This is a genomic window from Clostridium sp. M62/1 (assembly GCF_020736365.1).
GTDB lineage: Bacteria > Bacillota > Clostridia > Lachnospirales > Lachnospiraceae > Otoolea > Otoolea saccharolyticum_A.
The window spans coordinates 2307131-2364092 of record NZ_CP085988.1 but is presented as its reverse complement, the minus strand read 5'-3'; the positions used below and the strand labels follow the sequence as shown (position 1 = coordinate 2364092).

Genomic DNA, 56962 nt, shown 5'->3' with positions numbered 1-56962 from the left:
TTACGGGCTTTCAGCTCACACGCGGTGTCCTGTGCGCCATGCGGAGAAAACGGATGCCGGAGGCCTGCAGCATCTGCGCCGGAGCCAGGCGGATTGTGGTTCTGGAAAATGTGATGAATCCCACGAATGTGGGGGCGATTTTCCGCTCTGCAGCTGCCCTTGGCATGGATGCAGTGCTTCTGACGCCCGGGTGCAGCGATCCGCTGTACCGGAGAGCTGTCAGGGTGAGCATGGGAACAGTGTTTCAGATCCCGTGGACCTTTTTTGACGGAAAGAAGGTAAAATGGCCGGAGAACGGGCAGGAGCTTCTGAGAGAGATGGGCTTTAAGACAGCGGCCATGGCTCTGAGCGACGATTCAGTCAGCATTGACGAGCCGGCACTCAGAAGAGAGGAAAAGCTGGCTGTTATCATGGGCACAGAGGGAGAAGGCCTGTGCGCCCAGACCATCAGGGAAAGCGATTATGTGGTGCGTATTCCCATGTCTCACGGCGTGGATTCCCTGAACGTGGCGGCTGCCAGCGCGGTAGCCTTCTGGCAGCTGGGAAGATGACGGAAAAGGAAAGGCTTATCAGGGATGAACAGCTGTAATTGGATGCATTTACTGAAAGAAAATGTTGATTTATCAGACAATCTCTAGTATAGTAATTACAGGTTTATCAGGTGAAAGAAGGGATTTAAGATGATTCGAATAGCAGTAGATGCTATGGGAGGAGACAATGCGCCGGCGGAGCTTGTGGCAGGTGCTGTGGAGGCAGTCAGAGAAAAGAGCGAGATAAAAGTGCTTCTCATCGGCCAGGAAGAGGCTGTGAACAGGGAGCTTTCAAAGTATACATATAATAAGGAACAGATAGAGGTTATCGGAGCTTCTGAGGTGATTGCCACAGAGGAGCCTCCGGTAAACGCCATCAGGACAAAAAAGGATTCCTCTCTGGTAGTGGGAATGAATATGGTGCGCCGCAAAGAGGCAGATGCCCTTGTATCTGCGGGAAGCACGGGAGCCATCCTGGTAGGCGGACAGGTCCTGGTGGGCCGGATCAAGGGAGTGGAGCGGCCTCCGTTAGCTGTCCTGATCCCCACGGAGAGGGGAGTATCCCTGCTTTTAGACGGCGGGGCGAATGTGGATGCAAGGCCTTCCCACCTGGTTCAGTTTGCAAAGATGGGTTCTATCTATATGGAGCATGTGATGGGAGTCAAGAGTCCCAGCGTTGCCATTGTAAACATTGGAGCGGAGGAGGAGAAGGGAAATGCTCTTGTGAAGGAAACCTTTCCTCTCTTAAAGGAGTGCGGGGACATCCGCTTTACAGGCAGCATTGAGGCCAGAGAGATTCCTCACGGCGGAGCAGATGTGATTGTGGCTGAGGCCTTTGTGGGGAATGTAATCCTGAAGCTTTACGAGGGAGTGGGTGCCACCCTTCTTTCCAAGGTAAAGGAAGGAATGATGACGAGCCTTCGCTCAAAGATTGGGGCTCTGCTTGTAAAGCCTGCCTTAAAAGCGACCTTAAAGGATTTCGACGCCAGCCGCTTCGGCGGAGCGCCGCTTCTGGGACTTAAGGGTCTGGTTGTAAAAACCCATGGAAGCTCCAAGCGGACAGAGGTGAAAAATTCCATTATCCAGTGCCTTACCTTCACAGAGCAGAGGATAAATGAAAAAATCCTTGAAAGTCTGAAGGAGACAAAAGAAAATGCTTGATCTGCCGCAGGACAGTGTGTAAAATATACGCGAAGAAAAAGGGAAGGCAGGAAGGAAAACGATGGAATTTGAAAAATTGCAGAGCATTATCGCCGAAGTGCTGAATGCAGAGCCTGAGGAGATTAAAGCCTCCGCTTCGTTTGTGGATGACCTGGGAGCGGATTCCCTGGACATTTTTCAGATTGTGATGGGGATTGAGGAGGAGTTTGACATCGAGATCCCCGCAGATGCGGCAGAGAGAATTGCCACAGTGGGAGATGCGGCGCAGCAGATTCGGAATGCGTTAAATTAATACCATCTTAAAAGGAGCAGCTCTGGCGACGGGGCTGCTCCCATCATATAGAACCTGTTGACGGACAGGAACAGGAGGAAGTTATGCCAAGAGAACACTTTAGGGAGCTGGAGGATAAAATCCATTACTGCTTTAAGGATAAATCACTGATTGAGCTGGCCATGAGCCACAGTTCCTACGCCAATGAGAAGCATTTGGGAAAGCTGGGCTGCAACGAACGGCTGGAATTTCTGGGGGACGCTGTTCTGGAGATCGTGTCCAGCGATTTTCTTTTTCACCGATTCCCGGATATGCCGGAGGGAGACCTGACCAAGACCAGGGCCAGCATGGTCTGCGAGCCGACCCTGGCCTACTGTGCCGAGCAGATCGGTCTGGGGGGCTATCTGCTTTTGGGGAAAGGCGAGGATGCCACGGGAGGAAGGACGAGAAATTCTGTGGTTTCAGATGCCATGGAGGCTCTGATCGGCGCCATCTACCTGGACGGCGGCTTTTCCTGCGCGAAGGAGTTTATATTAAATTATGTCTTAAATGATATGGAGCATAAAAAGCTCTTCTATGACAGCAAGACCATTCTCCAGGAAATGGTGCAGGCGAGGGGAACAGAGCTTCTGTCCTATGAGCTTCTGAAAGAGGAGGGGCCGGATCACAATAAGACGTTTGAGGTGGCTGCCCTGATCGGAGAACGGGAAGTCAGCCGAGGGGCCGGCCGCACGAAAAAGGCTGCAGAGCAGATGGCTGCCTACCAGGCTATTTTAAAGCTGAAGCGAGAGGCTGGGGAAGGAATCTAAGGTAGCGTATGTATTTAAAGAGCATTGAAATTCAGGGATTCAAGTCGTTTGCCAATAAAATCCTCTTTGAATTCCACAACGGGATCACCGGCATCGTGGGCCCAAACGGAAGCGGGAAGAGCAATGTGGCGGACGCAGTGCGGTGGGTGCTTGGAGAGCAGAGGGCAAAGCAGCTTCGCGGCGGAACCATGCAGGATGTCATCTTCTCGGGAACCGAGATACGAAAGCCCCAGGGATTTGCCTATGTGGCGATCACCCTTGATAACTCTAATCACAGGCTGCCCATATCCTATGACCAGGTGACGGTGTCCAGACGTCTGTACCGTTCCGGCGAGAGCGAATACCGGATTAACGGCAGTGCCTGCCGCCTGAAGGATATCCAGGAACTCTTCTATGATACGGGTATCGGCAAGGAAGGATATTCCATTATCGGGCAGGGACAGATCGACCGGATTTTGAGCGGCAGGCCGGAAGAGCGCAGGGAGCTGTTCGACGAGGCTGCAGGAATCGTCAAATTTAAGAGGAGAAAGCTTATCGCCCAGAGAAAGCTCATGGATGAGGAGCAGAACCTGGTCAGAGTAAGTGATATTCTCTCAGAGCTGGAGAAACGGGTGGGGCCTCTGAAGACCCAGTCAGAGGCGGCAAAGGAGTACCTGCGGCTCAGAGAGGAGCTGAAAGGCGAGGATGCCAACCTGTTTTTACTGGAGCATAAGGCTTTGAATCTGCAGCTGAAGGAGCTGGAGGATAAGAAGCAGATAGTAAACGGAGATCTGGAGGATGCGAAGGAGAGTGCTGAAAAGCTCAAGCTGGATTATGAACGCCTGGAAAAAGAGGCAGAGGCTGTGGAGGAACAGCTTGCTGCAGGCAGAGAACAGCTTTCCAGAGCCGGTGTGATGAGGGAGAGCCTGGAGGGCCAGATTGCGGTCCTGGAGGAGCAGATCAACTCAGAGCGGATGAACGAGGAACACATTAAGAGCAGGTCTGCTGCGATCCTGGTGGAGCTTTCAGAAAAGGCTTCCCAGAGGGCTGAGTATGAAAAGCAGAAGGCAGAAGCCGGAAGGCAGGTTCAGGAAGCCGAAGCTGCCCTGAAAAGCGCTCAGAGCGAGCTGGAGGAATGGGAAAAACGCCTTCTTTCCATTTCCGGAGAGTCAGAGGCGGCAAAGGCTGTGATCATAAACGCCCTCAATGAGAAGGCCGGTCTTGCCGCCAGGAGCCAGCGCTATGAAACCATGCTGGAGCAGGTGGATGTGCGCCGCTCAGAGGTGATGCAGAAGCTCCTGCGATTTAAGAGCGACGAATCTGTTCAGGAGGAAGAGCTGAAAAAGGAGGAGGCCGTTCTCGCCGGAGTGGAGGAGGAGCTTGCCGCTCTCATCAGCCAGGAGGAGGCCAACGCCTGCCGTCTGACTGAGGCGGAGGATGAGGGCGCAGAGCTTGCAAGAAGGCTGAGCGCAGAGCAGCAGAAATACCACACCAGCCACACGAAGCTGGAATCCCTGCGAAATTTAGCAGAGCGGTATGAGGGTTATGGCACGAGCATCCGCCGCGTAATGGAACAGAAAAACAGAGTAAAGGGAATTCACGGCGTGGTAGCGGACCTGATTGCCACATCGAAACGATATGAGACAGCTATTGAGACGGCCCTCGGGGGAAGTATCCAGAACATTGTCACTGACCGGGAGGAGACAGCCAAGGAGCTGATTGAGTATCTGAAGAAAAACAGGTTCGGGCGGGCCACCTTTCTCCCTCTGACAGGAATCAGCGACAGAGGGGGCTTTACCCAGGAGAAGGCCCTGAGAGAACCCGGGGTTTTGGGGCTTGCCAGCGACCTGGTGGAGGTGAAGGACGAATACCAGGCACTTTCCAGGTACCTGCTAGGCCGTGTCGTGGTGGTAGATGGAATCGACAACGCCATTGCCCTGGCGAGAAAATTCAGGCATACGCTGCGGATTGTAACTCTGGAGGGAGAGCTTTTCAGCGCCGGAGGCTCTATGACAGGAGGTTCCTTTAAAAACAGCAGCAACCTTCTGGGACGCCAGAGGGAAATTGCAGAACTGGAAACAGCCTGCCGCTCTGCCCTGGAGGCGGTGGAGGAGCTCCACAAGTCCATAGCGGCCAACGAGGCTCTGCAGATCCAGCTTAAGGAGGAGGCAGAGCGCCTGAGGGGAGAAAAGCAGGAGGCCTTTCTCAGAAAAAATACCTCTGAGCTCAATCTTGAGCGGCTGGAGGGAAAAAGGCAGGAGATAGCGGAATCCTCCTCTGATCTGGTCATGGAGAGCCGCGAGCTGGAATTTCAGCTCCGGGAGATCAGAGAGAATACGGAAAAACTGTCAGAGGAGATGAGAAAGCTGGAGACCCTGCACGATGAGAAAACAGAGCTGGCAAATCGCCTGTCAGAAGAGCTTTCGAGAGCCCAGGAGAGCCGTGAGGCTGCGGCTGGCCGTCTTTCGGAGGCCCAGCTTTCGGAGGCGAATGTCCGGCAGCAGGACAGCTTTATCTCAGAAAATATCAGACGGCTGAAGAACGAGGAGGAGAGGCTCTGCGCCGAGCAGAGAGAGCTTGACAGCGGCAGCGGCAAGAGTGCTGAGGCGGTGGAGGAGAAAAAACGCCAGATTGACAGCATCAGAAAGCAGATCGGGGAGCAGGAGAAAGACACCGCGGCCATTCGGGAGAGCCTGTCGGAGCAGACAGCCAGAAAGGAGGAGCTGCTGGCAGGTCAGAAAGCCTTTTTTAAGAGCAGGGAGGAGCTGTCCGGCCGAATCAGCAGCCTGGACAGGGAGATGTTCCGCCTAGAAGGGCAGAGGGAGAGAGCTGCCGAGCGGATAGAGTCCAGAATCTCCTATATGTGGGACGAGTATGAACTGACTTACTCGGGAGCCTGCAGCCTGGCAAAGGAGGAGCCGGGGACTATCCCTGAAATCCACAGAAGCATTGACCGGCTGAAGGGAGAGATAAAAGCCCTCGGATCTGTCAATGTCAATGCCATCGAGGACTACAGGGAGGTGTCAGAGCGGTATGAGTTCCTGAACACTCAGCATCAGGATCTGGTGACAGCCAGAGAAACGCTCCTCAAGATTATCGAGGAACTGGATACGGGAATGCGTCTCCAGTTTGAGGAAAAGTTTGCACAGATCCGTCTGGAATTTGACAAGGTGTTTAAGGAACTGTTCGGCGGAGGTCACGGAACCCTGGTTCTCCAGGAGGATGAGGACATTCTGGAGGCGGGAATCCAGATCATTTCCCAGCCGCCGGGCAAGAAACTGCAGAACATGATGCAGCTTTCCGGCGGAGAGAAGGCGCTCACTGCCATCGCTCTTCTCTTTGCCATTCAGAATCTGAAGCCGTCGCCCTTCTGCCTGCTGGACGAGATTGAGGCGGCGCTTGATGATTCCAATGTGGACCGCTTTGCAAAGTATCTGCATAAGCTGACAAAATACACCCAGTTTATCGTGATCACCCACCGAAGGGGAACCATGGTTTCAGCTGACCGGCTGTATGGAATCACCATGCAGGAGAAGGGAGTTTCCACCCTCGTCTCCGTCAGCCTGGTGGAGAGCGAGCTGGAGGCCCAGGCGAAGGCGGGAAAGACGAGATTCTGATCCAGTATGGGGCAGGGGACAGATTGGAAACAATATTGAAATCAGACGGATTCAGCATTGAAAGAAATACCGGAATAACAGGAGGACACAGACAGTATGAGTGAGGGAAGAAAAGGCTTTTTCGGCCGCCTTGTGGAGGGACTGACCAAGACGAGAAATTCTATTGTGGCGGGAATCGATACGATTTTCAGCGGATTTTCCGCCATCGACGATGACTTTTACGAGGAGATCGAGGAAACGCTGATTATGGGAGATCTGGGAATCCAGACAACCATGGCGATTATGGAGGATCTGAGAGCAAAGGTAAAGGAGCACCATATCAAGGAGCCGTCAGACTGCAAGGAGCTTTTGATTGAAAGCATCCGTTCCCAGATGGATCTGGGGGAAAACGCCTATGAGTTTGAGAACAGAAAGTCGGTTGTGCTGGTCATCGGCGTCAACGGAGTGGGAAAGACTACCTCTGTGGGAAAGCTGGCCGGCCAGCTGAAAGGCCAGGGAAAGAAGGTGATTCTGGCTGCCGCAGATACCTTCCGCGCAGCGGCTATTGAGCAGCTCACAGAGTGGGCCAACCGGGCGGGAGTAGATTTGATTGCCCAGCAGGAGGGCTCCGATCCGGCGGCTGTCATCTACGACGCTATCGCCGCCGCCAAGTCAAGGCACGCGGACGTGCTGATCTGTGACACGGCCGGCCGCCTTCACAACAAGAAAAATCTCATGGAGGAGCTGAAGAAGATTAACCGCATCATTGACAAGGAGTTTCCGGAGGCTTACCGGGAAACGCTGGTAGTCTTAGACGGAACCACGGGTCAGAACGCTCTGTCACAGGCAAAGCAGTTTATGGAGGTGGCTGACATTACGGGAATTATCCTGACGAAGTTAGACGGAACAGCGAAGGGCGGAATTGCCGTGGCGATCCAGTCAGAGCTTGGGATTCCGGTAAAATACGTGGGAATCGGAGAAAAGATCGACGATCTCCAGAAATTCAATGCCAATGATTTCGTAAACGCTCTGTTCAATAAGACAAGTCAGTAGAGACTGGGCAATAGGTTTTCAAAACAGAATATACAGTCACGCTGATTTACATAATATTTTTATGTAAACAGATAAACTGCATAGAAACAGCAGATACGCAGAAACAGCAGATACGCAGAAACAGCGGCGCAGGACAAGAGAAGCCCTGTCTGAAGATGCCGCCCTTATATCAGAGAGGAGACTGGGAAAACGATGTGCGAGAAGGAAAAAAACGAGAAGAAGCTGACACTGGAGAAATTTGAGGAAGCGACTGAGGCAGTCAGCAGGGTCATAACCGAGACAAAGCTGGTCTACAGCGAGCATTTCTCCAACATGACGGGAAATAAAGTGTACTTTAAGCCGGAAAATATGCAGTACACAGGCGCCTACAAGGTCAGAGGAGCCTACTACAAGATCAGCACCCTGAGCGAGGAGGAGAAGAAAAAAGGCCTGATCACGGCGTCAGCCGGAAACCACGCCCAGGGCGTGGCCTATGCGGCGAAGCTGGCAGGGATCAAGGCCACCATTGTGATGCCCACCTCCACCCCTCTGATGAAGGTAAACCGCACCAGAAGCTACGGGGCAGAGGTGGTTCTGGAAGGCGACGTGTTTGATGAGGCCCTGGCCCACGCCTACAAGCTGGCGGATGAGCACGGCTATACTTTCGTCCATCCGTTCAATGATCTGGACGTAGCCACAGGACAGGGAACGATCGCCATGGAGATTATCAAAGAGCTTCCCACCGTTGACTATATTCTGGTTCCCATCGGCGGAGGCGGGCTGTGCACAGGCGTTTCCACCCTGGCCAAGCTCCTGAATCCGAAAATCAAGATCATCGGCGTGGAACCTGCAGGAGCCAACTGTATGCAGGAATCCCTGAAGGCTGGAAAGGTGGTCTCCCTTCCAAGCGTTAATACAATCGCAGACGGAACAGCTGTCCAGACTCCGGGAGATCTTCTGTTCCCCTATATCCAGGAAAACGTGGATAAAATTATCACCATCGAGGATTCAGAGCTGATTGTGGCTTTCCTGGATATGGTGGAGAACCACAAAATGATCGTGGAGAATTCCGGCCTTCTGACCGTGGCGGCTCTCCGGCATCTGGATGTCAGGAAGAAAAAGATTGTCTCGATTCTGAGCGGAGGCAATATGGACGTGATCACCATGGCCTCCATTGTCCAGCACGGCCTGATTCAGAGGGATCGGGTATTTACTGTTTCCGTGCTGCTGCCGGATAAGCCCGGCGAGCTGGCCAAGGTGGCTTCTCTTCTGGCTGAGCAGCAGGGCAATGTAATCAAGCTGGAGCACAATCAGTTTGTCAGCATCAACCGGAATGCGGCTGTGGAGCTTCGCATTACGCTGGAGGCCTTTGGCACGGAGCACAAAAACAGTATCGTAGCTGCATTAAATGACGCAGGCTACAGACCGAAATTAGTAAAGTCCAAAAGCATCTATGAAATGTAGCAGCAGCAAGCTGCATGAGAGCCCGGCTCACGGCGGGAACTATGAGCCGGGCAGACAAGGGACAGGCAAAGGCAGGGAACCTCTATGTATCAGCTGAATAAAAACACACCTATGGGAAAAAATCTCCACTATTTTGTCAAGTGGAGCGCAATTTCCGTCCTCATCGGTCTGTCCACCGGGCTGATCGGGACGGCATTCGGCCACTGTGTTCTGTGGGCCGGGAACTATTTCAGAACAAACAGGTGGAGTATATACTTCCTTCCTGTGACGGGGCTTCTGATTGTCTGGATATACCATATTCTTAAGGAGGACAAAAACAGGGGAACCAACATGGTGATCGAGTCCATCTACACGAACTCGGATATCAGCCTGGGCATGGCCCCTGCAGTTTTTCTGGGAACGGTGCTGACTCACTTTTCCGGCGGCTCGGCGGGAAGAGAGGGAGCTGCCCTTCAGATGGGAGGGAGCATAGGAAACCAGATCGGAAAGCTGATGAAGCTGGATGAGAAGGATAAAAAAATTGCTGTTATGTGCGGGATGAGCGGGGCCTTCGCCGCCCTGTTCGGAACTCCCATGGCAGCAGCTGTGTTTTCCATGGAGGTTATCAGCATCGGAGTCATGTACTATGCGGCTCTGGTCCCCTGCGTATTTTCCGCTTTCATCGGCGCGGCTGTGTCCAGCCATCTGGGGCTTAAGGCGGAGGCCTTTCCCATCGGAGAGATCCCTGAGTTCGGTCTTAAGATGGCGCTCCTGATCATCGTTCTGGGGCTTCTCTGCGCCCTGGTGTCGGAGCTGTTCTGCATCGTGCTCCACCGCACAGCCAGGATCTATGAAAAGTATTTTCCGACGCCGAACAAGCGGGTGATTGCAGGGGGCTTTCTCGTCATTGTCCTGACGATTCTGGTCGGGAATATTGACTATAACGGGAGCGGAATCCATCTGATTGAGCAGTGCTTCGAGGGGGAGGTGCGCTATGAGGCCTTCCTCTGGAAAATTCTGTTTACGGCGGTGACCCTGGAGGCAGGATTCAAGGGAGGCGAGATTGTGCCCACCTTCTGTATCGGAGCCACCTTCGGCTGCACATTTGCCATGCTGACCGGCCAGCCCCACGGACTGATGGCCGCCTGCGGCATGCTGGCCCTGTTTGTGGGCGTTACCAACTGCCCGATTTCCACGCTGCTTATCGGCTTTGAGATGTTTGGCTATGAGGCGATGCCCTACTTTGTCCTGTCCATCGCGGTGAGCTTCACGCTTTCCGGATATTACGGCCTCTATTCCAGCCAGAAGTTTGCCTACTCGAAAATCAGGACCGAGTATATCAACAGAAAGACCGAGACGTAAGAAGCAAAACCGGCGGAAGAGGACATAGTGAAAGAGGGAGAAATCCCGAAAGGAGAAGCGAATGAAGAAACTGATTAAAAATGTGACCGTGCTGACCATGGATGAGAAAAATAGCGTATACCGAAACGGCTATGTTCTGACAGAGGGAGGCCGGATCCTTGAAGCAGGGGAATGGGAAGACAGCTCTGAGAAAAATCTGCTTCAGAAGGGAGCAGAGGTGATTGACGGGCGGGGAGGAATCCTGCTTCCAGGACTTATCAACACCCACTGCCATGTGTCTATGATGCCCTTCAGAACCCTGGGAGATGACTGCGCAGACAGGCTCAGACGCTTCCTCTTCCCCCTGGAAAACGATGCCATGACAAGACGCCTGGTTCGCCTGGCGGCCCGGTACGGCATCTGTGAAATGCTTCTGGCAGGTGTCACCTCCTTCGTGGATATGTATTATTTCGAGGATGAGGTGGCAGAAGCCTGCGAGGAGCTGGGCATGAGAGGGTGGCTTGGAGAGACAGTCATCGGCCAGAAAACCTGCGACAGCGGCGAGCCCTACGGAGGGCTGGCCTACGGGGAGAATTTTATCCGCCAGTGGAAGGACAGTGAACTGGTTCATCCCCTTATCGCCCCCCACGCCACCTACAGCAATACCCCTGAAATGCTGGTGAAGTCCTATGAGCTGGCGTGCAGATATGACACCCTCTATACGCTTCACTCCAGTGAGATGGATTTTGAAATGGAGCAGTTTAAGAGTCAGGGAAAAACGCCCACCGAATTTCTGCATGAGCTGGGAGTTTTAAGCCGCAGAACGCTGCTGGCCCACTGTGTCTATATGACAGAGCATGATATGGACCTGCTGGCAGAGACAGGGGCGTCTGTCGCCCACTGTATCGGTTCCAACACAAAGGGAGGACGGGCAGTAGCGCCAGTCCCTGCCATGCTTAAGAGAAAGATCCCTGTGGGGCTTGGCACAGACGGCGCCTCCTCGGGAAATACCCTGGATCTTTTTACCCTGTTTAAACTCTTTGCCGATTTCCAGAAAACGGCTTACCATGACAGGAGCCTGTTCCCGGCCGACGGCATTGTGAAAATCGGAACCATGGGAGGGGCTCTGGCCCTGGGAGCCGGACAGGAGCTGGGCTCCATCGAGGCGGGAAAAAAGGCAGATCTGGTGATAGTGGAAACGGATTCCGTCAATATGTTTCCCTGCTATAATCCCTATTCGGCTCTGGTTTACTCTGCCAATGCATCGAATGTGGACACTGTGATGGTAAACGGGGAGCTTCTGGTGAGAGGAAAGCAGCTGGTGAAGGCGGATCTTCAGAAAATCCGCAGAGAGCTGGAACAGGAGATGGGACCATTTATGGAAGCAGCTAAGAAGTATGAAGATATGCTCTAGTTTTGAAAGGATGGCCGCAGTGTCAGAGCGCGAAGGACAGCGTTCAGACACTGCGGCCGTGTTTTTCTCAGACCTGTGGGGTTTCTGCTCCGCCGTTTTTATCGTTTCTGCTGCCCAAGAGCTGCCAGAAACTCCTCCTCAGACAGGGAGGCGCCCTGAACTTCCACGACGGCTGCGGCGATCCGGTTGGCGGTGCGGATGGCCTCTCTCATATCCTGCCCCAGGCTCAGGCATGCCATCAGAGTGCCGATGTGGGAATCTCCGGCTCCTATGGTGTCCGCAACCCGGGCCGGCTTTGAGGGCTCCAGATAGGAGAGGCCGTTTCGTTCGAGACAGTAGGTACCCTGTTCGCCCAGGGTGATGACAACCGTGTTCTTTGTCCGCTCAGAGAGGGCGCGGGCTGCATCTGTGACCGAAGAGCAGCCGGAGAGAGCGAAGGCCTCCGACTCATTGATATGGAGAATGGGATGGAGGGCGAAAATGCGCTCCGTTTTTTCCCTGCTGATCTGGATTCCTCTGGGGCCCGGGGCATAGAAGAGCTCCCGCTTTGGATGCTGCTCCAGATATTCAATCAGGCTGAGCCCGGTGGGCTCCTCAATTTCCAGCCCGCAGACATAAACCATGTCAAAGTCCGTATTCTCAAAGGGCTCCATCCATTTCTTGTCAAAGGTATATTCTGCCCCATGGCAGGACATAAAGGTTCTCTCCCCGCCCTTTTCTACCAGACAGTAGCAGCAGCCGTTTTCCCGGTCCGGCACATGGACGAAAACCTCAAAGCCCCGCTTTTTCAGCTCCTTTTCCACATATTCTCCGTAGAAGCCGGTGCCCACCGGGGAGATGAAGGTGAGGGGAGCGTTGAAAAGCCGGATCATGTTGGCCACATTGTAGGCGCAGCCGCCCAGGGACAGGGACTGGCCGGTGGGATGGATGTCCTCCTCCGTTCTGGGAAGGTGATCGATCTGGATGATAATGTCTACACAGGTGGAGCCGATCACGAGAATTTTTTTCCTGTTTAAGCGGTTTTCTCTTAAATCATCTGTATTTCTGTTCATCTATTTTCTCCTGATATATTCGCGAATTTCTGCACTTTGCCTGCCCTGTACTCCGCAGGAGGAACAGGGAAAACAGGCAGAAGACGTTTTCATTATACACAATGATCCCGGATCTGTCATTTGAATCAAGAAAAAATAAAGCAGGCCGGCGAAAGGACGGGATAGTAAAGGGCAGGAAAAAAATGAAAGTTTCTGTTAAATCCAGTGGCAGAAGGAAAAAAATATAGTATATTTATACGTGCAGACAAAACACTGAAAACAGAGAAAAGGACAGAAACGCGATGACAGAATATGAAAAAATGCTAAAGGGTGTTCTGTATGATCCGTCAGATGACTATCTGAGCCGTCTGAGAAGGGCTGCAAGGAAGGCCGCCAACCGCTATAACAGGACGGACGAGGACGAGGGCGCCACCCGCCGGGAGATTTTGGAGGAGCTTTTAGGCCATCTGGGCGCAGACACCTGTGTGGAGCCGAGTATCCGCTTTGACTATGGATGCAATACCTATATCGGCGATAACTGTTACTTTAATTTTGACAGCATTTTCCTTGACTGCGCGCCGATTCACATAGGAAATCAGGTGTTTGCCGGGCCGGGGCTGGCGCTTCTCACGCCGGTGCACCCGATGCTTGCCGGGGAGCGGAATGTGAGGACTGACCCGGAGGGGAGAAAATACAATCTGGAATACTGCCGTCCAATCACGATCGGGGACAATGTATGGCTGGGAGGAAGGGTGACCGTAAATCCCGGCGTCACGATTGGGCATGACACGGTGATCGGTTCCGGAAGCGTGGTGACCAGGGATATCCCTTCCGGCGTGTTTGCGGCGGGAAATCCCTGCCGGGTGATCCGGCCTCTCTCAAAAGACGACCGGATGCCCCCGGAAATGTACGTGTAAGTGCCGGAAAAAGGTTCTGTGAAGCAGGAGAAGGAGGAAATGTCATGGAAGATGCAGAGATGAAAGATGCGGAGATAAAAAAATCAGAGATGAAAAATACCTCTGAGAACAGGGAGGATATGTATCAGAAGATTGCGAAAATGGCAGAAAGTGAGAGAGAGGAGCTGACGAAGATTCGCCGTGATTTTCACCGGTATCCGGAAACAGGGTGGCTGGAAATGCGCACCTCCGCCAAAATTGCAGAGTATCTGAAGAGCCTGGGGCTGGAGGTGCTGACGGGAAAAAGCGTCTGCCGGGAGGGAGCCAGAATGGCTGTGCCGGACGGTGAAACGCTCAGAGAACACTTCGAGAAGGTAAAGAGCCAGGGAGCGCCGGAGGAATTTCTGACAGAGGAAATGGGGCAGGGCTACACGGGAGTCGTGGGGATTCTGCGCTGCGGCGAGGGGCCTGTGACAGCCCTGCGGTTTGACATTGACGCTCTGCCCATGACGGAGGCCTCCGACGAGGAGCACCGCCCGTACAGGGAAGGCTTTTCTTCTGTCAACCATGGGATGATGCATGCCTGCGGCCATGACTGTCATGGGGCCATCGGTCTGGGAACGGCGAAGCTGCTGTCAGAGATGAAAGACAGCCTTCACGGCACTGTCAAATTTTTGTTCCAGCCTGGGGAGGAGGGGACAAAGGGCGCCTACGCCATGGTGGAGAACGGGCATCTCGACGGAGTGGACTATTTTGCCGGAACCCATGTGGCGCCGGATGACAGGGAGGATGACGGGGATATTACGCCGGGAACCTACGGCTCTCTGGCCACCTGCAAGTATCAGGTTTTATTTCACGGACAGTCAGCCCATGCCGGGGGATTTCCGGAGGAGGGGAAAAATGCCGTTCTGGCTGCCGCCCATGCAACTGTGGGACTCTCAGGAATCGCCCGCCACAGCCAGGGAATCAGCCGTGTCAATGTGGGGGTCATAAAGGGCGGCAGCAACAGCAATGTGATAGCCGACGAGGCCATGCTGATTATGGAGGTGCGCGGTGAGACGACGCAGATTAACGACTATATGGACAAACGGGCAAGGGAGATCTGCCAGGCGGCCGCCGCTATGGAGGAATGTACCTGTGAGATGGAGCTTTTAGGCCATGCTCCGTCCCAGGTCAGCAGCCCGGAGTTAATTGAGCGGATTTCGAACATGGTAAAGGAACACCTTCCCCAGTACCGTGTCAGCAGCAACCCCAACGCGAGAAACTGGGGCAGCGAGGACATTGGATTTATGATGAACCGTGTCCAGGAGCAGGGAGGACAGGCCGTGTATATGAGAACCATGACGAAAATGGCCTCCCCGCAGCACACGGTCCGCTTTGATGTGGATGAGGAGGTGCTGGTAAAAGGAGTGGCTGCCTTTTCAGCGATTGTCTATGATTTGATGAAGTAGGCGGACAGAAGAAAAAGAAGGCCGGAGACTTCCAGGCAGGCGAAAGTGCACTGGAGTGCTCCGGTATCTGTCTGAAAGCTCTCTGTATCAGACGATAGAGGTATATCGCACTGGTTTTTCCGGTTTCAGCTCTGGACAGGTGAACACTGGAAATGCCGGCTTACTCAGAAAGCAGACATGGCATATTTTGCAGCCTGCGCCGCGCAGGCAGATGAAAAAGGAGGAAAGAGACAGGGGCAGCGGCCAGATTAAAAGAACAAATAGTTGAAAAAAACTTGCATAAACAGATTTTTTATGGTATTATATGACCTGTCAGAAGAATTAAATATTTGGGGATATAGCTCAGCTGGGAGAGCGCTTGAATGGCATTCAAGAGGCCGTGGGTTCGAGTCCCATTATCTCCACTTTCGTGAAACCCTTGTAAATATTGGATTTTCCCTTTATTTACAGGGCTTTTTTTAACCACACCTGTGCGGAAGGCTTCTCCCCGCCTTTTCCCTGCCTGGCAGCGCAGATACAGCACGAAGATTATCAGGCTTCTTTGGAAAGACAAAGGCCTGACTGATTCAGAAAAACTGTGGTATACTTTATGACAGAGGCTGCAGAAGCCAGGAAGGACGGCAGACATGAAAGAAGAAAAGATACTGCCGGAGGTATCAAGTGGGACTGCGAGAGAATGAGAGGAGGGGGAATGTCTATGTGCGGCCGCTATTATCTGAATGGAGAGACAGTCAGAGAAATAGGAGAACTGCTTGCTTTATGGAACCGCAGGGCAGGAGGAAAAGACTGCAGCAACACAGGCTGGGAGACTTCTGGCTGGGAAAAGGAGAGAGGTCTGTGGAAAAAGAGGGGCCGAGAGACTCTGAAAGCCGCAGCGGAAACAGGGAGAAAGGCCCACATGGAGGCAGGGGAGGAATTTTGCCCAGGCAGGACTGCTCCCGTTCTGGTCTGGAGTGGTGAGGAATTTGCGGTAGAGGAGAAACGATGGGGATTTTCCGGAAGGGAGAAGAACCGGCTTCTTTTTAATGCCAGGGCGGAGACGGCTATGGAAAAGCCCAGCTTTCGGGGATGTATGGAAGCGCGCCGCTGTCTGGCTTTGGCCTCCTGCTTTTATGAGTGGAATCAGGCAGGAGAGCGTTTTACCTTTACGGGACCGGCGGGAGAGAGCCTTCTTCTGGCCGGATGCTACCAGGCCGGTGAGGAGAGAGATGAGTTTGTCATCTTAACGGTCGGCGCCAATCAGGCCATGCTCCCTGTACACGAGCGCATGCCTCTCATCATAGAGAAGAGCTGCGCCTGGGAATGGCTGAAGGACGGCAGAAAGACTGCCGGGTTCCTGGAAGGGCCCTTCCCTGAAATCGAGAAAAAGACAGAGTATGAACAGCTCAGTTTTTCCTTTCTGCAGTGATAGAAGACGGGTTTTCCATAAAATGTATCTTGAACCGCCTGTGTGAATCTGATATAATCAACTCAAAAGAACGTATGTTCTGATTGGGCGGCGATTTGCCTCACAGTTTCAGGAGGGGATAGGAATGGTATTTAAGACAGACTTCGGCATACAGGATAAAGACAGCGGCCGGCTGAGGGGCAGACAGCTTGCAGTTGCCTGCGGCTGCTGGTTTACCAGTACGGGCAGGCCGATTCCGCGTCTGATTAAATTTCAGGACGAAAACGGGGAGCTTCAGACAATCCAGACGATACAGGTGGATTACGAGGAGGAAAAGCACTACTCAGGGATTCCCTTTCATGAATTCGGCTGCCGGATTTTTTTCCACGGTCTGTGGATGCAGGTGCATCTGCTGTATATGAAGGAGCAGAACCGCTGGCTGATGCAGATTCCGGGATAGAGGGGAAGAGGGCGAAAACAGGACGGAGAAGGCTTTGGGGCAGGTTTCCGAAAAAGCGGCTGAAAATAGGGCTGCAGGAGGAGCATACAGGTGCAGAAAAATGGTCAGGAGGAGAAAAATATGGAATTCAGGGAAGAGAGAGGGCTGAACAGGGCAGATGAGGAAGACAGGGCAGTTTCCCTGCTGTGCCGCCGCGGGCTGTTGGCCCATGTGGATATGATAGAGGCAGTCAGGAGAAAAAATGCGCAGATCCTGTACGCCTGTGAGGACGGCGTTATGATCTACGAGACAGACAGCAGAACCTGCATGATTGCGGCAGACAATCTGGAGCCGTGCCGGAATATCCTGAAAAAGAATACATACCATCAGTTCGCTGTGCATAACAGAGAACTGGCCGAGGAAATTCAGAAAGAGTATCACTTTTCCACAAGTGTGGCCACCAGTCAGGCTGCATGGATGAAGGAAGAGCCGCCTGCATTTGACGACAGCGGCATTATCCGCCTGAAGCCGGAACATGCAAAAGAGGTGTGCAGCCATTACACGACCATGGAAGATCCCGGAGAGTATGTGGAGGAACTGATTTCCAGGGGACAGATGTGGGGAATGTTTCAGAATGGAAATCTGGCCGGCTTTGTGGGAGAACACCTGGAAGGAAGCATGGGGCTTCTGGAAGTCGTGCCGGAATACAGACGGCAGGGGATAGGCTTTCGTCTGGAGGCTTATCTGATCCGCCGCTTTGTAGAGCAGGGAAGGATCCCGTTCTGCCAGATCATTGAGGGCAATGACGAGTCCATGAATCTTCAGAAGAAGCTGGGCATGGAGGTCGCTGCCCCGCCGACCTGGTGGCTTTTTGACTAAACCCGTTTAAAGGGAGAAAAGCGACAGGCAGACGGCCGCTGCCGGCAGGAATGCCTGCCTGTCAAGCAGCGGCGGGCTGTCAAAAATCAGTCAAAGGTGCCGACAAGGCTTTCGGGAATTGTAAATTCTACAGCTCCCATGGAGCCGGGAGCCACAGAGTACTCGTCAAAGGCTACTATCAGGGAGCCGCTTTCTGACAGATAGAAGCTCTCTTCGCCTGTCAGACCGGAGAAACCGTCTGTGGCAGGATCCAGGAAATAGGTTACATTCTTATCTGCCTCCATCTGCTCCTTCATCTGGCTCAGGATATTATCGCTGACTTCTTTCAGAGCTTCCTCGCTTCCGAGCAGTTCAGACAGAGTTAAGAGTTCCCCTGTCTGTTTATCCACTGTATAGGTTTTGAAAGATTCGGCTCCGCTGGCCATAATACGGGTGGTGATGATGCGGAGGGAGAGATAACGTGTCCCGTCGTGGGTAACCTCATAGGCGGAGGAAACGGAATAATGCCCCTTATCGCCTGCCTCATCTCTGGCCTCCTCATATTCGGCAATCAGGCCGTCAATGTAGGAGGAAATTTCCTGGTTGGCAGGCAGCTCCTCCCCTGATTTGTCCACGAGAACAGGCCGGGCAATGTCTGCTGAAACTCTCTCATTTCCATCCTGGTACGTTTCTCCCTTCTCTACACGTATCCCGGATTCACTTTCTGCCGAAGAGGATTCACTGGAACTTTCCTTAGAATCTTCCGTTTCCTGTTCAGAGAGCGAAGATTCCAGGGCAGCTGAGGTTGATGCAGTTCCGGTGTCAGGCGCGCTGCCGGTGCAGCCGGTGAAAAGCAGCATGGCTGCTGACAGATATGGAAGAATTAAATACTTTTTTTTCATAGAAAATCTCTCCTTTTCTTTATTTCTATAGTATAGACGGAGCAGGGAACAAAAAAGTTGGGACAAAAAAATTTTTTTAAAGTCAGTGAGACTTAGGGAGGTGGATTCATTGATTCTCAGCGTCAGCAGAAGGACGGATATTCCGGCCTTTTACAGTGAGTGGTTTTTTGGCAGGCTCAGGGAGGGAAGCTGTCTGGTCAGGAACCCATTTAACCCGCATCAGCTCAGCAGAATTCCCATGACGCCGGAAGCGGTGGAGTGTATCGTATTCTGGACCAAAAATCCAGGCCCGATGCTCGGAAAACTTGGGCTTCTTGATCCAATTCCCTTTTATTTTCAGTTTACGCTGACCGGATACGGGAGAGACATAGAGCCGGGATTTCCGCATAAAAAAGAGTGCATGATTCCTATATTCAGGGAGCTGTCCTCGCAGGTTGGGAAAGACAGAGTCGTGTGGAGATACGATCCGATCTTTTTTACTGACAGGTACACGGCCGATTACCATCTCAGGGCCTTCGGGCAGATTGCAGAGGCGCTTCAGGGATATACCAGACGGGTGGTCATCAGTTTTCTGGATCTTTATGCAAAGGTAAAGAGAAATATGAAAGCATATGGAGGAGAACTGAGAACCATGCCTGACAGCGGCGCATTCGGTCCGTTTGTCAGCGCTCTGTCGGAAATTGCCGCAGAACATGGAATGGAGATCTGCGCCTGCGCGGAAGCCTGTGATCTGTCCCGGTTTGGAGTAAAGAAGAGCGGCTGCATCAGCAGGGAGCTCCTGGAACGGGCGGCAGGGCGGAGTGTGGAGACGAGAAAAGCAAAAGGCCAGAGAGGGGAATGTCTCTGCGTGGAGAGCACAGATATAGGAGCCTACCATACCTGCCCCGGCGGCTGTCTGTACTGCTATGCCAACGACAGCAGAAGAAGGGTGGAGGAAAACAGAAAACTCTGGGATCCCAATTCTGCCCTGCTGTGCGGAGCAGTTGGAAAAAACGACAGGATAGCGGAAAAGCGTGCAGACAGAAGAGGTATACGGTAAATCATACCTCTTCTGCCTGCACGCTTTTCCATACTGTCCTGCATCTGCAGCCAGTCTCTCACAGAATGCAGGGATGCACGCGTTCTGTGTGAATGAAATTTTACATTTCAGGCATAGGTGCGGTGTAGAATCCCAATTTGATTTCATACTGTCCCTCTCCTAACATAGCTACTGCAGAAGAAATATATGCCGCCTCCCAGTCCGCATACTGCTGTAAAACCACGAATAAAATTGTTTTTTTCAACTTTCTTTTCTCCCTTTCCGACTCTGATTAACAGGTATATTATATCTTCATCCGCTGTCACCTGCAATGAAAACGTGTTTGCGTTCCTGCGGGCATTATTTTTTTCAATTGCTTTTATTCCGTTAAAAATGGAAACCTGGGATCGTGCGGGAGAAAAGTCAGGATTGACATAACAAAAAATGTTATGATATAATCAAAAAACAAACATAACAATTTATGTTATGATCGACATATCTGGAAACAGTATGCAGGGGTAAATGGAGAATTGAAATCAAGGGAACACGAGGAGGAAGATTAGATGAGACAATCAAAACCGCCAAGAACAGAATCACAGGAAATTTCCGATCAGGAGAGATCTGCGGCAGGGAGGAAAAAACTCTATCTGCGCACGGAAAAAGAACTGAGAGCCTACATGCATCCGCTCCGGCAGAAGATTCTTCACTGCCTCTACCTGGAGCCGTCTGGAATGACGGCCAAGCAGCTTGCAGACTGCCTTCATGTGGCCCCGTCCAGCACAGGGCACCATCTGGCAGCTCTTGAAAAGGTGGGACTTGTAGAACTGTCCCACACAGAGAAGATTCATGGCCTGACAGCCAAATATTACCGCGCAGCGCCGGTGGATGTGTATCTGAAAGAAACGGAACCGGCAGCCGGTCAGATGAGAGACGCACTCGTAAGAAATTCCATGAACGAGCTGGAGGAACATTTTTTTAACATGGTTCGGGAGGCGGAGAAGAAATCCCAGGAATTAAACCCTGAGAAGGGGGATGCTATGTTCGGCGTCGTTTATCTGAAACAGGAGGAGATCGCACAGCTTCGCCGCAGGCTGGCAGATTTTTTATCAGAGTATTCAATACCCTCGGAAGGGACGGTACCCTGCGAGTATGGCCTGATTTTCTGCCAGGCTGAAAATGGATGGAAAAAAGGTGAAAAGAGGTGACAGGGATATAGAAAAGGATACAGAGAAGAAAGAGGAGCAAAAGCTAATGGGCAGAGGGATACGAAAAAACAGAATTTTTTGGGGAGCGCTTCTGGCGCTGGGACTGGAGGCTGCCAGGAAGGGAGCGCTGGCCGCAGTGCTGAGCCTGATTGTGCTGAGAAAGGGACTGACTTTTTCACAGCTCTCAGCTGCGTTTGCCGTTTTTTCAGCCGCATCATTTCTGCTGGAAGTGCCCAGCGGGGTGCTCGCCGACTGTGCAGGAAGAAAACGGGTATTTATTACGGCGCAGGCTGTAGGGCTGGGAGCCCTGCTTCTGATGCTGGAGGGACGTTCCTTTTGGGCAGTCTGTACAGCGTTCTTTCTCTACGGCGCATCCGGAGCATTTTCCAGCGGAAGCATGGACGCACTGTACATGGACTCCTGTATTGCAGATGGAACCATTACAGTTGAGAGAGGAGCTATGCACCTGGAGCTGGCAGAAATTTCAGGCTGCGCAGGGGGAGCCCTTCTCGGAGGTGTTCTGAACTATGCCGGCGGGAGGCACTCGGCAGAGACGGCGAGCCAGCTTGTACTGACTGGGGCAGTGATACTGACGGCAGCGGCCCTCTTTTGCGCCCTTTTCTTTACCGCAGAGGCAGGGGCGAACAAGGCGTCTTATAAGGGTCATGCAGAGGACGAAGGAGTGCGGGAGAAGGCAAAACGGAAGGGAGAAAACCATCTGGCGGCCAGAGAGGAAACGGGAGAAAATAGAAGGGCTTTCTGGGAGCTTTTGTCAAACGGTCTGCCCATTCTTCTTGGCAGTTCTCTGTTTGCAGGTTTTTCTTTGGCACTCATGGAGACATACTGGCAGCCGATGCTGGCGGGGCTTCTGCCGGGAGCACAGGATTCCTGGATTCCCGGCGTTCTGGGATTTTTTTATTACGCCGCCTCTGCGGCAGGAAGTCTGGCTGCCGGAAAATATCTGAAGGAGGAAACAGCCGTCCCGGCCTTTGCGCTGTCAGGTCTGATGACGGGAGGAGTTCTGCTGCTTCTTTGCAGGTCAGAGACAGTTCTCTTTTTTTCAATGTTTTATCTCCTTCTTTACTTCTTGCTCGGAATTTTTTCCATGGCCCAGAGCAGTGCAGTCCACCGGGCAGTATCGCCGGCTCTTCGGGCTACAGCCCTCAGCGGAGGAGGGCTTGCCATACAGATAGGAGGCTTTCTGGCCAGCTGTTTCGCAGGCTTTACTGCAGATAAAATCGGAATATCCGGCCTGTGGCTGATTGCCGGCCTCATATTCTTAACTGGTACAGGAAGTGCGGCCGCTTTGCTTTGGCACATGCAGAAACCGCACAGAGAAGGACAGAGGAGCAAAAAGATACAGACTCAAAAGCCTGCAGACAGGGAAAATATGGTATAATGGCTGCAAGCAGGCATTATACCTGCGCATACCGGTTTCAGCATGCACTGCTGAAAGCCGGGCGCTGAGTTCCGCCGGAGGCTGCCATATCCGGAGGATATGGTATAATGGCTGCAAAAATAAAAGCAGAGAAGGAAGGAATATCCATGAATCACAGCGGAACGAAACGGTTGGAGACAAAACGTCTGATTCTTCGCCGGTTTACAGAGGACGATGCGCCTGCCATGTATAAAAATTGGGCCAGTGACGGCGAGGTGACAAAATTTCTGACCTGGCAGCCCTACAAAAGTCTGGAGGACGCTGAAAAAACGCTGGCAGTGTGGGTGAGAGATTATGGGAATGAGAGAAAAGACTGCTATCAGTGGGCCATAGTATTAAAGGGAGAGGAAGGATCTGCCGGGGAGCCCATCGGCAGCATCAGCGCGGTAAAGCACGATGACAGTATTTCTATGGTACAGGTGGGCTACTGCCTGGGAAAGCGGTGGTGGCACCAGGGGATCATGACAGAGGCCCTCAGCTGCGTGATGGATTACTTTTTTGATACGGTAGGTGCAAACCGCATAGAAGCCCTTCACGATGTGAACAACCCTCATTCCGGTCAGGTGATGAAAAAATGCGGGATGCGCTATGAGGGGACGATGAGGCAGGCAGGAAGAAACAACCAGGGCCTCTCAGATCTGTGCTGCTATGGGGCGCTTGCAGAAGATCGGATGTCAAAAAACAGGGACAGATGATTCTTAAAAACAGGTTCTGAAAAATATTTTTGACTGTAAAGCAAAAATGCTTGACAGAAGGCAGGCCCTATGCTATGATGATGCAGGTGATTGAAATGGAAAAAATTGTGGAACAGACATTGCTTTATGATTTCTACGGCGAACTCCTGACGGACCACCAGAAGGAAATCTATGAGGATGCCGTGTTTAACGATTTGTCTCTCAGTGAGATTGCAGACCAGCAGGGAATCAGCCGGCAGGGTGTCCATGACCTGATAAAGAGATGCGACAAAACTTTGGCCGGATACGAGGAAAAGCTCGGTCTGATCCGAAAGTTCCAGAGAACCAGGGAGCTGGTGGAGGAAATTCACGAGCTGACCAGGAGGTTTCGGGAGAGTGGAGACGAGGCCCTGATCGACAGGATTGGGGAGATTTCCAGCGATATTATCAAACTGTAACAGGATACTGTGACGGACAGGAGGTTGCCGGATGGCTTTTGAGAGCCTTGCAGACAAGCTGCAGAATGTATTTAAAAATCTGACTGGAAAAGGCCGACTGTCGGAGGCTGATGTGAAGGCCGGACTCAGGGAAGTTAAGATGGCCCTGCTGGAAGCGGATGTCAGCTTCAAGGTAGTAAAACAGTTTATCAATTCTGTTCAGGAGAGGGCAGTGGGACAGGATGTCTTAAACGGTCTGAATCCGGGACAGATGGTCATAAAGATTGTAAATGAAGAGCTGGTAAAGCTGATGGGCTCCGAGATGACGGAGATTGCCCTGCGGCCTGCCAATGAGATTACAGTGATTCTCATGGCCGGACTTCAGGGAGCCGGTAAGACGACCACTACGGCCAAGATTGCCGGAAAGCTGAAGGCAAAGGGAAGAAGTCCTCTCCTTGCGGCCTGTGACATCTACCGCCCGGCAGCCATTGAACAGCTCAAAATCAACGGAGAGAAGCAGGGAGTTCCCGTGTTCTCCATGGGAACGGGCCACAAGCCGGTAAATATCGCGAAGGCTGCCATCGAGCACGCAGCGAAAAACGGCAACAATGTGGTCATCCTCGATACGGCCGGCCGTCTTCATATTGACGAGGACATGATGAACGAGCTGGTGGAGATCAAGGAGAATGTATCTGTTGACCAGACGCTTCTCATCGTGGATGCCATGACCGGACAGGATGCGGTCAATGTAGCCGGAATGTTCAACGACAAGATTGGCATTGACGGCGTAATCCTGACAAAGATGGACGGCGATACCAGAGGCGGTGCAGCCCTCTCTATCAAGGCAGTGACAGGAAAGCCGATTCTCTATGTGGGAATGGGCGAGAAGCTCTCCGATTTGGAGCAGTTTTATCCGGACCGGATGGCGTCGAGAATCCTCGGAATGGGCGACATTATGTCCATCATTGACAAGGCTACAGCCGTGATCGACGAGGAGAAGGCAAAGGAGCTTTCCCAGAAGCTCAAAAAGGCAGAGTTTGACTACAACGATTTCCTCGACCAGATGCGCCAGATTAAGAAGATGGGCGGCATGGCCAGCATTCTGAACATGATGCCGGGCATGAACCAGCTAAAAGACGTAGATCTGGACGGCAACGAGAAAGTGATGGAGCGGGTGGAGGCGATTATCCTCTCTATGACAAAGGAGGAGAGGAGCAATCCAGACCTGATTAACCCGTCGAGAAAGAAGCGCATTGCGAGGGGCGCAGGCGTGGACATTGCCGAGGTAAACAGACTGGTCAAGCAGTTTGAGCAGATGAAAAAGATGATGAAGCAGCTTCCGGGCATGATGGGCGGCAAGCGCCGCGGCGGTCTCGGAGGTCTGATGGGAAAGATGAAGCTCCCCTTTTAGTTAGTAAATGCGCAAGCATTTCCTATAGAAGACTCACTACAAGGAGGTGAAATTGAAATGGTAAAGATGAGACTGAGAAGAATGGGCCAGAAGAAGGCACCTTTCTATAGAATTGTTGTTGCAGATTCCAGATCCCCGAGAGATGGAAGATTCATCGAGGAGATTGGCTACTATGATCCAAACACAGAGCCGAGCACCATCAAGATCGATGAGGAAGCTGCTAAGAAGTGGTTAGCAACAGGCGCTCAGCCAACAGAGACTGTTGGAAAGCTTTTAAAAATCGCCGGTATCCAGTAAATAGCTTGTATGAAGAATGCCTTTTAAAGGCATTTTTCATAGGCTGGTTTCGGCCCTGCCGTTTCCGGTCAGCGAGGTGAATGGTATGAAAGAATTAGTGGAAGTGATTGCAAAAGCGCTGGTTGACAACCCAGATGAGGTTGCAGTTACAGAATCTGTTAAAGATGACGAGATTGTAGTTGAGCTGACAGTCGCTTCTTCCGATATGGGTAAGGTGATTGGAAAGCAGGGCAGGATTGCAAAGGCGATCCGCTCTGTTGTAAAAGCAGCCGCATCAAAAGAAGATAAGAAAGTTATTGTAGAGATTCAGTAACTACGAAGCCGCCGGCCCTATGAGCAGACGGCTTTTTGCTTTTACAGGCAGACGGAAGGAAGTTTCAGAGGAGAGAGCATATGGAGCAGTTTTTGCGGGTGGGAGTGATCACCTCGCCGCACGGCGTACGGGGTGAGGTAAAGGTATTTCCCACAACCGATGACATAAACCGATTTAAAAAGCTGAAGGAGGTATTTCTGGACACAGGAAAAGAGAAGATCCTTCTTCACGTGGAGCAGGTAAAATTTTTTAAGGGAATGGCAATCCTGAAATTTAAGGAGTTTGGCAGCATCAACGAGGTAGAGCCTTTCAGAAAAAAGGATCTGCTGGTTTCCAGGGACAAGGCGGTGAAGCTGGCCCCAAACGAAAACTTTATCGTGGATCTCATCGGCCTTACCGTTGTGACGGACGAGGGGGAGGAGTTCGGAACCGTGAAGGATATTCTCCAGACGGCTGCCAACGATGTGTATGTGATCGAGGGCAAGGACCACAAGGAATACCTCTTCCCCTCCATCAAGGAGTGTATTCTGGATGTGGATCTGGAAGCTGGCAGGGTGCTGGTCCACATTATGGACGGACTTTTGGATCTGTAGCCCGGCAGGGGAAGGTTTTAGGAGGATGGAATGAATTACCATATACTGACATTATTTCCCGAGATGGTGATGGGAGGACTGAAAAACAGCATTATCGGCCGCGCCATGGAAAAAGGGCTGATCACCGCGGAGGCGGTCAATATCCGTGATTATTCTGCTGACAGGCATCACCATGTAGATGACTATCCCTACGGCGGAGGTGCAGGGATGGTCATGCAGCCGGGGCCGGTGGTGGAGGCCTATGAAGCCCTTTCAGCCCGCATCGGAAAGCGGCCGAGAGTGATCTACATGACGCCCCAGGGCCGCGTATTCACCCAGAAAATCGCAGAGGAGCTGGCCAGGGAGGAGGAGCTGGTGTTTCTCTGCGGCCATTACGAGGGGATCGACGAGCGGGCTCTGGAGCTGATTGTGACGGATTACCTGTCTGTGGGAGACTATGTGCTGACAGGCGGCGAGCTTCCTGCTATGGTGATGATTGACTGCATCTCCCGCCTGGTGCCCGGAGTGCTGAACAATGACGAGTCGGCAGAGTTTGAATCCTTTCACGATAATCTGCTGGAGTACCCTCAGTATACGCGCCCGGAGGAATTTCGCGGGAAGCGGGTGCCGGAGGTGCTGCTTAAAGGGGATCACAAAAAGATTGAGGCCTGGCGCAGAGAGCAGTCCATCCGCCGCACCATGGAGCGCAGGCCGGAGCTGATGGAGGGAGCAGTCCTCACAAAGGCCGAGAGCGCCTATGCCGACGGCCTGAAAAGGGGGATGGAGAAGGCAGCCCGCGCGTCCTACCGGGTGCTGAGCTTTGATCTGTTCCAGACTCTGGCAGATGTGAATGCCAGGATTCCCGAGATCTGGAAGGAAATCCTGGGGGAGCATTACACAGAACGCCGTGCCAGAACGGGAGCGGAGGCGGTTGTGAGCGCCTACGGAAAGCTCCTGCGGGATTCGTTCAGGAAAAGGAAATTTCTGGACATGGAGGAGATGTATCTGCGCTGTTCAGAGGAGGTGCTCCGTGTTACCGGGTTTGGAGGAGAAAAATTCGGCGTCTCCAGGGAACAGATGGCGGAGGTGATCCTGAAAAATCACAGCCAGGCCCCTGTGTATGAGGATGTGGTTTCGGTGCTTAAAAAACTGGGGGAACGGTATCGCCTGATTCTATCCAGCGATGCCAGCCCCCTTATGGCAGAGGGAGTCCTTGAGAGACTTAAGAAAGAGGGCGTCACATTTGAGCAGGTCTTTCTCTCTGACGAGCTTCATATCTGCAAGGGAAGACCGGACGGAGCCTTTTTCGATACGGTTGTGAGGACACTGGGAGTGAGGCCGGAGGAGATTCTCCACATTGGCGACAGCCCCAGCGAAGTGTCGGGAGCGGCCGCAGCGGGAGTCCACACCTGCCTGCTCAGCCGCGATTACACACCGTATAAGGGAAAGGTGCAGCCTGACTACAGGATAGAAAGCCTGGAAGAGGTGTTCCGGTACCTGAACGGAGGCGGAAGTGCTCTGTAATTTTTCCAGACTCCGCGCCGGAAACCAGTCAGAAAACCAGTCAGAAAATCAGTCAGAAAATCTGCAGAAAAAGCCTTGCGCGGGCAGAAATTCTGTGGTACAATCTATACTCGTGAAATAAAGAGATGGTCCTCTGTTACGCATTGTATTAAGAACATCAAAGATTTTAAAGGAGGTTCACTTAGATGAACGAGATTATCAAGAACATTGAGAACGCACAGTTAAAGGCAGAAGTGCCGGAGTTCCACGTAGGCGATACAGTTAAGGTATACGCTAAGATCAAAGAGGGAAACCGTGAGAGAATCCAGGTTTTCGAGGGAACAGTAATTAAGAGACAGAACGGCGGCATCCGCGAGACTTTCACAGTAAGAAAGAACTCCAACGGCGTTGGCGTTGAGAGAACATGGCCGGTACACTCCCCATCTGTTGAGAACATCGAGGTAGTGAGACGCGGTAAGGTTAGAAGAGCGAAATTAAACTACTTAAGAAGCAGAGTTGGCAAGGCTGCCAAGGTAAAAGAGTTAGTTAAATAATTCTTGTAATCAGAGGGACAATGAAAATTGTCCCTTTCTCTATATAACAGGAAACTTCGTTCCCTGTTATATAAAAACGCTCCGCGGGGATCGCACTGCGGCGGAAAGGAAAAATTCCCGCAGACCATACAAACAAAAGTCAGTAAAGGAAACGAATTTATGAATATACAGTGGTATCCGGGCCATATGACAAAGGCCAAACGAGCCATGAAGGAGGACATCAAACTCATCGATCTGGTGATTGAGCTGGTGGATGCGAGAATGCCTCTGGGGAGCCGAAACCCTGACATCGACGAGCTGGCCAGGGGAAAAGGGCGGATGGTTCTTCTCAATAAGGCGGATCTGGCAGACGAGAGAATGAATGAACAGTGGACCTCCTGGTTTAAGGAGAGAGGCTTCCATGTGATCAAAATCAATGCGCGGACGGGAATGGGGTTAAAACAGATTCATCCCATGGTTCAGGAGGCCTGCCGCGAGAAGATCGAGAGGGACAGAAGGCGGGGAATCAAGAACCGCCCGGTCCGCGCCATGGTAGTGGGAATCCCCAATGTGGGAAAATCCACCTTTATCAATTCTTTCGCCGGAAAGGCCTGCGCAAAAACGGGGAATAAGCCGGGCGTGACAAAGGGAAACCAGTGGATTCGTCTGAACAGGACGCTGGAGCTGTTAGACACGCCGGGTATCCTCTGGCCCAAGTTTGAAGATCAGACAGTCGGCCTGAATCTGGCCTTTATCGGCTCTATCAATGACGAGATTATTGACAAGACAGAGCTGGCGGCGGAGCTGGCAGACTTTTTGATGATTCATTACCGGGAGATGCTGGAGGCCCGCTACCAGCTGGTGCCCGGGGAGAAGTACGAGCCCTACCAGGTGCTGGAGCAGATTGCCAGAGTGCGCTCCTGCCTTCTCAAGGGAAATGAGCTGGATCTGAAGAAGGCGGCCAACCTGTTTCTGGATGATTTCAGGAGCGGAAAGCTGGGAAGAATCACCCTGGAATTTCCGGATGGCAGAGAGCAGGACAAAGGAGCGCAGGTATGAAGCCACTGAGCGGTGAAAAGCTTAAAAAGGAACTTCTCCGCCTGGAGGGGATGAAGGAATACGAAAGGAAATATGCCTCCTGCGGCTTTATCTGCGGGATCGACGAGGCGGGACGTGGCCCCCTGGCCGGCCCGGTGGTGGCGGCGGCCTGCATTCTCCCGACGGACTGTGAGATCCTCTATCTCAATGACTCCAAAAAGCTGACAGAAAAGCGCAGAGAGGAGCTGTTTGTGGAGATTCAGGAAAAGGCGGTATCCTTTGGTGTGGGCATTGTAAGCCCGGCTGTCATTGACGAGATAAATATCCTTCAGGCCACCTACGAGGCCATGCGCCAGGCAGTGGAAAAGCTGTCTGTCAGGCCGGACGTGTTTCTCAATGATGCGGTGGTGATTCCAGGCATTGACGAGAGCAGGCAGGTGAAGATTATAAAGGGCGACGCAAAGAGCGTTTCCATTGCGGCTGCCAGTATTCTTGCCAAGGTGACCAGGGATCACATGATGGAAGAATACGACCGGCTGTACCCGGAATACGGCTTTGCCAAGCATAAGGGGTACGGGACGAAGGCTCATCTGGACGCTGTCAGGGAGCACGGCATGTGCCCGATTCACAGGAGAAGTTTTCTGAAGAAATTTATGGAGCGGGAGGCAAAGGAGCTGGAAAGCGAATAGAAATGCAGGAAGAAAAACGAAGGAAGGGCCCGGCGGGCAGGAAGAGTACCAGGGCCAGAGGGGCCAGGTATGAGGATCTGGCTGCCGCCTTTCTGGAAAAACAGGGCTATGTGATTCTGGAAAAGAATTTTTTCTGCAGGACCGGAGAGATTGACATTATCGCGAGAGAGGGAGACACGCTGGTCTTTGTGGAGGTAAAATACAGAAAGGATCTGGCTGCCGGAGATCCGGCAGAGGCTGTAAATGAGAGAAAGCAGGAAAAGATCCGGAAGGCCGCTGCCTTCTACCTCTATGCAAGAGGGCTCCCTCCGGAACAGCCCTGCCGTTTTGACGTGGTAGCGATTCTGGGAAGTGACTTCAGGCTTTTGCGGGATGCCTTCTGACCGTAAAAGATTCAGCCTCTCGGAACCTCTTTTGCCCAACAGAACAGGAGAATAAAACCCATGGAAATTCATTTTAAGAAAAAAGACGAGAGGGCCGTTTTAAGGCTTCGGGAGAGCCGGGGAGTCCCCTATCTGTCCTTTCCGGCTCTTGAGGAAACGGGACTGGTGGCCCATGCCTTTTCCACCCGCCTGGGGGGTGTGAGCAAAGGGGATTTTGCGACGATGAATTTTTCCTTTACCCGGGGGGACAACCCGGATGATGTGCTGGAAAATTACAGCAGGATGGCGGCAGCTCTCGGCGTGGAGAGGGAAAAGATGGTTCTAACGTATCAGACCCACACGACCAACGTGCGCCGCGTCACAGAGGAGGATGCCGGAAAGGGCGTGGTGAGGGAGAGAGATTACAGGGATGTGGACGGACTTATCACGGACATTCCCGGGCTCACCCTTGTGACCTTCTTTGCCGACTGTGTTCCCCTCTATTTTCTGGATCCGGTCCGCCGGGCCATCGGGCTGTCACATTCCGGCTGGAGGGGCACGGCAAACCGGATGGGACAGAAGACAGCCGAGGCTATGAAGGAGGCTTTCGGGACAGAGCCGGAGGACCTGATCGCCTGCGTGGGCCCAAGCATCTGCGCAGACTGCTATGAGGTGGGGCCCGAGGTGGCCGAGGTCTTTGCCGACAGCTTTGGAAAAGAACACAGGGAAAGCATTCTGAGGAAAAAGGAAAACGGCAAATACCTCCTTGACCTGTGGGAGGCCAACCGGATCGTCCTTCTGGAGGCCGGAATCCGGCCGGCAAATATTTCTGTGACAAATATCTGTACCCACTGCAACCCCGAGCTTCTGTTTTCACACAGAAGAAACGCCGAGCGCCGGGGAAACCTCTGCGCTTTTCTGAGCCTGAGATAGAGGTCTGCACCCTCCATCAGCTCCGGCCTGCGCTCCATGGTGCGGAGGAAACATGGCAGGACGGCAGAATAAACAGCAAAAAAGAACTGGGCCAGAGGAATTGTCTCTGTCCGCAGTTCCTTTTTTGTTTGCCTCTGTGGCCCTACAGAAAAGAGCTTTCACTCTCTGTCATGCAAGGTGTTCTGAAGCTGTGTGCGCTGTGTCTGAAACAGCTTATTTGCCGGCCATCTGTCTTTCCTGAGCCTCGATCATCTTCTTAACCATATATCCGCCTACAGAACCGTTCTGAGCAGAAGTTAAGTTGCCGTTGTATCCGTTGCTGTTTAACGGAACACCAAGCTCATTGGCAACCTCCATCTTGAATCTGTTCATTGCTTCCTTAGCCTCTGGTACATTCATTGTGTTGTTATTTGTAGACATAACAAACCCTCCTTTTCATCTGACTTTTGCCCATGCTCTATTTCATTTTGTCTTGTCTTCATGGGCTGTTTTTTATGCTACACTCCTATTATGTGTTTAAAACGCAATAATACACTGGCATCTTTTGTGCAGATTTCCAGTGTCTGCCTGAGTTCGGCAGAAGAACGCGCAAATATTTTTTATTAGTTGAAGAAACGAAACAGAACCTTCCCGAAACTGCAAAAACGACGCTTTCGGACGCTGCAACAGCCAAAAACATGGCCTGTTCGTAAAATTTTGGCTTGTATATAATAGAATTACATACTATAATATGTTTTGACGAACAGGCAGGAATCCTTTTGTCAAAAAAGAACAGCAGGACAAAGATATGAGAGTAATAGCAGGCAGCGCGAGAAGGCTGCTTTTAAAGGCACCGGAAGGGATGGACACCAGGCCCACCACAGACCGGATAAAGGAAACCTTGTTTAATATGATTCAGGATGAGCTGTACCACTGCCGTTTTCTCGACCTTTTTTCCGGAAGCGGGGGAATCGGCATCGAAGCCCTGAGCCGGGGCGGCGAGCTGGCAGTGTTTGTTGAGAACAGCCCGAAGGCTGTGGAGGTGATCCGCAGCAATTTAAAGACAACCCATCTGGAGGACAGGGCGATGGTGATGAACTGCGATGTGCAGACTGCTCTGAACCGTCTGGAGGAGAGAGGGATGTCCTTTGATTTTATCTTCATGGATCCGCCCTACAATCACCTTTACGAGAAACAGGTGTTAGAACGCCTGTCAGGCTCACCGCTTATAAAGGAGAATACGCTGATCATTGCAGAGGCGTCCAGGGAAACGGACACATCCTACATTCCGTCTCTGGGATTTTGCATCAGCCGCGTAAAGGAATACAAGACGAACAAGCATTTATTTATTACTCCTGCCAGGCGGTTGGGGGATTCTTGAATACTAAAGGAGAAAACAGTATATGAAAACAGCCATATATCCGGGCAGCTTCGATCCGGTAACTCTGGGGCATTATGACATTATTGAGCGCTCTTCCCAGATTTTCGACAGACTGATCGTGGGGGTTCTCAATAATAGTGCAAAATCTCCATTGTTTTCTGTGGAAGAACGTGTTAAGATGTTAAAAGACGTGACAAAGGAGCTTCCGAATGTGGAGATTAAGTCATTTGACGGACTTTTGATCGACTTTGCACGGGAAAATCAGGCGCAGGTGATTGTCAGAGGCCTGCGTGCGGTTACAGATTTTGAGTATGAGCTTCAGATGGCGCAGATGAACCGCGTGATCGCCCCGGAAATTGACACACTGTTTCTGACTACAAACCTGAAATACGCATACTTAAGTTCCAGTATTGCCAAGGAGGTCGCCATGTATGGAGGAGATATCTCGGCATTTCTGGATCCGGCGGTAGAGAGGGAAGTGCAGAAAAAGTGTTCTGTCATTCAGAAACGGTAAGAAGGGTAAAGGAGATTGAGTGCTATGAGCAGAATTGAACAGATTATCAACGAAATTGAAGAATATATTGAGAGCTGCAAATTCCAGCCTCTGTCCAATACGAAGATTCTTGTAAATAAGGAGGAGATCGAGGAGCTTCTGGTAGAGCTTCGTCTTCGTATCCCGGAGGAGATTAAAAAGTATCAGAAGATTATCAGCAACCAGGATGCGATTCTTCAGGAAGCCCGCTCTCAGGCTGACGCCATGGTGGCCAAGGCTACCGCTCAGACGAATGAACTGGTCAATGAGCACGAGATTATGCAGAGAGCCTACGCTGAGGCGGAGGGGATTATTCAGAACGCCCAGGCTCAGGCCCAGGCTATTGTGGACAATGCAGTGGGAGAGGCAAACGGCATCCGCCAGGGAGCTGTTCAGTATACGGATGATATGCTGAGAAGCCTCCAGACGATTATCAAGCATTCCATGGATGAGGCCCAGAGCCGCTTTGATTCCTTTGCATCCTCCCTTCAGTCCAGCTATGACATTGTCTCCTCAAACCGCAATGAGCTGGCCGGAAGCCTGGTGCAGCAGCCGGAGGTGCCTAACCAGGAGATGACAGCAGAATAAACAGAGCCGTGGACAGGACGAGGTGAGCGAGCTTCCACAGTACATAATGCCGGATGGAGAGTCCGGCATTTTTTTCGATATGGGGCTTTCGGGGCCCTATGACGGCAGAAACCTGAAAGATGCCGGAGAGGCCGCCGAACACAGCCGAGCCCAGCATGGCGGCAGCAGCCGGAACGCCTGTCATGGAGGCTGCGATCTCCCGGATTCCCGTAGTCATCTCCACAGCCCCCAGAAGACAGGGACCAAGGAAGCTTCCCGGAGGGGAAAAATGGCCGAGAAAGACGGCCAGAATAGAAAAGATCATCAGGTACACCCCGATTTTTGCCATAATTTCCAGGCAGTTCATCATCAGCCCGTCAAAGGAGGGCGTATCCTCCGACCGCTCAGAGTCGCCGGGAAAACCGGCTGCCGGTGAAAGGGGTTCTGATGGGCGTAAGAAACCCCTGTCAGTTTTTTGGCAGGAGCTCCTCTCTGAGATTTTTGAGGCTTTGCGAACCCCATAGAGACGGCCTGCTGCCAGAGACAGGGGCAGAAGAGGCAGATAGACTGATGCCAGCACCAGGGGGAAGGAGACAGACGGCTCTAAAAAAGACCGCAGATACCCTGACAGGAACATGGGGCTGGGCCAGGCGGAGACGGCTAGGAGAAGCTTTGCCTCCGAAAGAGAGATGCTTCGGCTTTGGAGCAGATCTGCCGTGGTTTTGGGCCCCATGGGATAGCCGCACAGAAGGCCGGAAAGAAGGGCATAGCTTCCCTGCCTGGACAGTCCCAGGCGGGAGAGAACTGGAAAAAAGGGAGCGGTCAGCACAGGCACAGCTCCGGACACCACGATGGCATTGGAGCAGAGCATGAAGGGAAGAAGCGTGGGAAGAACCGTGTTGAACCACAAAAGGAGGCCGTTTTTCGCCCCCTCCAGGGACAGGGAAGGGTTCAGGAGCAGAAGAAACAGAGTGCTGACGGCAAAAAGCCGGAGAATGGATTTTTTCATGGCAGACCGAATATGATTGTTTATACACTATATGTAGGAAAAAGGTTCTGTTATGATCTTGATTTTTATTCTGCTTCTGGCGGTCTTTAATATGACGGCTGTTCACTCCCTGGAGGAAGCCGCCTTGCTGTCCCGGCTGGAGCCCAATGTCAGTGAGTCTGCAAAGTTTCGCGCCATGAGACTTGGGCCTGCCATGGCCGGCCTGGAATGGCTGGATCCGGATCAGACGGCTGCTCTGATGGTGAAGCACGATTACGATTTGACAGAATGTGAGGATCTGTCTTATGATAATAAGAAACTTCTCGCCGGAAAGCCGGCGGAGTACAGGGAGCTTTCTGAGGCGTACCGGACGGTATTTTCCGATCTGGTCTATTTCCCAATCCCCGAGAGCACAGATCCGGAAACGCCGGATGTGACCTACGAGGACGGCTGGCAGCAGCCCCGCACCTACGGCGGGGAGCGGGGCCACGAGGGCTGTGATATCATGGGCGGACAGGGGGAGCGGGGATTTTACCCTGTTGTCAGCATGAGCAGCGGAACCGTTGAGAAGGTCGGCTGGCTGGAGCAGGGAGGGTGGCGAATCGGGATCCGGACAGAGTCGGGCGCCTACCTCTACTATGCCCACCTGTATTCCTACAGCAGCAAATGGCAGGAGGGAGATACGGTGAAAGCCGGGCAGCTTTTAGGCTTCATGGGAGATTCCGGCTATGGAAAGGAAGAAAATACGGTGGGGCAATTCCCGGTTCACCTTCATGTGGGAATTTATATCAGGACAGCCCACTATGAGGAGCTGAGCGTGAACCCCTACTGGATTCTCAGGTATCTTGAAAAAAGGCGGATTTCCTGTGAATACTGAGATTTTGGAACTGGCCGTGTCCGGAAGCGGCTTTTGTCCGGGAGAGATACAGACGGAAAGCAAACAGAAATACAGGCAGAAAGCAAACAGAAATACAGAAATGAGTCTGAGAGCAGACGGAAGGATGGAATGAAAAACAGGATGAAGGACAGCAGGAAAAAGGGCAGCAGAAAAAAGGGAAAGAAGGGCAGCCTGGAAGAAAAGGGACTGAAAGAGAGCAGATTGGAGGAAAGCAGACTGGCACAAGGCAGTCTGAGAGGAGTCAGGCCGGAGACCGGGGACAGCGCAGAAACAGAAATTCGGACGGAAAACGCCCCGGGCTGCCGCGCAGAGCTTCTCCCTGAGGATTTCAGGGAAAAGATGAGAAAACTTCTGGGGAAGGAGTACGAGGCGTATCTGGAAAGCTTTGAAAAGCCCTGTCACAACGGGCTTCGGGTCAATACCATGAAGCTCTCGGCAGAGGACTGGAACCGCCTCTCGCCCTTTCAGACAGAGCCGGTTCCATGGATTGAAAACGGTTTTTACTACTACGCTTCAGATGAAGGCTCAGAACGGCCGTCCAGATATCCCTACTATTACGCAGGACTCTACTATCTGCAGGAGCCAAGCGCCATGACTCCCGCCAATCTGCTTCCAGTCAAGCCGGGGGACCGGGTACTTGACATCTGCGCCGCCCCAGGCGGAAAAAGTACAGAGCTGGGCGCCAGGTTAGGGGGAGAGGGACTGCTTTTTTCCAATGACATCAGTAATTCCAGGGCAAAGGCTCTCCTGAAAAATCTGGAGATGGCCGGGATTCCAAACATTTGTGTGTCCAGTGAGGCGCCGGAAAAGCTCTCAGAGTTCCTGCCGGAATTTTTTGACTGCATTCTGGTGGACGCGCCCTGCTCCGGAGAGGGAATGTTCCGCAGGGAACCGGATATGATAAAGAGCTACAGGGAGCGGGGCCCGGAAGACTATGTGCCGCTTCAAAGGGCAATCATGGAGGAGGCTGTAAAGATGCTGCGGCCGGGCGGCTATCTGCTCTATTCCACCTGTACCTTTGACCGGGAGGAAAATGAGGGAACAATTCGATATATATTAGACAGGCATCCAGATATGAGTCTTTGCAGTCTGCCCCACAGGCACGGGTTTGCAGAAGGGATAGGGATGCCGGAGTGTGTGCGCCTGTTTCCCCACCGGATAGAGGGGGAGGGACATTTTGTGGCTCTCCTTCGGCGGGCCGGTTCCGGGGAGCGCCCCCGGAGGAAAGACAGGACAGCGCAGTCAGGGACTTCCTTGAAGCTTCCTGACGAGGCTATGGCTTTTCTGAGCTGCCTGAATCTGAGACGAGGCGGCACAGATGGCCTGCCGGGACAGGTGGAGGAGAAAAACGGGAAGCTCTACTGTCTTCCACCGGATTTCCAGGATATGAAGGGCGCCGGAAAGGGGATCCGTTTTCTTCGCACCGGGCTTTTGCTGGGAGAACTGAAGCGGGGACGCTTTGAACCGTCCCAGACCCTCGCCATGGCTCTCAGAAAAGAGGAATATCCCTTTACTGCAGATTTCCAGGCAGAGGATGAGCGGGTTATCCGGTATCTGAAGGGAGAAACGGTGGCTCTGAGGGAGGAGGAAGCCTCCTGGCCTGACGGCTCCTGGGTTCTCGTGTGCACAGACGGGTTCCCCCTGGGCTGGGCCAAAAAAGCAGGTCTGAACCTGAAAAATAAGTATTACCCCGGATGGAGGTGGCAGTGATGGAGAAGGCCATGCGCCTGGATCGCTATCTGGTAGAGATGAAAAAGGGAAGCCGGAGCGAGGTCAAGAAAATGATAAAAAGCGGAAGAGTGAGCGTGGATGGAGAAATCTGCCGGGAAGCGGAGAGAAAGATTCAGCCTTCTGCAAGTGAGGTGTCCCTGGACGGAACGCAGGTAGGCTACGCTGCCTATGAATATTTTATGCTCAACAAGCCGGCCGGCGTGGTGTCGGCTACAGAGGACGGCCGCCATAAGACCGTGGTGAGCCTGATTGAGGATGCAAAGAGGAGAGACCTCTTTCCTGTGGGAAGACTGGATATAGACACAGAGGGCCTTCTGCTGATTACCAATGACGGGAAGCTGGCCCACCGCCTTCTCTCGCCCAAAAAGCATGTGGACAAGACATATTTTGCAAGGGTAGAGGGGAGACTTCCAGAGAACGCAATCGAGCAGTTTAAAGAGGGGCTCACGCTGGAGGACGGAACAAGGACCCTGCCTGCAAGGCTGGTGATACAGAAGGCATCAGAGACTGCTGAGGATGATGGGAAAGCAGACAGCAGCCTTTCCGAGATCGAGCTGACCATTCACGAGGGAAAATTCCATCAGGTCAAGCGCATGTTTGAGGCGGTGGGCTGCCGCGTAGTCTATCTGAAGCGGCTGTCCATGGGAAGCCTGAGACTGGATGAGAGTCTGGCTCCGGGAGCTTATCGCAGGCTGACTGAGGAGGAGATTTCAAAGCTTCAGGGGGAAGGAGACTCAGGGGATGAGAGAGGGCTTCTCTCCGGAAAAAGGGCCTATCTCTTTGACCTGGACGGAACGCTGGTGGACTCCATGTGGATGTGGGGAGCCATTGATATCGAATATCTGGGAAAATTCGGGATTCCCTGTCCGAAGGATCTGCAGAAGGCCATCGAGGGGATGAGCTTTACGGAGACGGCCGTCTACTTTAAGGAACGGTTTTCCCTGCCGGATTCCCTGGAGCAGATTAAGGCGGACTGGACGGCCATGTCTATAGAAAAATACAGGACAGAAGTGCCGTTAAAGCCGGGAGTCCGCCGGTTTCTTGAGGAGGCGGCAGAAAGAGACATTAAAATGGCCATCTGCACCAGCAATGGCAGGGAGATGGTGGACGCCGTGTTAAGCGCGTTAAAGATCCGGGACTTTTTCTCCTGTGTGATTACGGGCTGCGAGGTGGCGGCCGGAAAGCCGTCCCCGGACATCTACCTGGAGGCGGCCCGCCGGCTTTCTGTAAAACCGGAGGAGTGCGCAGTCTTTGAGGATGTGCCGGCGGGAATTCTTTCCGGAAAGCGGGCCGGCATGACCGTTTTCGCCGTGGAGGATGATTTCTCAAAGGGAATGGAACAGGAAAAGAGAAGGCTGGCCGACGGCTATATTGACGGCTACCTGGCTCTTCTTTAACAGGAAGCCGGCTGCTGGGCGGGACAGGAAACGCCGGCAAAGCTTCCGGAGAGTGAAAATACAGACGGAGGAAAGGCAGAGAGTTTATGATACATGATTATTTACCCATATGCAGAGAGGATATGGAGAAGAGAGGCTGGGATCAGTGTGATTTTGTCTATGTGACAGGCGATGCCTATGTGGATCACCCTTCCTTCGGCCATGCGATTATCAGCCGAGTGCTGGAATCCCACGGCTACCGGGTGGGAATCATCCCACAGCCGGACTGGAAAAAGCCGGAGAGCATTACGGTTCTCGGAGAGCCGAGGTTAGGCTTCCTGATTTCCGGCGGAAATATGGATTCCATGGTAAACCATTATTCTGTTTCCAAAAAGCGCCGGGCAAAGGATTCCTATACACCCGGCGGGGAGATGGGAAAGAGGCCTGACTACGCAACTATCGTATACGGCAACCTGATCCGCTCTGTTTACAAGGATAAGCCCATCATCATCGGAGGCATCGAGGCAAGCCTTCGAAGGCTTGCTCACTATGACTACTGGTCGGACAGGCTGAAGCGCTCGATCCTGCTGGATTCCCAGGCAGATCTGATCTCCTACGGGATGGGAGAGCGATCCATTGTGGAGATTGCAGATGCGTTAAACAGCGGAATAGACGTAAAGGACATTACCTTTATCGACGGAACCGTCTACAGGTCAGACAATCTGGATTCCGTCTATGATGAGATACACCTGCCCTCCTATCAGGCGATGAAGGAGGACAAGCGGGAGTATGCGAGGAGCTTCTATACTCAGTACTGCAACACGGATCCCTTCGTGGGAAAACGGCTGGTGGAGCCTTACGGGGAGAAGCTGTTCGTCATCCAGAATCCGGCTTCCAAGCCGCTGACACAGGAGGAGATGGACGATGTATATGCCCTTCCCTATATGAGAAGCTATCACCCCTCCTACGAGGCGGCAGGCGGAGTTCCGGCTATCACGGAGGTGAAATTCAGCCTGATCAGCAACAGAGGCTGCTTCGGCGGCTGCAACTTCTGCGCTCTGACCTTCCACCAGGGAAGAATTGTCCAGACCAGAAGCCACGAGTCCATCGTGGAGGAGGCAAAGCTTTTGACGGAGGAACCGGATTTTAAGGGATATATTCACGATGTGGGAGGACCTACGGCAAATTTCCGTTTCCCTGCCTGCGAAAAGCAGATGACGGCCGGAGTCTGCCCGGAACGGCAGTGCCTGTTTCCGAAGCCCTGCCGGAATCTGAGGGCGGATCACAGGGACTATATCGCCCTGCTCAGAAAGCTCAGGGACATTCCCAAGGTAAAAAAGGTGTTTATCCGTTCCGGAATACGCTTTGATTACCTGCTTGCCGATCCAAGCAGAGAGTTTTTAAAGGAGCTGTGCCAGTACCATGTCAGCGGCCAGCTGAAGGTGGCGCCGGAGCACGTGGCCGACAACGTCCTGAGGCGGATGGGCAAGCCGGAAAACAGCGTTTACCGCCAGTTTATGAAGGAATACAGGCAGATGAATGAGAGGTTGGGACTGAAGCAGTATCTGGTTCCCTACCTGATGAGCTCCCACCCCGGCTCTACTCTTAAGGAAGCTATAGAGCTGGCGGAGTATCTCAGGGATCTGGGCTATATGCCTGAGCAGGTACAGGATTTCTATCCGACACCGTCCACCATATCCACCTGCATGTATTACACAGGTCTGGATCCAAAGACTCTGACACCGGTGTACGTGCCCACCAATCCTCATGAGAAGGCCATGCAGAGAGCTCTGATCCAGTACAGAAATCCCAAAAACTATGATCTGGTGGAGGAGGCTTTAAAGAAGGCAGGAAGAACCGATCTGATCGGCTTTGACAAAAAATGTCTGATCCGTCCGAGAAGGACAGGGGAGAGCTTTTACCGCTCCGACTCTGGCCACGCCGCCCACAGCGCAGGTTCAGGCTCAGGCAGCCGCGGGCGCACTATGAAGCCGGGAGGAACCAGACAGGAATCTTTTGGAGGCTCTGGCACAGCAGGAAGAAAGGGAAACGGAGCGCAGGCGCCGAAAAAGAAAAAGACCATTCGGAATGTCCACAAAAAGCACTTCTGATGAGACGAACGGGAAACCGGCCAGGCCGGTTCCGGGCGGCGGATGGAAAAGAAAAGGAGGCACAGAACATGAAGATTGCAATCGTGACAGGAGCTTCTTCCGGAATGGGGAGGGAGGCAGCCATTCAGCTGGCCGATCGGTTTGCAGGCCTTGACAGTATCTGGCTGATTGCCAGAAGAGAGGAACGTCTGAAGGAGCTGAAACGGCAGCTTCCTGTTCCCTCCAGGATATTTGAGATGGATCTGACAGACAGCAGGCAGTTATCCCGCCTTTCAAAGGCCCTTCAGACAGAACAGCCCAGGGTAAAGTTTCTAGTAAATGCGGCAGGCTTTGGAAAAATCGGCCGTGTGGGAGAGGTCCCTCTTGAGGAGGAGACGGGGATGGTGAGGCTCAACTGTGAGGTTCTCACAGGCGTTACCCATCTGGTTCTCCCCTATATGGAAAAGAACAGCAGGATTATCCAGTTTGCATCCTCGGCGGCCTTTCTGCCGCAGCCGGGCTTTGCCGTCTATGCAGCCACAAAGGCCTTTGTGCTCAGCTACAGCCGGGCTCTCAACGAGGAGGTCAAGGGCCGCCAGATCTATGTGACCGCTGTCTGCCCGGGCCCGGTGAGGACGGAATTTTTCGACATTGCCCAGACCACTGGGACCATGCCGCTCTACAAGCTCCTTGCCATGGCAGATCCGAGGCGGGTGGTAAAAAAGGCCATCAGAGACTCTGTAATGGGAAGGAGTGTTTCCGTCTACGGGCCGCTTATGAACCTGTTTTTTGCTGCCGCCAAGATTCTGCCCCACAGCCTTCTGCTGGCAGCCATGTCGGCCCTGTCGCCCCAAAAGGTGACGGCCCCTGAACCGGCAGAGGAAACGGGGGAGAGGGACGGTGTTTCGTCCGCCGATGGAAGATCAAAAAGCAAGATCAGAAAATCAGGAGAACCAGACAGATGAAACGGATCAAAAAGGGAGAGTACGGATACAGAAACAGCATGAAGCGGGGGCTTCTGTTTAAAATCGCCATTCTGGCAGCCTTTATTCTGGCCCAGCTGGGCGCCAGATGGCTGACAGACAGTACGGCACTTAAAAATATTCTCACTGTTATGGCGGTGATCACGGTGATTCCGGCGGCCAATCTGGCTTCGCCGTATGTTGCGGTGCTGCCGTTTAAGACGCCGGCCAGGGACTTTTATGAGAGAATGCGGCCCTTTGAGGATAAATGCCAGGTGCTTTACGATCTGGTGCTGACCACCAAAGACGACATACTCCCCATGGATGCCATACTGGTCCATCCCACGGGGATCTATGCCTACTGCACCAACAAGAAAGCAGACGCCGCCAGGGCAGAAAAAGCCCTGAATGAGATTCTGAAGGCGAATCGCCTGGATCCGAACTTTCGGATTACAAAGGAGCTCTCCTCCTTTGAGAAAAGGGCAAAGAGCCTGAAGCCGGCCTCTGAGTATGAGGACGACGGAAGCGTAGAATATGGGGTAAATGTAATGAAAGGATTGTCCATGTAATGAGGCTTGTGACAGTGACGAAAAACGAGGCGGGGCAGCGCCTGGACAAGCTGCTGTTCAAATATATGAATCTGGCGGGGAAGAGCTTTGTCTACAAGATGCTGAGGAAAAAGAATATTACTCTGAACGGAAAGAAATGCGACGGTTCAGAAAGACTTCTGGAGGGAGACGAGATCCGCCTGTTTCTCTCTGAGGAGACCATCGAAAAATTTTCCGAGGTAAGAGTACAGAAGGTCAGCCGGGTAAAGTTAGAGATTGTCTATGAGGACGAGGATGTGATTTTTATTAATAAGCCGGCAGGCATGCTGTCCCAGAAGGCCAGGGACGGGGATGAGTCCCTGGTGGAATATCTGATTACTTATCTCATGGAGAGCGGTCAGCTCACCAAGGAGGAGCTTAAAAGCTTCCGCCCCTCCGTCTGCAACCGTCTGGACCGCAATACCAGCGGTCTGGTGGCTGCGGGAAAGAGCCTTCCGGGGCTTCAGGAGCTGTCGAGAATCATCAAGGACAGAAGTATTGGAAAATATTACCTGTGCCTGGTGAAGGGGCAGGTGAAACAGCCCAGCCGGATTGAGGGATGGCTCTTAAAAGATGAGAGGACGAACCGGGTGGAGGTGACAAAGGAGGAGAGGGGAGGAAGCCTTCCTATCTGTACGGAATATACTCCTCTGCTGAGAAGCGGCGCCCACACGCTTCTGAAAGTGAAGCTGATTACAGGGCGCTCCCACCAGATCCGCGCTCATCTGGCCTCCATCGGCTGTCCTGTTGTGGGTGACAGAAAATATGGAGATCCGGCGGAAAACAGGAAGGCAAGGGAGCAGTTTGGAGTGACAGGTCAGCTTCTCCATGCCGCCGAGCTGGTGATGCCCGGGGAGCTCTCCGGCCCCCTATGCCGGCTCAGAGGCAGGAAATTTGCCGCTCCTCTCCCAGAGGCCTTTCTGACTATGGCAGAGGCGGTATTTACGGATCAGGACAGCAGAGAAATTCTTGCGGCCTGGAAATGTGCCGGCAGGAACAGGGACAGAAAGGGCAGATAGGGATGGGAACATGGAAAACGAGAGGACTCAGAGGCTCCAGCCTGGAGGAACGGATCAACAGGACGAACGACAGCTACAGAGAGAAGGGGCTGGCTCTGATCCAGAAGATTCCGACGCCCATCACCCCCATTACCATTGACAAGGCCAGCCGTCACATCACCCTGGCCTATTTTGACCAGAAGAGTACCGTGGATTACATCGGGGCCATCCAGGGCATCCCTGTGTGCTTTGACGCCAAGGAGTGCGCCGCCTCCACCTTCCCTTTGCAGAATCTCCATCCCCATCAGGTTGCGTTCATGGGCGAGTTTGAGAAACAGGGAGGAATCGCTTTTATCCTTGTATCCTACACGGCCATGGACGAGATGTACTACATTCCCTTCCGGGATGTGGAGCGGTTCTGGGTGCGGATGGAGGGGGGAGGCCGAAAGAGCTTTACCTATGAGGAGGTGGACAAGGAGTACCAGGTGCGCAGCTACCGGGATTACTTTGTCCATTACCTGGAGGCTGTGAAAAAGGATCTGGAGTGGAGAGAGGCGGAGGGAAAACAGAACAGTTACTTTTAATAAAACCGAAACAGGATAAGGAGGACATTAGACATGATAAGCAGAGCAGCAGAGCGTTTTTTACATTATGTATCCTTTGACACCCAGTCAAAGGATGATGAGGAGCAGGTTCCCAGCACGGAAAAGCAGAGAGTGCTGGCAGAGGTGTTAAAAAGAGAGCTGGAGGAGATGGGGGCGTCTGATGTGCGCATGAGCGAAAACGGCTATGTGTACGCAGTGATCCCGGCTACTACAGATAAACCAGTAAAGGCCCTGGGCTTTATTTCTCATATGGATACGGCTCCTGCCATGTCCGGCACGGATGTGCGGCCGCGTATCGTAGAGAACTACGGAGGAGGAGATATCGTCCTGAACGAGGAAAAGCAGATCGTCATGCGGGTCAAGGATTTCCCGGGAATGGCTGACTGTGTGGGAAAGGATCTGATTGTCACAGACGGAACCACCCTTCTGGGAGCCGATGACAAGGCAGGCGTGGCTGAGATTATGGAGATGGCTGAATTCTTCCTGTCCCACCCGGAAATCCCCCACGGGAAAATCTGCATCGGCTTTACGCCCGACGAGGAGGTAGGACGCGGAGCAGACTTTTTTGACGTGGAGGGATTTGGCGCGGATGTGGCCTACACGGTTGACGGAGGCCCCATCGGAGAGCTGGAATACGAAAATTTCAACGCCGCTTCCGGAAAGGTGGAGATTAACGGCCGCGGGGTTCATCCGGGAAGCGCCAAGGGAAGCATGATCAATGCCCTTTTAGTGGGAATGGAGTTCCAGTCTCTGCTTCCAGTCTTTGAAAATCCCATGTACACAGAAGGATATGAAGGGTTTTTCCATCTGGACCAGTTCAGCGGGGATGTGGAGAGCGCCCATATGGAGTACATTATCCGTGACCACGACAGGGAAAAATTCGAGAAAAAGAAAGAGCTGTTTGAGGCTGCTGCCGCTTACCTGAACCGGAAATACGGAGAGGGGACAGTTGTGGTGAAGCTGAAGGACTCCTACTATAACATGAAGGAAAAAATCGAGCCGGAAAACCTCTATCTCATTGATATTGCCAGCGAAGCCATGAAGGCCCTCGGCATCGCTCCCCAGGTAACACCGATCCGCGGCGGCACGGACGGCGCGCGCCTGTCCTACATGGGTCTGCCCTGTCCAAACCTCTGCACAGGCGGCTATAACTTCCACGGAAAATATGAGTTCATCCCGGTGCAGTCCATCGACACTATGGTGGAGATCCTCAAGGATATTGTGATCCGGTTTGAGAAGAGATGACAGAGAAAAGAGATAAAAGACCAAGAAAAGAGATAAAAACTGTCCGGCTGCCCGCCGTCTGTGATCAGGCGGCGGGCAGTTCTTCCGGCAACGGAAAAGGGACGGTTTAAAGAAGCACCTCCACCTGGTACTCCTTCATCCAGCAGTTAATCTGGATCAGATAGGCCATCATCTGAGGCGCTGCCATAAGCTGGCCGTACCACGGCTTTCCGTAGTCGGAGGGGCTTGTGAGGAAGCGCTCCGTCTTCTCGCGGTCCAGGAACAGGAGAACGGGAGAGGAAGAGTCATGGAGAATCTCTCTCACGCGCCCGGCCAGCAGCTTTTCATAGCCCCGGTCGTAGGTCTTGGGATAGGGGGACTTTTTCCGGAACAGAATCTCGTCAGGAAGCAGTCCGCGCCCGGCCTCCCGCAGAAGACCCTTTACGATGCCGTCCTTTGCCTTCATCTCCCACGGCACGTTGTACAGATATTCAATGATCCGGTGATCGGCAAAGGGAACTCTGGCCTCCAGGCCGTTCCTCATGCTGGTGCGGTCCATCCTGTTTAAAAGGGTCTGCATAAACCACTGAAGGTTGAGCCAGGAGATTTCCCTCCTTCTGGCCTCCTTCCCGGTTTCTCCGTCCAGGCGCGGCGTCTGTGCCAGAGAGGCTTCATAGGCCTCCTTTACATAGTCATCCATCTGAAGTTCCTGAAGGAAACTGTCAGAAAGGAGGGCTTTCCGGGGCGTCAGATCCATGGTCCAGGGGAAGGTGTCTGCACTCAGGCAATCCTCCCTGTGGAACCAGGGATACCCGCCGAAAATTTCGTCTGCACATTCTCCGGTCAGGGCTACCTTGTGGTGCCTGCTTACCAGAGAACAAAAGTAGAGGAGAGAGGAGTCCACATCGGCCATACAGGGCAGATCGTGGGCTTTTACTGACTCTGAGAGAAGATCGGCCTGCTCTTTGGTGGAGCATTCCAGAAAGTGGTGCTCAGATCCAAGGAAGGCTGCCATCTGCTCCACATAGGGGCGGTCCTGGGAGGGCTGAAATGCATTGGAACGGAAATTCTCTCTGTTCCCGGCAAAATCGAAGGAATACGTTACGAGTTTCCGGTTTTTCTTTTTCAGCTCCCCGGCGCAGATGGCGGAAACCAGGGAGGAATCTACCCCGCCGGAAAGAAAGGTGCAGATGGGAACATCTGACACCATCTGACGCCTTACGGCATCCCGGATCAGGAAGGACGTTTTTTCTACTGTCTCATCAAAGGAATCCTCATGGGGTCTGGCCTTCAGCTTCCAGTAGGTGTGGAGGCGGTTTCCGCCCGGGGAGCAGCACAGGAAATGTCCCGGCAGCACCTCGTGGATATTTTTGTAGACGCCGCAGCCGCCTGTCCGGGCAGGGCCGATGCTGAAAATTTCATTGAGTCCCTTTCGATCCACCTGGGGGTGAACTCCGGGACAGCACAGAAGTCCCTTCAGCTCGGAGGCAAAAAAGACCGTGCCGTCTGTCTCCGTGTAAAAGAGGGGCTTAATCCCTGAGCGATCCCGGTAGAGAAGGAGGCGGTTCATCTCCGTGTCCATGATGGCTATGGAGAAGATGCCGTTGATCTTTCGCACGAACTCCGGTCCCCAGGCCAGATAGGCCAGAAGAAGAACCTCCGTGTCGCTCTTTGTCTCAAAGGAAAAGCCCCGGTCCGAGAGTACAGAGCGAAGCTCCGGCATATTGTAGAGCTCTCCGTTGTATACAATTCCCACCTTATGATCCCCCTTGGGGCGGATCATCGGCTGGTGTCCTGTCTCTAAATCTACGATCTGCAGCCTGACGTGAGCCAGGCCAAAGTGGCTGTCCAGGTAGGTTCCGCTGTCATCGGGACCCCGCCGCCTCTGAGCCTGATTCATAGCCTCGAACACAGAGCGGCAATAGACTTCTTTTCTTTTAAAATCTGCTTCATGGTTATAAAAACCTGCAATTGCGCACATGAGATATACCCCCTGACTGCTTTATATGTTGAATTCATAAATTTACAGCTGAATCGTTTAAAAGTTTACGGCTGAATCAGACGGGAAAGACTCTGCCGTATCTTCCGGCTGCTCCTCTGACTGGTTTTGTTTTTAAACAGGCCGCACATGTCTTCTGGCCGGATCGGCTGCCGCAGCCGAAGCTACAGCAGGAAGCAGGAGACGGCAAAGACGGCCAGGAAGCCCAGACAGACGGGCAGAAGGTTTTTCCCTGCCAGTTTCGACGGACTTACCCCGCAGATAGCCGCCACCGGGATGATGCCCCAGGGGACGATGGTTCCGCCGCCCACAAAGATCGCAGCGATCTGTCCCAGAGCAGCTAAAACAGGGACAGAGGCCCCTGTGGCTGTTCCAAAGGTCTGGGCGAGGGCGCCGGTCAGAGGAAGCCCTGAAAAGCCGGAGCCGTCAAGTCCCGTGAGGCCTCCGACGAGAAGCTGAAGAGCTGCGGCCATATACTGGTTGAGAGGGGCGTGGCCTGCCAGCCACAGGGCCCAGTCATTTAAGATTCCGCTCTGGTACTCTTCACCGAGAATCACAGTGATTCCGCTGCCTCCCAGAAAGAAAAAGGCTCCGATTACAATGACGGGAGCAAAGATCCGTATGGCAAAGAGAAAGCCCTCTGTCAGATAAAAGGTCACCTTTTCCAGAGAGCGTCTCCCGTAACCCAGCACTGAGCCGAGGCACATGAGAAGCACGGCTGTCCCGGATACAATGCTGGTGGCGTCCCCGCCGCTCAGATGAAAGGCCAGCATGACAAGAATATCTGCAAGAAAGGCTGACGGGACGGCTAAGGCAAGGATCACCGCGGCTCTGCGGGGGCTGCCGGGCTCTTTTGCATCTGTCTGTGAAAGAGCCTGTATCTGATATCCTTCCTCTGTCTGGTCCTTTGCTTTCTGCCAGCCTGCCACAATCTGTTTTCTGTTCAGCAGATAGGCAGAGATAACGGTGACAGCTCCCATGACAAGAAACAGCGGCCTCCCCTCTGTGAGAATATCAGCGGCCGGGATTCCGGCTGAAGAGGCGGAGACGGCAGGAGCACCCTGGATTACCGGATCGTAGCTCAGGGCAAAGCCGTGCCCAAAGAGATTCATGGCCATAGCCGCAAACAGGGGAGAAAGTCCGGAGCCCACGCCAAAGGGGAGCATGATGGCGCCGATCAGGGCTACTGAGGGGGAAGGCCAGAGAAAGAGTGAAAAGAGAAACATGGTAATTCCCAGAATCCACCAGGTGAGGGAGGGATTTCTCATGATCCGCTTCATGGGGGCCATGAGAATCCGATCGCTTCCCAGATCGCTCATCGACTTGGAGAGAGCCGTTACAAGGGCGATGGTGGCAATAATCTCCATAAATTCTCTGGACGCGTAGAGAATGGCGTTAAATACAGTCTGTATCCCTCCCATAAGTGAGTGAAGTTCCATGGAGCCGATGAGAAAGAGAAAGGCGATACAGACGATAGGTGTGTCAAGCCGCAGTATCATGACGGCCAGAATTGAAACCACTCCGATCAGATAGAGAATGTGGAGCGGTGTGATAGCTGCTGTCACTGGCATAGTTCAGATCTCCTGTTCGTAAGGCTATATAACAGTGTATGCAGAAGGAGCGGGGAAGGTTTGAAATCAGGGGCAGAATACTGCGGCCTGAACCGGCCATTCTGTGCAGGAAAACGGGAATCCGACGATGCCTCGGTTTATTTTATCGCCTCCTGAAGCATACATTTATTGACAGTTTTTTTTCAATGTAGTAAACTTAGAATAAGTTTATTTTTTGGGGGATTTGACAGGATGACAGCAATCCGGTATAATTACAGACAGACAGACAGACAGACAGACAGACAGACAGACAGACAGACAGACAGACAGACAGACAGACAGACAGACAGACAGACAGACAGACAGACAGACAGACAGACAGGTAAGAGTCTGCTTTTTTGGGGTATATACGGTTTATAGGAAGGCACTGAGGGCCGCGCTGCTGCGCGGCTCTTCAGTGCCTTCTTGCGTTTTATATCTGGAATATCAGAATCCTGCTCTTTGATAGAGTATGTTAAATACAGTATTGCTGGAGCCGTATTTACAGAATGGGCAATGGGGAGGGGCTATGATGAGTAGAAAAACGCCTGTATCTGGCAGAGTAAAAATTCTGGATATACAGATGGACAGTATGACAAAGGAAGAAGCCTTAAATGCCATTGAAGCAAGGCTCTGGAATAGGGAGATATCCTATGTAGTATTTGTCAATGTAGATGTCGTGATAAAAGCGGACGGAGATCAAAAACTTAAACAGATTTTAAACAGAGCGGATCTGGCCTTTGCAGACGGAATGCCTGTCATATGGACCTCCAGACTTTTTGGAATGCCTCTAAAGGAGCGGGTAGCGGGCTCGGATCTGGTGCCTCAGCTGTGCGCCAGGGCTGCTATGGCAGGCTGGAGAATTTTTTTTCTGGGCGGAGCTTCAGGAGTCCCGGAAAAAGCAGCTGAAAATCTGAGAAAAAAGTTTCCGGATATTCAGATATGCGGAACTTATTCGCCGCCATTGGGCTTTGAGAACGACAAAAAAGAGCTTCAGTACATAGAAAAGACTATTAAGGATAAATCGCCGGAACTTCTGATTGTCTGTTTAGGATGTCCAAAACAGGAAAAGTTTGTGTATGACTATTATCGGAACTGCGGAGCTGCGGTGACCATCTGCGCCGGGGCGACAGTGGATTTTTTAGCTGGAAACGTAAGGCGCTGTCCTAAATGGCTGGGAAGCCTGGGGTTCGAGTGGTTTTTCCGGTTCCTGATGGAGCCGAGGCGTCTGTTTAAAAGATATTTTATCGATGATATGAGGATTTTCAGACTCATATGGAAGTATCGTCCGAGGCAGGAACGGAGGGGATAACAGGATGGGGAAAAGGAAATGAAAGAAAAAAGGGTATTAGTAGTTGGTTCGGATCCATACTCTGTCCGTGGCGGAATGGTGTCTGTAATAAAAAACCATCTGGAATACAGGGATTGGGAAGAGTTTCATCTGGAACTTCTGATTACCCACACAGAGGGAAGCAAAAGAAAGAAGATTTTCTGCTTTCTGAAATCATACATAAGACTTGTATATATACTTTTATCCGGCCGGGCTGATTTGCTTCATCTTCATGTGTCTGAAAGAGGGAGTGTTTACCGTAAGGCTGCCGTTACAGGGCTGGCCAGACTTTTTAAAAGACCTGTGATCCTGCATCACCACGGAGCGGAATTTTTTGACTTTTACATAAGTCTGCCTGAGAGGAAGAAGAGGCGGGTAAGGCGTTTAATGGAACAGGTAAACTGCAATATCCTTCTGTCCCATACAGCTGAAAAAAATTTTAAGCGTTTTTTTCCAAATGCCAGAACGGAAGCTGTGGCAAATGCAGTGTGTGTTCCAGCGCAGAATCCCTACAGAGGCGGTGATGGATGTATTGTAACCTTAGGGCGACTGGGGGAGAGAAAAGGAACATATGACCTGATCAGGGCAGTGGGGCGTGTGAGGGAGCTGCTTCCCGAAGGAACCTCTCTCTGGCTGTGCGGGGACGGTGAAATTCAGGAGGCAGACAGAGCTGTGAAGGATTGTAAAATTGATGATATAACCGGACATGTGGGATGGGTCAGCGGTGAAGAAAAATCAAAGCTCCTCAGGCGGGCCAGCATTCATGTCCTGCCGTCACGGAGAGAAGTGCTCCCTATGAGTATATTGGAGACGATGGCTGAGGGAATTCCCAATATTAGTACCTCGGTAGCTTCCATACCGGAAGTAATCCAACACGGAGTAAACGGATATCTGATAAAACCTGGAGATGAGCAGGCACTGTCAGAATATATCTGCAGACTGTGCGAGGATCCGCAGCTGAGGATGGAGATGAGCCGTCGTGCCTATGAGACCGTTAAAAAAGATTTTTCAATGGAGGCATGCTGCAGCAGAATTAAAAGGATTTACAGAAGTTGTCTGACGCCAAATAACGGTTGCAGCGAAGGAATCAATAAGTATCAGAAGAAAGGAAAGACAAAATGAAAAATGACAGTTTATTTCGTACCTCTATGGTGGGAGGATATAACAAAGATGACGTAAAAGCTTATATAGAAAAGCTGGAAAAGGAGATAGAACGGCTTAGATCTGTGGAGGAGTCTGCAGGACTTCTGGAAAAATCCGTGGAGGAGCTTTTAGAAAAACAGAGGAAGGAACAGGAGGAAAGGGAGCAGGAAAGAAAAGAAAGAGAGCAGCAGGAGCTGGAAAGGCAGGCCCAGCTGCCGGTTTATATTGAAGAAATTCCAGGGGAGGAAGAACTGAAGGAGCTGAAAGAAAAAGCCAAGAAATACGACGAAAGTTATGATGCAGTTAAACAACTGCTTCTGGACTCGCGGATAGAATCCCAGATGGTGCTTGAGAATGCCAGGCAGCAGGCAGATCAGCTCTTAGAACAGGCAAAGGAAGACGGTCTGAAGCGGAAAAATGAAATGGAGGAAGAGACCAGGCAGCTTTGCGAGAAAAGGATGAGAGAAAATGGTGAGCAGATCCGCCAGACGAGAATAGAGGCTGAGAAAGAGATAAACAGACAGAAAAAGGCAGCAGAATCGGAGCGGACAGAGGCAGAGCGGCTATTAAAAGAATCCAGAGAAAAAGCAGAGCTTCTTATGGAAAATGCCAAAAATGAAATTCTTCGAAAACGCAGGGAAAGTATTGCAAGGGTCGAGAGGGAAATTTCTGTTATCCAGGAACAGCTGCAGAATATGCTGCGGCAGATGCCTGCTGAGCTAAGCCATTCCACCCAGGAAATCCTTCTGGAAAAAAGAGCAAAGGAGGAGGCGGCAGCTTCACTGGACGAAGGAGATAAGCATGGAGGAATGGAGATTATAGAGGGGACTGAATGAGCCGCACATTAGAGGAACTGAGAAGAGAGCAGATAGAGGAGATACAGAGGAGAAAACGTCAAAAGCGCAGTATCCGGACAGCTCCGGCACTGTTTATTCTGTTCCTGCTCACCCTGCTTATAATAATTTTTTACAATATTTTAGTTGTAAACAGAACCATAGGGATTTCTTTTTATACCTGCCCCTCTCCTAAAATAATTGCTCCGGTCTGTCTGGTTCAGCTGTCTGATCTGCACAGTCGTCAATTTGGCTCTGGAAATCAGAGACTGATTGAAAAAATAAAAGAGATTGGACCGGATTTAATTCTCATTACAGGAGATATGGTAAACAGTACAGATACTGATGTAAGTGCTGCCGTTAATCTGTGCGGAGACCTTACAGAGATTGCTCCCGTCTATTATCAGTATGGAAACCATGAAAGCATTTTAATGCGGTATGGAAAAGATGGTATTAAGGTACCGATTGACGCATATCTGGAGAAAAAGGGCGTTCATTTTTTCTATAATGATTTTGTTGATATTCAGGTAAACGGAAATGAACTGGCCTTAATGGGAATTTCTGTTTCAGAAGAAAATTATGAGCGCTGGGCGGCAGTATCTGTGGAGCAGTTCCAGAAAAGAGAAACCTATAAAATACTGCTGTCTCATTATCCGTCTCTTTATTACAGTACGCTTAGCGAGGCAGATATAGATTTGGCCCTTGCCGGACATTATCATGGAGGGCTGATACGAATTCCAGGAATCGGAGGTTTATATCATCCGGATGACGGCCTGTTTCCGAAGTACAGCGGAGGAAAATACAGACTGAAAAAAGGAACGCTGATTGTATCAAGAGGTCTGGGAAACCACGGCTGGATTCCGAGAATTAATAATCAGCCGGAACTTACGGTGATTGAGCTGGTACCGGAAAATGAACAGGAGGAGGGATGAAACTTGGTTGTAAGCTGGCTTAATGATGCAGCTGTTCTGATTCCCATTCTGATAGGAGCAGCAGCTGTGTGCAGATATGTAATATTCAGCAGAAGGTATAAGCTGAGCACGGTGAAAAGTAATTTAAAATGGTTCAGACGGCACACGGCTTTAACAGTATCAGGTCTTGCGCTGTACTTTGCTTTCTGGGCCGTTACCTGGCTGTTGGATTACAGAGGTAATCCATACTGCTTTGTCAGCTATAATTATCCTGAAGCCTCTCAGGGGCTGAACCCCAACGGGACTAAATTTGCAGTATCCGAAATGACATCGGAAGAGCTTTTGGGAAAAACAATAGAGGAAGAGGGGATTACGGAGGTCACCACCGGACAGTTAAAAGAATGTTTGAAAGTAGAACCGGTGAGAACGGATACGGAGGTTTCTCTGGAGCAGCCCTATATTAATACAGAATATGTAGTTCAGCTCAGTCAAAAGAACGGCAAAATCAATGCAGAGCCGAATCAGATGCTTTCCGGCTATATCGATCAGCTGGAGGAGATGATTATGGAGAAGTATTCCCGAAAAACAGATCGGCTGAAGCTGAATTTTGACGGTCTTAAAGAGGCGGATTATCTGGACGCGGGCAAAATATTAGACTCGGCAGCAGCAGGAATACAGGATTTTATGGCAGAGTGCAAAGAAGAAAACAGCAGTTTTCACTCGCAGGCCACAGGAGAAAGCTTCGGCTCTCTGGAGAAAAAAGTCAGCAATTTCCGCTCAATTTCCCTGGAGAATTTCAATGCCTTTGTCCTGGAAAACGGGCTGTCTAAAAATCGGGAGCAGTACATAGGAAAGCTGAACTATGATAATCTGCTTCTGGATGTTGAGTATCTGAAAAACAGAGCTGCCTACAGAATCTATTTGGAAGCTATTGATATGTATGAGCGGGATATGGCGAGCATTGTTCTGATTCCCACCAGGGACACTGCCGGAGAGTTTTATATGTCTAGGACAAAGATCGGAGTGGACAATTTCTCTAATCTGGCTAATCAGGCCATTGATGTATCAAAAGAGATGCTCTCCAAAATCGAAAATAACAGCTATACTGCTGCGCAGCTCAGGGATAGTGTCCAGACAGATACGGCAGTGGCTAAGGCAGAGGAAATGCTGCTGTCTCTTCAGCAGCAGCTCACAGCTCTCAGTGATACGGCGCTTGCTGCAGTGGAGGAATTCGACAGCGGCTCTTATCTGACAGTAACTTATCCTGACAGAATTGATATGCTGAAATCATGCATGCTTAAGGGTATCATACTGGCAGCTGTGATGTTTGGAGCAGTGGCATTCTGGAGAGCTGGAGAGCCAGAAGAGAGCATGAGGGGGAGGGACGAGCGTGAAACCGTTTAATCTGATGGAATATATAAGAAAATTCCGGTTTATTATTGTAGGCAGTCTGCTGGTTTCAGGCATTATTGCTTTCCTTGCATTAAATTATATTCAGACCTATACGGCCAGCGCCATTATCAGATATTCCAACAGCGGAGCGAAGGAAGGGCTGGCACCGGACGGAACCGAAATTGATGTTTCGGAAATTTATTCAGCTGAGGTTCTGAACCAGGTATTTGAAAATCTGGATTTGGATTACAGCAAGCATAACATTGATGATCTGCGCTCCCGTGTGACGGTAGAACCAGTGCGAACTCAGGGGGAGGCAGCCCTTGAAGAGGCCAAAACCTCCCTGGGAGAAGAGATGGAAGAGATGCCGGTGGAATATGTGGTTTCTTTTACTGCAGCTACCAGAGATTCCGGCGATAAAGAGACATTTGCCAGGACCTTTTTGGATGAAATGCTGGATGTGTATGTGCAGTCTTACGGGAAGAGCCATATTAACAGAGGAAGTGCTGTCAACGATATATCCAAGCTGAAAGAGCAGGACTATGATTATCTGGAGATGGCTGAGATTCTGAAAAATTCTATTTCAACCACTCTCACAGGTCTGGTAGAAAAGGCGCAGGAGGAGTCAGATTTCCGCTCTGCCCAGACGGGATATTCATTTGACGATCTGAAAAGAGAATTTGAGCTTCTCTACGAGATCGAAACCTCCAATATATTTTCCTATATACTGGAAAACCGGGTAACAAAGGATCGAGAAAGCCTTATAGCCAAGTATGAAAACAGAATTAATGATTATCTTCTCAGCAATACGGTCAGCCAGGAGCAGATTCAGTCTATCAATGAAGTAATTTCCTCCTATGTCGGCATGATGAGGGAGTCGGGGAACACAGACATCACTTTTGAATACATTCTGGACGATGTTCACGATAGTTATTATACTGACGAAAACGAGGAAACGCAGAGGGTAGATCAGACGGTAGAATACGATGAGCTGCTTGACAGCTATATATCTGCACGGTCTTCTTATGAGTCGGCACTGATCGACATCGCATACTGCCGCTATATTATTGAAATCTACAACGGTATGCCGTCAGAACAGATGCAGATCACAGAGCAGTCCATAGCGGACGGCTCAGGAGTTCAGATTCTTCCCGGGGCTGTGCCAGAACCTGTAAATGCCGGGGCAGTTGATGAAACGGCGCAGAGTATGATTGACAGCCTGGCTGAGAAGCTGAATGGACTCTATGAAGTTTTAGATGAAACAAACAGAGAGTATAATGAATACGCAGGAGCGCAGAATATTAACCTGGTCAGCGGAATCGCCGTTGCTCCTGCCTTCAGCCTTCCTTTATATGCAGGGCTGATCATGGCTGTGTTTGGAGTTGTGGGCTGCATGGGAGCTGTAGTAATTGGAAGGCTTGGAGATATTTTTGAGTACTGCATTTACTATGACAGGGCAATGGAGATTCCAAACCGCGCTGCATGTGACCGTTATATTTCAGCCAATGCTTCAAAATTTCTCTCTGATGAGTTTGTATGTATTTCCATAAGAGTTCCGGATATTCAGAAGAAAAATCAGGAATCAGGACGAAATGAGACGGATCAGATGCTGAAAGCCTTGGCAAAAATTCTCAGGGATACCTTTTCAGGAGAGGAAGAGTGTTTCCTTGGGCTGAATGGAGTCGGCCAGTATATTATCTTCGCGGGACGCATGGGCACCGAAAGAGCCGAATATTATCTGGAGCATATTGGTCAGAAAGTCAGGGAGTATAACCGTGAGCATCGCTGCAGGATAGAGTATACGGCAGGAGTGGCAGAGGCAAAGAAACTGGAGATTTATCAGCTGAAGCCATTGATGCTGAAGGCTATATCCTCAAGCTTCAGTCCGAACAGTGAACAGAATCTGCACCGCACCGAGGAAAAGAGGGATGCCGGGGAACATATAAAGGCTGAGGAGGTCACCCAGGATAATACGGATACTGAGAAGGTAAGCGAGTCAGGCCGGGCAGAAGTGGAAAGGCATCTGGAGAAGCTGAAAAGAATGCTTGACAATGTATCATAAAGGTAGGGAGGCTGTGAAGGCAGATGTTGATTCTCTTTTTTATGTGCACAATTCCCATGTACTATCTGTATGACGGATGGATTACTTTAGGAGGATTTGGCCTGATGTATTCCTATCTGGCCGGAATTGCATTTATATTTATCTGCTTCTGGCGTTTCCTGATTTGGCCTGACGTGGACAGGGCAGCGTACATCGGAAAACTTGCGCTTATTGCAGCCTCTCCCTATCTGTTCAGCCTTCTCTGGTCTATGGGACTGTGGGTTTTCAATCTGGCAGAGTTCAGGATTATTACGCGAGGCCTTTTTTTCCCTGTTTACCAGCTGATTGCCATAACCGTTGGAGCCTGTGCAGTGTACTGTTTTGGACACAGGGGGGCCTATTATATGCTGGCCTCCCTGGCGGCTGCTATTCTTCTGATTGCGGGAGGGCAGATACTGCAGGGAGGAGTCCGGGAATTTTTTTACGAATATGCAGTGCTGATTAAAAGTGGTTCTAAGCTTACAGGGCCGATGATGAAGGCAGTAGAAAAGGCCAGTCTGATTCACGGCCTGGGTCTTTTTTTGTTGTACCTGTTGCTGCAGAAACGGCATAAAGCGCGGAATTTTTTTCTGGCCTTATGCTGTCTGCCTCTTTTTCTGATGGGATACAAGAGAAGTGCGATTCTTGCCCTTTTTTCCTCCGCTGCTGTAGCGGTGATTTTTATGGTTTTTCCAAAACAGTGGAAGAGAAAAGCAGCTTCGGCTCTTTCCGTGCTTCTTGTCGCCGGCGGGCTGATTTATCTGTGGCTGATTTTTTCCGGACTGCTGGAAACGATTTCCAATT

The 56962-nt window shown here is 51.8% G+C and carries 55 protein-coding genes, 1 tRNA gene and 1 pseudogene (2 of these 57 cut by a window edge); 50 read left to right on the top strand and 7 right to left on the bottom strand.

All coding sequences use genetic code 11. From position 1 onward, the window contains the following. The 9 genes from LK436_RS11065 to LK436_RS11025 form a co-directional block, all read left to right on the top strand. On the top strand, positions 1–551 hold the 3' portion of the coding sequence (locus LK436_RS11065) for a TrmH family RNA methyltransferase (protein ID WP_015574126.1). 274 nt of this gene lie to the left of the window's left edge; only the last 551 of its 825 coding nucleotides appear in the window; its start codon lies beyond the left edge, outside the window; the stop codon is at positions 549–551. Between the two features lie 129 nt (positions 552–680). Continuing rightward, a complete protein-coding gene (gene plsX, locus LK436_RS11060) occupies positions 681–1691 on the top strand; it encodes a phosphate acyltransferase PlsX (RefSeq protein ID WP_008398374.1) in 1011 nt (336 codons plus the stop codon). A 61-nt stretch (positions 1692–1752) separates the two neighbouring features. Continuing rightward, positions 1753–1983 (top strand): acyl carrier protein, encoded by a 231-nt coding sequence (acpP, locus tag LK436_RS11055; protein WP_008398373.1) that lies wholly within the window; start codon positions 1753–1755, stop codon positions 1981–1983. Between the two features lie 83 nt (positions 1984–2066). Beyond that, a complete protein-coding gene (gene rnc, locus LK436_RS11050; protein WP_008398372.1) occupies positions 2067–2771 on the top strand; it encodes a ribonuclease III in 705 nt (234 codons plus the stop codon). Positions 2772–2779: 8 nt separating this feature from the next. Beyond that, a complete protein-coding gene (gene smc / locus LK436_RS11045; RefSeq protein WP_008398371.1) occupies positions 2780–6367 on the top strand; it encodes a chromosome segregation protein SMC in 3588 nt (1195 codons plus the stop codon). A gap of 96 nt (positions 6368–6463) precedes the next feature. Beyond that, positions 6464–7399, top strand: a complete 936-nt coding sequence (gene ftsY, locus LK436_RS11040) for a signal recognition particle-docking protein FtsY (RefSeq protein WP_008398370.1) — start codon at positions 6464–6466, stop codon at positions 7397–7399. 192 nt (positions 7400–7591) lie between these two features. Next, the gene (gene ilvA, locus LK436_RS11035) at positions 7592–8842 is read left to right on the top strand and encodes a threonine ammonia-lyase (RefSeq protein ID WP_008398369.1); all 1251 of its coding nucleotides are present in this window, start codon (positions 7592–7594) and stop codon (positions 8840–8842) included. Between the two features lie 84 nt (positions 8843–8926). After that, positions 8927–10183, top strand: a complete 1257-nt coding sequence (locus tag LK436_RS11030; protein WP_008398368.1) for a chloride channel protein — start codon at positions 8927–8929, stop codon at positions 10181–10183. Positions 10184–10244: 61 nt separating this feature from the next. Beyond that, the gene (locus LK436_RS11025; RefSeq protein WP_008398367.1) at positions 10245–11576 is read left to right on the top strand and encodes an amidohydrolase; all 1332 of its coding nucleotides are present in this window, start codon (positions 10245–10247) and stop codon (positions 11574–11576) included. A 98-nt stretch (positions 11577–11674) separates the two neighbouring features. On the opposite strand, the gene LK436_RS11020 is transcribed toward LK436_RS11025, so the two are convergent. Further along, the gene (locus tag LK436_RS11020; RefSeq protein WP_021966000.1) at positions 11675–12628 is read right to left on the bottom strand and encodes a carbohydrate kinase family protein; all 954 of its coding nucleotides are present in this window, start codon (positions 12626–12628) and stop codon (positions 11675–11677) included. Between the two features lie 281 nt (positions 12629–12909). Between LK436_RS11020 and LK436_RS11015 the strand changes: the two genes are divergently transcribed. The 6 genes from LK436_RS11015 (at position 12910) to LK436_RS10990 (ending at position 17659) form a co-directional block, all read left to right on the top strand. Beyond that, a complete protein-coding gene (locus LK436_RS11015; RefSeq protein ID WP_008398362.1) occupies positions 12910–13524 on the top strand; it encodes a sugar O-acetyltransferase in 615 nt (204 codons plus the stop codon). Between the two features lie 44 nt (positions 13525–13568). Continuing rightward, positions 13569–14954 carry an amidohydrolase gene (locus tag LK436_RS11010; protein ID WP_008398361.1) on the top strand — a complete coding sequence of 462 codons (1386 nt, stop codon included), beginning with the start codon at positions 13569–13571 and terminating at the stop codon, positions 14952–14954. Positions 14955–15285: 331 nt separating this feature from the next. After that, positions 15286–15358: transfer RNA gene (locus LK436_RS11005), tRNA-Ala, on the top strand. A 185-nt stretch (positions 15359–15543) separates the two neighbouring features. After that, entirely contained in the window at positions 15544–16362 is an 819-nt protein-coding gene (locus tag LK436_RS11000) for an SOS response-associated peptidase (protein WP_008398358.1), read from the top strand. Between the two features lie 124 nt (positions 16363–16486). Next, a complete protein-coding gene (locus LK436_RS10995; protein ID WP_008398357.1) occupies positions 16487–16801 on the top strand; it encodes a hypothetical protein in 315 nt (104 codons plus the stop codon). Positions 16802–16921: 120 nt separating this feature from the next. Beyond that, a complete protein-coding gene (locus LK436_RS10990; RefSeq protein WP_147594774.1) occupies positions 16922–17659 on the top strand; it encodes a GNAT family N-acetyltransferase in 738 nt (245 codons plus the stop codon). Between the two features lie 86 nt (positions 17660–17745). Here the strand turns inward: LK436_RS10990 and LK436_RS10985 are convergent, their stop codons facing one another. After that, the gene (locus LK436_RS10985; protein WP_008398355.1) at positions 17746–18540 is read right to left on the bottom strand and encodes a DUF3298 and DUF4163 domain-containing protein; all 795 of its coding nucleotides are present in this window, start codon (positions 18538–18540) and stop codon (positions 17746–17748) included. Between the two features lie 100 nt (positions 18541–18640). On the opposite strand from LK436_RS10985, the gene LK436_RS10980 reads away from it, so the two are divergent. Continuing rightward, on the top strand, positions 18641–19579 hold the full coding sequence (locus tag LK436_RS10980) for a DUF1848 domain-containing protein (protein ID WP_322746514.1): 939 nt from the start codon (positions 18641–18643) through the stop codon (positions 19577–19579). Positions 19580–19679: 100 nt separating this feature from the next. Here the strand turns inward: LK436_RS10980 and LK436_RS10975 are convergent, their stop codons facing one another. Then, positions 19680–19823, bottom strand: a complete 144-nt coding sequence (locus LK436_RS10975; protein WP_008398353.1) for a hypothetical protein — start codon at positions 19821–19823, stop codon at positions 19680–19682. 298 nt (positions 19824–20121) lie between these two features. Here LK436_RS10975 and LK436_RS10970 point away from each other — a divergent pair, with 298 nt between their 5' ends. The 14 genes from LK436_RS10970 to pgeF all read left to right on the top strand — a co-directional run bounded on the left by LK436_RS10970 (position 20122) and on the right by pgeF (position 30963). Further along, positions 20122–20763: a helix-turn-helix domain-containing protein gene (locus LK436_RS10970; protein WP_008398352.1), complete on the top strand. Its 642-nt coding sequence runs from the start codon at positions 20122–20124 to the stop codon at positions 20761–20763. A gap of 46 nt (positions 20764–20809) precedes the next feature. After that, positions 20810–22162, top strand: a complete 1353-nt coding sequence (locus LK436_RS10965; protein ID WP_166460509.1) for an MFS transporter — start codon at positions 20810–20812, stop codon at positions 22160–22162. A gap of 146 nt (positions 22163–22308) precedes the next feature. After that, on the top strand, positions 22309–22896 hold the full coding sequence (locus LK436_RS10960) for a GNAT family N-acetyltransferase (RefSeq protein WP_044931582.1): 588 nt from the start codon (positions 22309–22311) through the stop codon (positions 22894–22896). Between the two features lie 74 nt (positions 22897–22970). Next, positions 22971–23333, top strand: a complete 363-nt coding sequence (gene ylxM / locus LK436_RS10955; protein WP_008398349.1) for a YlxM family DNA-binding protein — start codon at positions 22971–22973, stop codon at positions 23331–23333. Positions 23334–23364: 31 nt separating this feature from the next. Next, the gene (ffh, locus tag LK436_RS10950) at positions 23365–24723 is read left to right on the top strand and encodes a signal recognition particle protein (protein ID WP_008398348.1); all 1359 of its coding nucleotides are present in this window, start codon (positions 23365–23367) and stop codon (positions 24721–24723) included. A gap of 57 nt (positions 24724–24780) precedes the next feature. After that, complete coding sequence (gene rpsP / locus LK436_RS10945; RefSeq protein ID WP_008398347.1) at positions 24781–25020, top strand: 30S ribosomal protein S16; 240 nt, start codon at positions 24781–24783, stop codon at positions 25018–25020. A gap of 85 nt (positions 25021–25105) precedes the next feature. Further along, positions 25106–25333 carry a KH domain-containing protein gene (locus tag LK436_RS10940; RefSeq protein ID WP_021965798.1) on the top strand — a complete coding sequence of 76 codons (228 nt, stop codon included), beginning with the start codon at positions 25106–25108 and terminating at the stop codon, positions 25331–25333. A gap of 80 nt (positions 25334–25413) precedes the next feature. Further along, the gene (gene rimM / locus LK436_RS10935) at positions 25414–25926 is read left to right on the top strand and encodes a ribosome maturation factor RimM (RefSeq protein WP_008398345.1); all 513 of its coding nucleotides are present in this window, start codon (positions 25414–25416) and stop codon (positions 25924–25926) included. A 30-nt stretch (positions 25927–25956) separates the two neighbouring features. Further along, positions 25957–27429, top strand: a complete 1473-nt coding sequence (gene trmD / locus LK436_RS18550) for a tRNA (guanosine(37)-N1)-methyltransferase TrmD (protein WP_147594773.1) — start codon at positions 25957–25959, stop codon at positions 27427–27429. A gap of 185 nt (positions 27430–27614) precedes the next feature. After that, positions 27615–27962, top strand: coding sequence for a 50S ribosomal protein L19 (gene rplS / locus LK436_RS10920; protein ID WP_008398341.1), 348 nt, complete (start codon positions 27615–27617; stop codon positions 27960–27962). Between the two features lie 159 nt (positions 27963–28121). After that, the gene (ylqF, locus tag LK436_RS10915; RefSeq protein WP_008398340.1) at positions 28122–29000 is read left to right on the top strand and encodes a ribosome biogenesis GTPase YlqF; all 879 of its coding nucleotides are present in this window, start codon (positions 28122–28124) and stop codon (positions 28998–29000) included. Continuing rightward, a complete protein-coding gene (locus LK436_RS10910) occupies positions 28997–29668 on the top strand; it encodes a ribonuclease HII (protein ID WP_008398339.1) in 672 nt (223 codons plus the stop codon). The genes ylqF and LK436_RS10910 overlap by 4 nt, the downstream gene beginning before the upstream one ends. 2 nt (positions 29669–29670) lie before the next feature. Then, positions 29671–30051 carry a YraN family protein gene (locus LK436_RS10905; RefSeq protein WP_008398338.1) on the top strand — a complete coding sequence of 127 codons (381 nt, stop codon included), beginning with the start codon at positions 29671–29673 and terminating at the stop codon, positions 30049–30051. 60 nt (positions 30052–30111) lie between these two features. Next, positions 30112–30963, top strand: coding sequence for a peptidoglycan editing factor PgeF (pgeF, locus tag LK436_RS10900; protein WP_008398337.1), 852 nt, complete (start codon positions 30112–30114; stop codon positions 30961–30963). A 213-nt stretch (positions 30964–31176) separates the two neighbouring features. Here the strand turns inward: pgeF and LK436_RS10895 are convergent, their stop codons facing one another. Then, a complete protein-coding gene (locus LK436_RS10895) occupies positions 31177–31383 on the bottom strand; it encodes an alpha/beta-type small acid-soluble spore protein (protein ID WP_015574163.1) in 207 nt (68 codons plus the stop codon). A gap of 358 nt (positions 31384–31741) precedes the next feature. On the opposite strand from LK436_RS10895, the pseudogene rsmD reads away from it, so the two are divergent. The 3 genes and pseudogenes from rsmD to LK436_RS10880 all read left to right on the top strand — a co-directional run. Then, positions 31742–32323: pseudogene (gene rsmD, locus LK436_RS10890) on the top strand (16S rRNA (guanine(966)-N(2))-methyltransferase RsmD); the annotation flags it as partial. A 22-nt stretch (positions 32324–32345) separates the two neighbouring features. Beyond that, positions 32346–32837, top strand: a complete 492-nt coding sequence (gene coaD / locus LK436_RS10885) for a pantetheine-phosphate adenylyltransferase (RefSeq protein WP_008398332.1) — start codon at positions 32346–32348, stop codon at positions 32835–32837. Positions 32838–32861: 24 nt separating this feature from the next. Continuing rightward, the gene (locus LK436_RS10880; protein ID WP_008398331.1) at positions 32862–33443 is read left to right on the top strand and encodes a hypothetical protein; all 582 of its coding nucleotides are present in this window, start codon (positions 32862–32864) and stop codon (positions 33441–33443) included. Here LK436_RS10880 and LK436_RS10875 read toward each other — a convergent pair. Continuing rightward, the gene (locus tag LK436_RS10875; RefSeq protein WP_008398330.1) at positions 33418–34431 is read right to left on the bottom strand and encodes a hypothetical protein; all 1014 of its coding nucleotides are present in this window, start codon (positions 34429–34431) and stop codon (positions 33418–33420) included. The two genes, LK436_RS10880 and LK436_RS10875, sit on opposite strands and share 26 nt — an antisense overlap. Positions 34432–34483: 52 nt before the next feature. On the opposite strand from LK436_RS10875, the gene LK436_RS10870 reads away from it, so the two are divergent. The 10 genes from LK436_RS10870 (at position 34484) to pepT (ending at position 44902) form a co-directional block, all read left to right on the top strand. Then, positions 34484–35287 carry a M23 family metallopeptidase gene (locus tag LK436_RS10870; RefSeq protein ID WP_008398329.1) on the top strand — a complete coding sequence of 268 codons (804 nt, stop codon included), beginning with the start codon at positions 34484–34486 and terminating at the stop codon, positions 35285–35287. Further along, positions 35277–35420, top strand: coding sequence for a hypothetical protein (locus LK436_RS10865; protein ID WP_156796984.1), 144 nt, complete (start codon positions 35277–35279; stop codon positions 35418–35420). The genes LK436_RS10870 and LK436_RS10865 overlap by 11 nt, the downstream gene beginning before the upstream one ends. Continuing rightward, positions 35417–37018: an RsmB/NOP family class I SAM-dependent RNA methyltransferase gene (locus LK436_RS10860; RefSeq protein WP_147594772.1), complete on the top strand. Its 1602-nt coding sequence runs from the start codon at positions 35417–35419 to the stop codon at positions 37016–37018. The genes LK436_RS10865 and LK436_RS10860 overlap by 4 nt, the downstream gene beginning before the upstream one ends. Further along, a complete protein-coding gene (locus LK436_RS18545) occupies positions 37018–38436 on the top strand; it encodes a pseudouridine synthase (protein ID WP_044931571.1) in 1419 nt (472 codons plus the stop codon). The genes LK436_RS10860 and LK436_RS18545 overlap by 1 nt, the downstream gene beginning before the upstream one ends. 86 nt (positions 38437–38522) lie before the next feature. Continuing rightward, complete coding sequence (locus tag LK436_RS10845; protein WP_008398325.1) at positions 38523–40526, top strand: YgiQ family radical SAM protein; 2004 nt, start codon at positions 38523–38525, stop codon at positions 40524–40526. Between the two features lie 68 nt (positions 40527–40594). Next, positions 40595–41470: an SDR family NAD(P)-dependent oxidoreductase gene (locus tag LK436_RS10840; protein ID WP_227910039.1), complete on the top strand. Its 876-nt coding sequence runs from the start codon at positions 40595–40597 to the stop codon at positions 41468–41470. Next, complete coding sequence (locus tag LK436_RS10835; RefSeq protein ID WP_008398323.1) at positions 41467–42036, top strand: hypothetical protein; 570 nt, start codon at positions 41467–41469, stop codon at positions 42034–42036. The genes LK436_RS10840 and LK436_RS10835 overlap by 4 nt, the downstream gene beginning before the upstream one ends. After that, positions 42036–43073, top strand: coding sequence for an RluA family pseudouridine synthase (locus tag LK436_RS10830; protein WP_008398322.1), 1038 nt, complete (start codon positions 42036–42038; stop codon positions 43071–43073). The genes LK436_RS10835 and LK436_RS10830 overlap by 1 nt, the downstream gene beginning before the upstream one ends. A 2-nt stretch (positions 43074–43075) precedes the next feature. Continuing rightward, positions 43076–43636: a Holliday junction resolvase RecU gene (locus LK436_RS10825; protein WP_015544904.1), complete on the top strand. Its 561-nt coding sequence runs from the start codon at positions 43076–43078 to the stop codon at positions 43634–43636. A 33-nt stretch (positions 43637–43669) separates the two neighbouring features. After that, entirely contained in the window at positions 43670–44902 is a 1233-nt protein-coding gene (gene pepT, locus LK436_RS10820) for a peptidase T (protein WP_008398320.1), read from the top strand. 106 nt (positions 44903–45008) lie between these two features. Here the strand turns inward: pepT and asnB are convergent, their stop codons facing one another. Both asnB and LK436_RS10810 read right to left on the bottom strand, forming a co-directional pair. Further along, positions 45009–46862 (bottom strand): asparagine synthase (glutamine-hydrolyzing), encoded by a 1854-nt coding sequence (gene asnB, locus LK436_RS10815; RefSeq protein ID WP_008398319.1) that lies wholly within the window; start codon positions 46860–46862, stop codon positions 45009–45011. A gap of 182 nt (positions 46863–47044) precedes the next feature. Next, a complete protein-coding gene (locus LK436_RS10810) occupies positions 47045–48451 on the bottom strand; it encodes a hypothetical protein (RefSeq protein WP_008398318.1) in 1407 nt (468 codons plus the stop codon). Positions 48452–48998: 547 nt separating this feature from the next. On the opposite strand from LK436_RS10810, the gene LK436_RS10805 reads away from it, so the two are divergent. The 7 genes in view from LK436_RS10805 to LK436_RS10775 are tightly spaced (at most 23 nt apart) and all read left to right on the top strand, a layout consistent with a single transcriptional unit that may run on beyond the window. Then, positions 48999–49781 (top strand): WecB/TagA/CpsF family glycosyltransferase, encoded by a 783-nt coding sequence (locus LK436_RS10805; protein WP_227910038.1) that lies wholly within the window; start codon positions 48999–49001, stop codon positions 49779–49781. Positions 49782–49799: 18 nt separating this feature from the next. Next, on the top strand, positions 49800–50921 hold the full coding sequence (locus LK436_RS10800) for a glycosyltransferase family 4 protein (protein WP_008398314.1): 1122 nt from the start codon (positions 49800–49802) through the stop codon (positions 50919–50921). After that, complete coding sequence (locus LK436_RS10795; RefSeq protein WP_008398313.1) at positions 50918–51778, top strand: hypothetical protein; 861 nt, start codon at positions 50918–50920, stop codon at positions 51776–51778. The genes LK436_RS10800 and LK436_RS10795 overlap by 4 nt, the downstream gene beginning before the upstream one ends. Beyond that, positions 51775–52707, top strand: a complete 933-nt coding sequence (locus tag LK436_RS10790) for a metallophosphoesterase (protein ID WP_008398312.1) — start codon at positions 51775–51777, stop codon at positions 52705–52707. The genes LK436_RS10795 and LK436_RS10790 overlap by 4 nt, the downstream gene beginning before the upstream one ends. A 3-nt stretch (positions 52708–52710) precedes the next feature. Beyond that, positions 52711–54090, top strand: coding sequence for a hypothetical protein (locus LK436_RS10785; RefSeq protein ID WP_008398311.1), 1380 nt, complete (start codon positions 52711–52713; stop codon positions 54088–54090). Further along, positions 54077–56140 (top strand): diguanylate cyclase, encoded by a 2064-nt coding sequence (locus tag LK436_RS10780; protein ID WP_044931509.1) that lies wholly within the window; start codon positions 54077–54079, stop codon positions 56138–56140. The genes LK436_RS10785 and LK436_RS10780 overlap by 14 nt, the downstream gene beginning before the upstream one ends. A gap of 23 nt (positions 56141–56163) precedes the next feature. Next, positions 56164–56962, top strand: the 5' portion of a protein-coding gene (locus LK436_RS10775; protein ID WP_008398309.1) for an O-antigen ligase family protein. 422 nt of this gene lie beyond the right edge of the window; the window shows 799 of its 1221 coding nt (coding positions 1–799); it begins with the start codon at positions 56164–56166; the stop codon falls past the right edge of the window.

Bases quoted from the DNA above. Each gene is read 5' to 3' on its own strand.
- LK436_RS10805 (WP_227910038.1), top strand. From the start codon at position 48,999: ATGATGAGTAGAAAAACGCCTGTATCTGGCAGAGTAAAAATTCTGGAT.
- LK436_RS11015 (WP_008398362.1), top strand. From the start codon at position 12,910: ATGACAGAATATGAAAAAATGCTAAAGGGTGTTCTGTATGATCCGTCA.
- LK436_RS11010 (WP_008398361.1), top strand. From the start codon at position 13,569: ATGGAAGATGCAGAGATGAAAGATGCGGAGATAAAAAAATCAGAGATG.
- LK436_RS10870 (WP_008398329.1), top strand. From the start codon at position 34,484: ATGATCTTGATTTTTATTCTGCTTCTGGCGGTCTTTAATATGACGGCT.
- LK436_RS10795 (WP_008398313.1), top strand. From the start codon at position 50,918: ATGAAAAATGACAGTTTATTTCGTACCTCTATGGTGGGAGGATATAAC.
- pgeF (WP_008398337.1), top strand. From the start codon at position 30,112: ATGGAAATTCATTTTAAGAAAAAAGACGAGAGGGCCGTTTTAAGGCTT.
- pepT (WP_008398320.1), top strand. From the start codon at position 43,670: ATGATAAGCAGAGCAGCAGAGCGTTTTTTACATTATGTATCCTTTGAC.
- LK436_RS10995 (WP_008398357.1), top strand. From the start codon at position 16,487: ATGGTATTTAAGACAGACTTCGGCATACAGGATAAAGACAGCGGCCGG.
- LK436_RS10905 (WP_008398338.1), top strand. From the start codon at position 29,671: ATGCAGGAAGAAAAACGAAGGAAGGGCCCGGCGGGCAGGAAGAGTACC.
- LK436_RS10860 (WP_147594772.1), top strand. From the start codon at position 35,417: ATGAAAAACAGGATGAAGGACAGCAGGAAAAAGGGCAGCAGAAAAAAG.
- LK436_RS10910 (WP_008398339.1), top strand. From the start codon at position 28,997: ATGAAGCCACTGAGCGGTGAAAAGCTTAAAAAGGAACTTCTCCGCCTG.
- LK436_RS10830 (WP_008398322.1), top strand. From the start codon at position 42,036: ATGAGGCTTGTGACAGTGACGAAAAACGAGGCGGGGCAGCGCCTGGAC.
- LK436_RS10965 (WP_166460509.1), top strand. From the start codon at position 20,810: ATGGGCAGAGGGATACGAAAAAACAGAATTTTTTGGGGAGCGCTTCTG.
- trmD (WP_147594773.1), top strand. From the start codon at position 25,957: ATGAATTACCATATACTGACATTATTTCCCGAGATGGTGATGGGAGGA.
- LK436_RS10875 (WP_008398330.1), bottom strand. From the start codon at position 34,431: ATGAAAAAATCCATTCTCCGGCTTTTTGCCGTCAGCACTCTGTTTCTT.
- LK436_RS10895 (WP_015574163.1), bottom strand. From the start codon at position 31,383: ATGTCTACAAATAACAACACAATGAATGTACCAGAGGCTAAGGAAGCA.
- LK436_RS10810 (WP_008398318.1), bottom strand. From the start codon at position 48,451: ATGCCAGTGACAGCAGCTATCACACCGCTCCACATTCTCTATCTGATC.
- ylqF (WP_008398340.1), top strand. From the start codon at position 28,122: ATGAATATACAGTGGTATCCGGGCCATATGACAAAGGCCAAACGAGCC.
- acpP (WP_008398373.1), top strand. From the start codon at position 1,753: ATGGAATTTGAAAAATTGCAGAGCATTATCGCCGAAGTGCTGAATGCA.
- LK436_RS10845 (WP_008398325.1), top strand. From the start codon at position 38,523: ATGATACATGATTATTTACCCATATGCAGAGAGGATATGGAGAAGAGA.
- LK436_RS10880 (WP_008398331.1), top strand. From the start codon at position 32,862: ATGAGCAGAATTGAACAGATTATCAACGAAATTGAAGAATATATTGAG.
- ilvA (WP_008398369.1), top strand. From the start codon at position 7,592: ATGTGCGAGAAGGAAAAAAACGAGAAGAAGCTGACACTGGAGAAATTT.
- LK436_RS10985 (WP_008398355.1), bottom strand. From the start codon at position 18,540: ATGAAAAAAAAGTATTTAATTCTTCCATATCTGTCAGCAGCCATGCTG.
- rnc (WP_008398372.1), top strand. From the start codon at position 2,067: ATGCCAAGAGAACACTTTAGGGAGCTGGAGGATAAAATCCATTACTGC.
- LK436_RS10800 (WP_008398314.1), top strand. From the start codon at position 49,800: ATGAAAGAAAAAAGGGTATTAGTAGTTGGTTCGGATCCATACTCTGTC.
- ffh (WP_008398348.1), top strand. From the start codon at position 23,365: ATGGCTTTTGAGAGCCTTGCAGACAAGCTGCAGAATGTATTTAAAAAT.
- LK436_RS10790 (WP_008398312.1), top strand. From the start codon at position 51,775: ATGAGCCGCACATTAGAGGAACTGAGAAGAGAGCAGATAGAGGAGATA.
- rpsP (WP_008398347.1), top strand. From the start codon at position 24,781: ATGGTAAAGATGAGACTGAGAAGAATGGGCCAGAAGAAGGCACCTTTC.
- LK436_RS11025 (WP_008398367.1), top strand. From the start codon at position 10,245: ATGAAGAAACTGATTAAAAATGTGACCGTGCTGACCATGGATGAGAAA.
- coaD (WP_008398332.1), top strand. From the start codon at position 32,346: ATGAAAACAGCCATATATCCGGGCAGCTTCGATCCGGTAACTCTGGGG.
- LK436_RS10840 (WP_227910039.1), top strand. From the start codon at position 40,595: ATGAAGATTGCAATCGTGACAGGAGCTTCTTCCGGAATGGGGAGGGAG.
- LK436_RS11000 (WP_008398358.1), top strand. From the start codon at position 15,544: ATGACAGAGGCTGCAGAAGCCAGGAAGGACGGCAGACATGAAAGAAGA.
- ylxM (WP_008398349.1), top strand. From the start codon at position 22,971: ATGATGATGCAGGTGATTGAAATGGAAAAAATTGTGGAACAGACATTG.
- LK436_RS10970 (WP_008398352.1), top strand. From the start codon at position 20,122: ATGAGACAATCAAAACCGCCAAGAACAGAATCACAGGAAATTTCCGAT.
- asnB (WP_008398319.1), bottom strand. From the start codon at position 46,862: ATGTGCGCAATTGCAGGTTTTTATAACCATGAAGCAGATTTTAAAAGA.
- LK436_RS10940 (WP_021965798.1), top strand. From the start codon at position 25,106: ATGAAAGAATTAGTGGAAGTGATTGCAAAAGCGCTGGTTGACAACCCA.
- LK436_RS10960 (WP_044931582.1), top strand. From the start codon at position 22,309: ATGAATCACAGCGGAACGAAACGGTTGGAGACAAAACGTCTGATTCTT.
- LK436_RS10835 (WP_008398323.1), top strand. From the start codon at position 41,467: ATGAAACGGATCAAAAAGGGAGAGTACGGATACAGAAACAGCATGAAG.
- plsX (WP_008398374.1), top strand. From the start codon at position 681: ATGATTCGAATAGCAGTAGATGCTATGGGAGGAGACAATGCGCCGGCG.
- rimM (WP_008398345.1), top strand. From the start codon at position 25,414: ATGGAGCAGTTTTTGCGGGTGGGAGTGATCACCTCGCCGCACGGCGTA.
- rplS (WP_008398341.1), top strand. From the start codon at position 27,615: ATGAACGAGATTATCAAGAACATTGAGAACGCACAGTTAAAGGCAGAA.
- smc (WP_008398371.1), top strand. From the start codon at position 2,780: ATGTATTTAAAGAGCATTGAAATTCAGGGATTCAAGTCGTTTGCCAAT.
- LK436_RS10825 (WP_015544904.1), top strand. From the start codon at position 43,076: ATGGGAACATGGAAAACGAGAGGACTCAGAGGCTCCAGCCTGGAGGAA.
- LK436_RS10990 (WP_147594774.1), top strand. From the start codon at position 16,922: ATGGAATTCAGGGAAGAGAGAGGGCTGAACAGGGCAGATGAGGAAGAC.
- ftsY (WP_008398370.1), top strand. From the start codon at position 6,464: ATGAGTGAGGGAAGAAAAGGCTTTTTCGGCCGCCTTGTGGAGGGACTG.
- LK436_RS11020 (WP_021966000.1), bottom strand. From the start codon at position 12,628: ATGAACAGAAATACAGATGATTTAAGAGAAAACCGCTTAAACAGGAAA.
- LK436_RS18545 (WP_044931571.1), top strand. From the start codon at position 37,018: ATGGAGAAGGCCATGCGCCTGGATCGCTATCTGGTAGAGATGAAAAAG.
- LK436_RS11030 (WP_008398368.1), top strand. From the start codon at position 8,927: ATGTATCAGCTGAATAAAAACACACCTATGGGAAAAAATCTCCACTAT.